The sequence below is a fragment of the Flavobacterium sp. genome (assembly GCF_027482425.1).
Classification (GTDB): domain Bacteria; phylum Bacteroidota; class Bacteroidia; order Flavobacteriales; family Flavobacteriaceae; genus Flavobacterium.
The window spans coordinates 1-57,671 of the sequence record NZ_JAIXWA010000072.1 but is presented as its reverse complement, the minus strand read 5'-3'; the positions used below and the strand labels follow the sequence as shown (position 1 = coordinate 57,671).

The following is a 57,671-nucleotide window of genomic DNA, read 5'->3' as shown; positions in this document are numbered from 1 at the left end:
ATTCTAGAGACATTTTTTTTTTTATTCTTAGGATAAGTGTATTTTTGGCTGAGTAATCTATTTGACAATAATTAGATTATTCTAAATAAAGTTTGTTTATGAAGAGAATTTTAATCACCGGTGCAGCAGGATTTTTAGGCTCACATTTATGCGATCGTTTCTTAGCTGAAGGGTACCATGTTATCGGAATGGATAATTTAATCACTGGCGATTTAAAAAATATTGAACACTTATTCAAAGAACAATATTTTGAGTTCTATCATCATGATGTCACCAAGTTTGTTCACGTTCCAGGACATTTAGACTATATTTTACATTTTGCCTCACCCGCTAGCCCCATTGATTATTTGAAAATTCCAATTCAAACTTTAAAAGTAGGTTCGTTAGGTACCCACAATTTATTGGGTTTGGCTCGGGTGAAAAAAGCAAGAATTCTTATTGCATCTACCTCTGAGGTGTATGGCGACCCATTGGTGCATCCGCAAACAGAAGACTACTATGGCAATGTGAATACGATTGGTCCACGTGGCGTTTATGACGAAGCCAAACGTTTTCAGGAATCTATTACAATGGCGTATCATACATTCCATGGTGTAGAAACACGTATTGTGCGCATCTTTAATACCTATGGTCCACGTATGCGACTGAACGACGGTCGCGTTATTCCTGCTTTTATCGGACAAGCGTTAAGGGGAGAAGATCTTACCATTTTTGGAAATGGACTTCAAACCCGTTCATTTTGTTATGTTACTGATCAGGTAGAAGGTATCTATCGTTTATTATTATCGGATTATAATTTACCAGTCAATATTGGCAATCCAGACGAAATTACAATAAAAGATTTCGCTGAAGAGATTATTAAATTAACGGGCACTACCCAAAAAATAGTATACAAGCCATTACCAGAAAATGATCCTTTACAGCGTCAACCCAATATTTCAAAAGCTAAAGAAATTTTAGGTTGGGAGCCCAAAGTTGATCGTGCCGAAGGGATGAAACGCACGTATGACTATTTTAAATCTTTATCTAGCGAAGAACTTTTACGTGAAGACCACAAAGATTTTTCGAAATATATTTTGTAATGAAACCCAAAGTAGGTAGATATTCGGGTTATTTACGACCCTTTACATATGCCTTTGATTGGGCGGTCATCAATGTTTTGGCATATTTTTTATTGCCAGACGAATTTCTATCGCTTTACTTTTCATTATTTATATCGATATGTTGGTTTATTATTGCAATCAATACCGACTTTTATGAAGTATATCGCTTTACAAAAGTAGTTTCCATCTTCAATAAAATAGTTAAACAGTTTTCCTTATTTACAGTTATCTGTTTTGCTTTTTCTGGGTATTATGCCAAATCAACTGCTTCAATAGAACTGTTAAGATATATCTCACTATCAATTTTACTAATCACTTTTTTTAAGCTTTCCATTTTCTATTTATTGAGAAAGTATAGGACATTATTTGGTGGTAACTTTAGACGAGTTGTAATTATTGGGAATGGTAAATCGGTTCCATTATTGGAGGAGTTTTTTAATAATAATCCGGATTATGGTTATAAATTAGAAAAATCCTATGATCTTAACGGCGATAAAAAGACTGAGATTGAAAGATGTTTAAAGTTTGTATCAGAAAATAATATTGATGAAATTTATTGCTCGTTACATGATTTAGCCAATACGTATGTCAATCAAGTAATTGATTTTGCAGATAACAACCTAAAAGTTGTGAAATTCCTACCAGATAATAATGAGATTTTTACAAAAAATCTAAAATTTGAATATTACGGATATATACCTGTGGCCTCTATGCGGAATATTCCTTTAGATGAATCATTAAATAAATTTGTTAAACGATCATTCGACATTGTTTTTTCTTTAATTGTAATTCTAGGTATACTTTCTTGGCTCGCACCTCTTATAGGTTTATTAATCAAACTAGAATCCAAAGGCCCCATTTTTTTTAAACAGAAAAGAAACGGATTGAATTATGAGGAATTCGATTGTTTTAAATTTCGATCCATGCGTCCTAATCATTTAGCTAATTTGAAACAAGTTTCCAAAAATGATCCTCGAATCACAAAATTTGGATCTTTTTTAAGAAAAACAAGTATAGACGAACTCCCTCAATTTTTTAATGTTTTGCTTGGGGATATGTCAGTTGTTGGACCTCGCCCCCATATGATTAGTGAAACTGAACGGTTTGCTCAAAACGTAGATAAATTTATGGTGCGGCATTTTGTCAAACCAGGGATTACCGGCTTAGCGCAAACTCATGGATTTCGGGGAGAAGTTGAGACCGAAAAGGACATCATTTATCGTGTGAAATATGATATTTTTTACCTAGAAAATTGGTCGTTGCTTTTAGACTTAAAAATTATTTTCTTAACGGTAATTAACGCTATCAAAGGCGAAGAAAAAGCGTACTAGAATACCTCCTGGGCGATTAAATCTTTTACTTGTTTTTCAATATCAAAAACCGTTTGTGCTTGTTCAAAAACCTTAGTTTTCAAGGCCGATAAATCGGATTTATCCCAGCTATTTATTTCCTGAAGTTGCTGTTGCATGGCGGTAAAATCACCCACGGGTACCACCCAACCCAATCTGTGATTAGCAACAATGTTTTCACCCTCACCTCCGCCAAAGTATAGAATCGGAAATCCTAAACTTCCGTATTCAAAAATTTTGGAAGGAACCGATCCATAGATACGTGTAGTCAGGGGGACAATGGCGATATCAAAGGTCTTCAGCATTTCATGAAGTGCCTTGCGTTCCATCATTCCATGGAAAAATATTGGTTGCTGTGGATGGTTTTGCAAATAGCTTTCTATTTCTTTTTTTTCAGCCCCATCACCAAAAATGTGCAATTCAATTCGCGTTCCCACCAAATCAAGTTGCCGACACAATTCGTACACTCCTTGCGCAACTCCCAATAATCCAGCGTAAAATAGTTTTATAGTAGGTTCTGCTGAGGTTTGGAGTTCCAATCGATTCACCGCATGATCGGGATAGTTACGATACAAAAATCCTTTTTTGAGAGGAAAAAGCGAATGTACATGATCCAGAATTTCCTGGGATTGCCCCAAAACTATAGAAGCTTTTTGGTAGATAAAACGTTCCATAAAAAGGGAAACTTTGTGCGAAAAAGTCCCCGCTTTCAAAGCATTAAGTTCCAATGCCGCCAAGGGCCATAAATCGGAGACATTTAAAATGATCTTTTTTTGTTTTAGTGATAAAATGGCCACCGAAAGAAAAGATAATAACAAGGGAGGCGACTGCACAATCACTTTTTGGGGTGTTTTTTTAAAAAGTAAATACAACACCAAAACTGAAGAGAATGAAAGGATTGAAAGTATTCGTTTGGCAATATTCTTACTGTTGCTCGGATAAATCCAAAGGCGTTTCACCCGAATTCCTTTTTGGTTTTCCGTAACCGAAAATTTTCCACGGTATTCAGGAAACAATTCGCCTTTGGGATAATTTCCCAAGGGACAAAGTACGGTAACTGCATAGTTGTTTTTATTTAATTGCAAGGCCATTTGCTCAATCCGATTGGCAGCGGCCCCTTTTTCTGGCGGATAATAGGTAGAGATAATGAGTATTTCTTGCATTAGTTTCTTTTTTGCCATAAAATATTGACAATACGCTCGGATGCTTTGCCATCCCACAACTCAGGAATCCCCGCTTTTTTCATCCCATTTTGAAGAAAAGCAGTATAGGTTTCCACCAACTTTTCTACTTGTGTTCCTACCAAGTGATTGGTACCCATGGTAATCGTTTCGGGACGTTCGGTGTTGTTACGCAAGGTAAAACAAGGAATTCCCAACACGGTTGTTTCTTCCGAAATCCCACCACTATCGGTAATAACGGCAAAGCTATGCGCCACCAAATACATGAAATTTAAGTATCCCTGAGGTTCGATAAAGACGATATTTTGCGTATGTAATTGACGTTCGCCTAAAATCGCCTTGGTTCGGGGGTGAATCGGAAAAATAATCTTTTTACCATGGGCCAACGCATCAATCCCTTGTAGCAAGTGAAGTAACGAATCCGCTGCATCAACATTGGCCGGCCTGTGCAAGGTAAGAACGATATAATTTCCTTTTTCGAGCGCGAATGCTTCCCAAAAAGAAGGTTGCTGAAATCGATGTTGATTTTGATATAAGGTGTCAATCATTACATTACCCACAAAATGAACATCATCAGGGTGCGCCCCATTTCGAATTAAATTTTCTGTTGCTAAGGGTGAGGTGGTAAAGAAATAATCGGTGATGCTATCGGTCACAATACGGTTGATTTCCTCAGGCATAGTCATGTCACCCGAACGAATTCCCGCCTCGACATGCGTTACTTTGAGGTTCATTTTTTTGGCTACAAGCGCACAGGCCATTGTTGAATTGACATCGCCTACGACCAAAACCATATCGGTAGGATTTTCCAACAATTCTTGTTCAAAAGCCACCATAATATTGGCCGTTTGTACCGATTGGGAACCGCTTTTTACCTCAAGATTGGCATCGGGTTTGGGTATATTTAGCTCTTCAAAAAACGTATCGCTGAGGTTTTTATCATAATGTTGACCCGTATGCACCAAACGATAGGTGAGCGGAATACCCTCCCGTTGTTTTTGTTCAATCGCTCGAATAATAGGAGCAATTTTGATGAAATTGGGTCGTGCACCAGCAACGATAGTAATTTTCATAGTCTAATTTTTATATCCAATGGGTTTTCGATTCTCAACCGGTTTAGCTTCGCTTAATTCATCCAAATACGAAAACACCAACGCAATATTTTTATCGTGGTTCTCCACTTTTTGTTCCAATAAATGGATTTTTTCCTGTACTTCGGAATGCTCCATAATCCATTGCCGCATTTGGGTGAACAGTCGCATGATTTGAATGTTCACCGAAATAGCCAGTTCCGAATGAATCACACTCGAAAGCATGAGTATGCCATGTTCGGTAAAGGCGAAAGGGCGCTTTCGATTTCCACCCCAACTTGAGGTCGCAAATTGCGACTTCAAAGTTTCAAATTCAACATCATTTAATTGAAACATAAAATCATCAGGAAAACGAGATATATTTCGTTTTACCGCTTCATTTAACCGTTTTGTTTCAATTCCGTACAATTGGGCCAAATCGCGATCCAAGAGTACTTTTTGGTTTCGGATAACATAAATTTTATCCAAGATGGTTTCATTTGGGCGCATAGAATTTTGCATAGGCGTTGTATTTAAAAATTATTTTGGTTTATATCAAGGAAACAAATTGCTTCAATTTTCCACTTTTACTGCGTTCTAACTTTTCTTTTCGAGAAAAATGAAAAGTCAATCCCGACTCCAAATAGGTTTCAATGGCCTCTTCAATGGCTTTAATTTGAGGCACAGTCAAGGCAATCCGACTCACATATTCGATTTCAAAAGTATCTATTTTGGTTTGTTTTATCACAAATTCTTGCACATTTCCATCGTCTTCAATGATACTTTTGGTCACATAGTAAAAAGTAAGTCCCGGCGATTTTTTGCCACTCGGCAATACCGCTATATCATTGGTGCGCCCAATGAGTTTTTTGAGAATGGGTTTTTGCAACGTACTTTTTTCATCCAAAACACCTAGGTCACCAATATCATACCGAATAAACGGATGGGCTTTGTTGTACAACGAGGTAATCACGACTCGACCTTCTCGACCCTTTGGAACTGGATTATCCTGTTCATCCAAAATCTCAACAAACAAAGTTTCAGCATTTACTTGCCATTCCCCATCAGGATTTTGAAACGCAATCAAATCCAATTCCGAGGCACCATATTCATTGATAATCGGAATCCCAAATTGTTTTTCCAAAAGGCTTTTATCTTCGGGAAACAACATTTCTGAGGTAACCACACAACATTTTAAGGTAGGACACACGTCTTTTAACACAATGTTTTTTTGTTGTAAAAACTTAGCAAACAACACAATAGAACTCGTGTACCCATTGATATTATCAAATTTTTTTCGACGAAAGGTAGCCAGCACTTCTTCCAGCACTTTGTCGGACAAATCAAAAATGGGAAAACGATACCGACCGCTTATGAAATCCTTCAGCCGTTCTTTTGCATACCCTAGGGTATCCAGCGGAATACCATAAAATCGCGCTTGATACGAGGTGTTAAAATCTATGCCAAACTGCCCAAACTGCGTAATGATATTGGCCCAAGTGAGGGCATGGGAAAATTTATCTTTGGCAAAAATAAACGGATCGCCACTTGACCCCGAGGTTTTATTAACATACACATTTTTAACGGTGTAACCTTCGGAAAGCCGCTGGGCTAATGGCTGCTGAAAATGTTTTTTAGTCATGATAGGCAGTGACGACCAATCAGTACTATTTTTTTGGGACACCAATTGTTGGTATAACGGATTGTGTTGCACATGATGCGCTACGATAGCTTGTCGCTGCGTTGCCAGGTAGTCGGCAAATTTTTCAGAGGAAAGATTTCGAATTTCAGCATACTTCTTTTTAGCTTCCTTCATAGGAAAACCTTGAATTTGCAATGAAAAATCAAACAGTCGAAACACCCGATTCATTTTTTTCAAATGTAATAAATTCAACGCATGCCTGTGCGAAACTTTTTAAAAGATTGCCTTTTGCAAACGTCAAAAACACCTTATTTTTGCACCACAACGATTTTCGATTTTTGATTTCGAAATAACACAACACAACATGACAATTTTACTTCTTGGATCCGGTGGGAGAGAACATGCTCTTGCTTGGAAAATGCTTCAAAGTTCCCACTGTTCACAATTATTCGTAGCGCCTGGTAATGCAGGGACGGCTGCGATTGCCACGAATGTTGATTTAAATCCGAATGATTTTCATGCGGTGAAACAATTTTGTTTGGAGCACCAAGTGGGCATGGTGGTCGTTGGACCCGAAGATCCTTTGGTGAATGGCGTCTATGATTTTTTTAAAAATGATTCTCAGTTGCATGCCATTCCCGTGATTGGACCCTCCAAAGAAGGGGCACAACTAGAAGGTAGTAAAGAATATGCAAAACAGTTTTTAGTTCGACACCATATTCCCACGGCGCGGTATGAAAGTTTTACCCCAGCAACCGTTGAACAAGGATGTTCATTTTTGGAAACCCTCGCACCGCCCTATGTGTTGAAAGCTGATGGATTGGCCGCTGGGAAAGGCGTTTTAATTCTCTCGAATTTGGAAGAAGCCAAAACGGAATTGCGGAATATGTTGGTACACGCCAAGTTTGGTTCGGCCAGTGCAAAAGTGGTTATTGAAGAGTTTTTAAGCGGGATTGAGTTGAGTTGTTTTGTATTGACGGATGGAAAAAGTTATAAAATGCTACCCACTGCCAAAGACTACAAACGCATAGGAGAGGGCGATACGGGGTTGAATACCGGGGGAATGGGAGCGGTTTCTCCAGTGCCTTTTGCCGATGCAGCCTTTATGGAAAAAGTGGAGACCCGCATTGTAAAACCCACGATTGCAGGTTTACAACAAGAAAACATTGAATACAAAGGATTTGTTTTTATTGGATTGATCAAAGTGGGTGACGATCCTTTTGTGATTGAATACAATGTTCGCATGGGCGATCCTGAAACCGAAGTGGTGATGCCTCGCTTACAGTCGGATTTAGTTGCGATATTTAAAGCGGTTGCCGAACAGAAATTGGATGAATTTACCCTTGAAATCGATCCGCGAAGTGCTACGACAATTATGGTGGTTTCGGGCGGCTATCCAGAAGATTATGAAAAAGGAAAAACGATTAGCGGTTTAGAACAGGTCAACGATTCAATCGTGTTTCACGCAGGAACAAAATTGTTACAAGAGGGACAAGTTGTATCCCATGGAGGCCGTGTTTTGGCGGTAACCTCGTATGGCGATACGTACCAAGAGGCCATAAAAAAATCTTACCAAAACATAGCGAAACTACATTTTGATAAGATGTATTTTAGAAAAGATATCGGATTCGACTTATTTTAAGAACGAATGCGCCGTTGTATCTTGGTTTTCTTCGTTATTATCTTGATGAATCTGTAATTGTTTACACCAGTAAACTACATAGTATCCACAAATGATGATACCAATCCAATTTAAGAAATTGGCACCCCACCAACCCCAATAGCCTTCTAATTCCAATTGACGTAATGCATCAAGAGGTAAAAAAAGGAAATCGACAAATAGCGACTGTATAGCTTCAAAAAATGCTTTCATTTTTAAATCAAGTGTTATATTTACAAGCACAAAAGTATAAAATATCCGCATGATAACAACAATTTTTAAGAAATCTACACCCATAAATTATAGCTTGATTGTTTTGGCTACGTTAGGGTTTTATTTTTTATACCAAATTCATGTGGGATTTTCAGGCTTGGGTTGGATTGAATACTTTCAAAAAGGACTTATCCTGTTCTTACTTTTTGCTTCGTTGTTTTTGGTCAATTTTATTGTAAAAAAGAATGTACTGACCAAAGACAGTTCGTATACCTTGTACTTTTTTCTCCTTTTTCTCCTTTTTTTTCCTGAATTGTGGAATAATGTGCGGTTGATGTTGGCTAATTTTTTTGTGCTGTTGGCATTACGGCGGTTGATTTCATTGCAAACGTTAAAAGCGCCTAAGGAGAAAATATTTGATGCTTGTTTGTGGATTTTTATTGCGAGTTTATTCCAATTTTGGGCGCTTCTTTTCGTCGTATTGGTTTATGTTTCGATTATTTTTCACGTTTCTCGTGATTACCGCAATTGGTTGATTCCTTTTGTTGCCTTTTTTATTTTTGGCATTATCGGAATTGCTTGCTCCTTGTTTTTTGATTTAGGGGCTTTGAGCGACTATCTAGCTCTTGAGAAAACAGGGTATTCTTTGGATTATTTTTCGGGACAAAACGCGCACATTGCCTTTTCCATGTTTGTCGTTGCCATCATTTTCTTTTTTATTCCCGCGGCTTTAACGGTGACCAATCGCCCTTTAAACCTTCAAGCTTCTTACAAGAAATTACTTTTTGCACTGGTTTTGGGCGGCTTTCTTTTTGCGATTTCTATTCCAAAAAGCAATGATTTGTTGGTTTTTATGTTTTTCCCATTGGCGGTTTCAGCTACGTTAATGATTGAAAATAGCACCAACAAATTGCAGCAAGAGTTAATCTTGTGGATCACCTTAGCCTGTGGATTGTTTGCGTTTTTTAGTCAGTTATAATTTACTTCCGTAGGCCAAATCACCTGCGTCGCCCAATCCGGGAATGATATAGTTTTTTTCATTCAATCGCTCGTCCAAGGCCGCTACCCAAAGGTGACATTCTTTCGGTAAATGTTCTTCTAAATAAGCAATTCCCTCGGGAGCCGCAATCACTACGGCAATGTGAATTTCTTTTGGTTTTTGTTCCAAATGAAGTTGGTTTAATACGGCCACAATGGATTGTCCCGTAGCCAACATGGGGTCAATTAAGATTAAATTTTTGTCTTGAAATGACGGGGCCGCTTGGTATTCGACCAAAATTTCAAACGCATCATCTTGGTTGTAATGATGACGATACGCCGACACAAATCCGTTTTCAGCCTCATCAAAAAAATTCATAAACCCTTGATGTAGTGCCAGTCCCGCACGCAAAATCGAACATAAAACCACGTGATCGGCTAGTGTTGTAGTCTGTTTGATGCCCAACGGTGTTTGTACCGCCACCGGTATGTAATCCAACGTTTTACTCAATTCATACGCCATAATTTCACCGATACGTTCGATATTTTTTCGAAAACGCATGCTGTCTTTTTGAATAGAAATATCCCGTATTTGCGCCAAAAAATGATTCAAAATACTGTTTTGTTCGGAGATGTAGTGGATGTGCATGCGCGCGGATTTTGTCTGTCAAAGTAACGGGATAAAAACTATCTTTGCAAAAAAACGACACCTATGTTTGCTGAATTTGCTTTTCCTATTTTTGAACAATGTATTCGTGATTATCATGTTATCAATGATGTATATCAACCGACGTTGAATCCTTATGAAAAGGGAAGTATCGCGTATTTATTGTACGCCAAAAACTGGGTTGATACCGTGCAGTGGCATTATGAAGACATTATTCGGGATCCGCAAATTGACCCTGTTGCGGCTTTGGATTTAAAGCGTAAAATAGACGCTTCCAATCAGGTACGCACGGATATGGTAGAATATATTGACAGTTATTTTCTACAAAAATACAGTGGCGTTACAGTGAAGCCCAATGCCAAAATCAATACCGAGAGTCCTGCGTGGGCTATCGACCGCTTGTCTATTTTGGCTTTGAAAATTTACCACATGCACGAGGAAGCAACACGACCTGATGCATCCGACGAGCACCGTGCCAAATGCCAGGAAAAACTGAATGTACTTTTGGATCAAAAGAACGATATGTTTACTTCTATAAGTGAGTTGTTGACCGATATTGAAAATGGCGACAAGTACATGAAAGTCTACAAACAGATGAAAATGTATAACGACGAGGATTTGAATCCGGTTTTGTATCAGCAAAAAAAATAATTGGCGCAAAAAACACGACATATTGCGTTTATTCGCCTCTCAGCCATGGGGGATGTTGCGATGACGGTGCCGGTTATTTTGGCCTTCATGCATCATAATCCTGATGTAAAAATAACGGTCGTTTCCCGTGCTTTTTTTAAACCTATTTTTTTACAGATTCCTCAAATTCATTTTGTTTCGGTTCATACCCGTCATCAACATAAAGGATTGTGGGGCATTTTTCGTTTGTACCGCGAATTGAAAGCGCTGGGTGTAACTGAAATCGCCGATTTTCACAATGTATTGCGTTCAAAAATACTGCGCTTTCTTTTTGCATTAAGCGGTAAAAAAACAGCATATACCGACAAAGGGCGTTTGGAAAAAAAGCAGTTGACCCGACTTGAGGAAAAAACCATTGCGCCGCTCAAGCCGATGACGGTTAGACATGTCGAAACCCTTCAAAAATTGGGGTATACTTTTCCTTTCGATAAGCCATACTACCTTCCCAAAGAAGTGTTGTCTCCTAGTGTTGTGGAGCAAACCGGCCCCAAGCAACAATTGTGGATTGGGATTGCTCCTTTTGCACAGCATTCGGCCAAAGTGTATCCGATGGATTTGCTGCAAGAGGTCGTTGCTGATTTGGCGAAAGGGCCCTATCGCATTTTCTTATTGGGTGGCGGTCGTCGCGAGTCGGAACTTTTGGATACGCTTACTTCTTTGGGAGAGAATATTAAGAATATGGCCAATAAAATTTCCTTTGAACACGAGTTGGAACTTATTGCCAACTTAGATCTTATGGTTTCGATGGACAGTGGGAATGCGCATTTGGCGTCATTATATGGCGTAAAAACAATAACAATATGGGGCGCAACCCATCCGTATGCGGGATTTGCGCCGTATGGACAACCGTTGGCCTATTGTCTCACCGCCGATCGTTCCCAATATCCGTTTTTGCCTACCTCCATTTATGGCAATAAAAAAGTTGCGGGCTATGAGCAAGCCATGCGCACCATAACACCGCAACAAATTCTTCAAAAGATTTACAGTATTGTATCGTAGGAGCTTTATAACGCTTTATCTCCTTTTTTACACATCATCAAAGTCGACGTAAATTTCGGGCGTGGTCGGATGCGCTTGGCAGGTTAGGATTAATCCCTCGGCGATTTCACTGTCGGTGAGAATGGCATTTTTCTTCATGGTTGCTGCACCGCTGGTCACTCGCGCGAGACAACTGCTGCAAATTCCCCCTTGACAGGAATAAGGTGCGTCGATTCCTTGTTTTAAAGCGGCTTCCAAAATGGTTTGTTTTTGGCTCATTTCAAAGGCGGTTTCTTCGCCATCGACTTGGAGTGTAATCGCTGTATGTCCTTCTCCTGTGGGCGCGGCACCACTTTGATTGGAGGATGTAAACAATTCAAATTTAATTGCTTTTTCAGGGATGTTGTGCTCTTTCAAGGTATTGGAAACGGTAGTAATCATTTCCTCGGGGCCACACAAATAGAATTTATCAAATTCTTTTTCCTTGTGCTTGTTGTTCAATACAAAATTGACAACGGATTTATCAATACGGCCAAACAATTCGCTTTCATGGGTTTGACTAAAGACATAGTGCACAAAAAAGCGACCCACATACTGTTGTTGCAGTTCGTGCAATTCGTGGTGAAAAATAGTTTCGGCCACCGATTTATTCCCATAGACCAAGACGAACGTACTTTGGGGTTCGCTTTCCAAAACCGATTTAAGGATGGAGAGCACGGGAGTGATGCCGCTACCGGCAGCAAATCCAGCATAGTTACGTTGCCGATCGGCTTGGGGTTCGAAGGTAAATTTTCCCTCGGGAACGCCCACTTCAAGGACATCACCGGGTCTTAAATTTCGGTTAGCAAAGGAAGAAAAAAGTCCAAATTTAACTGCTTTTACAGCGATGCGCAGTTCTCCGCTTTTGGGCGAGGCACAAATGGAATAGGCGCGACGAATTTCTTGTCCGTCTAAGGTGAGTTTTAAGGTTACATATTGCCCGGCTACAAACGTATAAGCCGCTTGTAATTCGACAGGAATTTGAAAGGCCAACGAAACGGATTGTTCGGTCTCGCGACGCACATCTTTTATCAAGAGTTTATAAAAAGTAGACATAGCTTTAAAATTTTGGCAAAGGTACGAAGACTCCTTTAAATGTTTGGGGTTGAAATGGCCGATGTTTGTTGGATGTTATTTGGGGCACAAATTTGCGGTAGGGGGTGCAGTGGAAAGCCCGCAAGCGAAGAATGAGTGCGGACTTGCAGCGGAACACCCGACGGCAATAACAAGACCGATTGTAGTAAACAGTTCATTTGCCGGACCGCCCCGATTGTAACAAAATCATTATCTTGTTCACTAATTGAAAAATTTAAAACCTATGATACGTCGTTTTCTTTCGTTGGAATGGAAATCGTTTGCCCGTTCGGCTTCGTTTCAAACCAACCTCGCCTTAAAGATTTTGATGGCTTTGGGGGCGTTGTACTTTATTGTTTGCTTTTCGATTCTTGGATTGGCCGTCTATCCGATATTGAAAGAGCAAGGGTACAATCCGGTGCAAACCATTAATCGCATTATGATTTATTATTTGACGGCCGATTTGTTTATACGGTATTTTATGCAAAAAATGCCCGTGATGAATATTCGGCCGTTGTTGGTGATGCCGCTCAAAAAAAGTACGGTAATTCACTTTTTGTTGGGAAAAACATGGTTTTCGTTTTTCAATATCATTCACGCTTTTTTTCTGCTTCCTTTTACGGTGATGATGCTTTACAAAGGCGAGCCCATTGGGTCGACGTTGGCCTGGTGGTTGGGCATTAGCGCATTGATTTATAGCTGTAATTTTACCAATATTTTACTCAACAACAAGGATGCTGTTTTTTATCCGATGGCGGGATTGGTGTTGTTTTTAGGAGCGTCTCAATACTATGGTTGGTTTGACATTACACTGTACACCTATCCGTGGTTTCAAGCGCTTTTTGACACCCCTGTTGCAGCGCTTGTACCCGTTGTGCTTTTAGCTTTTTTGTATTATGCCACGTACCGTTATTTTGCGGGACACATGCATTTGGACGAGAAGTTGGCTTCGAAAGCTGAAATTGCGCAAACCGAAAATTTATCGTGGTTGAACCAGTTTGGCACCTTGGGGACGTTTTTGAAAAATGATATTCGTTTGCTCAAGCGAAACAAGCGTTCCAAAACAACCTTGGTGATGAGCGTGTTGTTTATTGCCTATGGGTTGTTGTTTTATACCAATTCGATTGAGGTCTACCAATCGGCGCCGATGCAAATGTTTGCGGCAATCTTTTGTACAGGGGGATTTTTGTTTGTGTTTGGCCAATTTATTCCGAGTTGGGACAGTGCTTATTATCCGTTGATGATGAGTCAAAACATTCAGTACCGCGATTATTTGATGTCAAAATGGTGGTTGATGGTGTTGGCAACGTTTGTCTCTACGTTGATTGCTTCTTTTTATTTGTATTTCGGCTGGGACGTCTACAAAATGATTATTGTAGGTGCGATTTTCAATATGGGATTCAATTCGCATTTGGTCATGTTGGGCGGTGCGTATGTTAAAACCCCGATAGATTTGACAACGAGCAAACAAGCGTTTGGCAATAAACAAGCCTTCAATGCGAAGACAATGTTGATTTCGTTACCCAAAATGTTGCTTCCTATGGGATTGTATTCGTTGGGTTATTATACCCATTCTTCCGATTTAGGAGCGCTTTTGGTGGCGGGTGCTGGCGTATTGGGATTTGCTTTCCGCGATCGCGTTTTCACGCAAATAGAAAAAATTTACAAAGTAGAAAAGTATGCTACCTTGGCCGCATACAAACAAAAAGCATAACGATAAACTTCCTTCCTCATGATACAAGTACAACAATTAAGCAAGATGTACGCTAATGGCGTCAAAGTTTTAGATATTAACGAATTGGAAATTCCTAAGGGACAGAGTTTTGGATTGGTAGGCAACAATGGTGCAGGGAAAACCACGTTGTTTAGTTTGCTGCTCGATTTGATTCAGCCCACAACGGGAAAAGTGATTAACAATGGCGTCGCAGTCAGTTCGAGCGAGGCATGGAAACCGTTTACAGCCGCGTTTTTGGACGAAAGTTTTTTAATCGGTTACTTGACCGCTGAAGAATACTTTTATTTTATTGGTGAACTTCGAGGTCAGAACAAAGCCGATGTCGATGCCTTATTGGCCAAGCATGAAGATTTTTTTAATGGAGAGATTTTGACCAAGAAAAAATATTTGCGCGATTTGTCGAAAGGAAATCAGAAAAAAGTGGGAATTATTGCGACTTTAATTGGTAATCCTGAGGTGATTATTTTGGACGAACCTTTTGCGAATTTAGATCCAACTACGGTGAATCGTTTGAAAAAGATTTTAAAAGAGTTGGCTGAAGACCCCAACGTGACCTTGTTGGTATCAAGTCACGATTTGGTGCATACGGTTGAGGTGTGTAATCGCATTGTGGCGTTGCATTTGGGTGAGGTGGTCAAAGACATTCAAACCAGCCCAGAGACGTTGCAAGAATTGGAAGCCTTTTTTGCGGTATAACGTTTTTATATCTTCTCAAGTACACCCCAATGGTTTCGGCTGTTGGGGTGTACTATTTTCAATTTCCGCCCTATTTTTTTTCACTTTACGAAAAGAAATGTATTTTTACCCGTTAGATATACTAAAAGCGCCAAATTGCAGTTAGTTACATAAACGTTTTTGACTTGAAAAACTCAACCCCAAAATATTTCTTTTTTTTCGGATTCGCAGCCGTACTCGTGGCGTGTTCTACGAAGAAAGATGCCTTTGTCAATCGAAAATTTCACGCGTTAAATACCAAGTATAATATTTTATACAATGGTGAAGTCGCGATGGACCAAGGCGTTGTGGATTTGCGCAACCAGTACAAAGATAACTTTTGGGAACTATTGCCTGTGGAGCGCATGCAAGTCACCGAAGAAAAAGCATTACCAGGCGATACAAAGAATCCCAATTTTGATCGGGCTGAAACCAAAGCAATCAAAGCGATTCAAAAGCATTCGATGAATATTGATGGGGTAGAACGCAACCCCCAAATGGATGAAGCGCATTTAATGTTGGGACAGGCGCGGTATTACGAGCAACGTTTTGTCCCTGCGTTGGAAGCGTTCAACTATGTTTTGTATAAGTATCCGCAAAGCGATAAAATTAATTTGATTAAAATTTGGCGGGAAAAGACCAATATGCGCTTGGAAAATGACGAATTGGCGGTCAATAATCTTCGCAAATTGTTGAAAGAGATTAAGTTTAAAGATCAAGTTTACGCCGATGCCAACGCCACCCTTGCCCAAGCGTTTATCAACTTAAAAGAAATCGACAGTGCGATTGCCAAGTTGCGTTTGGCTACCGAATTCACTAAAATCGATGAAGAAAAGTCACGATACCGCTTTATCACGGCGCAGCTGTATGAAGATCGCGGCCAAAAAGACAGTGCCTTTATCGAGTACCAGCGGGTTATTGATATGAATCGCAAAGCGGCCCGTCAGTATGTTATCCAAGCCCATGCCCGACAAGCCCGTCAGTTTAATCCCAAAACAGGCGATACGGTAGCTTTTTTAAAAAAATACAAGGACTTGATGGAAGATCGCGAAAACCGTTCTTTTATGGATGTATTGCACCATCAAATGGCCTTATATTATGAAAAAGTAAACAAACCTAAACAGGCCAAATTATCCTATAATGCCTCGCTTAAAGCCAAGCCACAAGATCAGTATCTGGTGGCTTCCAATTACCGAAATTTAGCCGAACTACATTTCAATGAAGCGAAATATGTGGTGGCGGGTAAATATTTTGACAGTACGTTGACCGTGTTGAATCCGCGGACACGGGAATTCCGGTTGATTACCAAAAAACGTGAAAATCTTCAAGACGTTATCAAATTTGAAGGTATTGCGCAACGAAACGACAGTATTCTCAATCTCACTGGCATGTCGTTGGCCGACCGGGAAGCTTTTTTTCAAAAACATATTGAGCGTTTGAAAAAAGAAGAAGCAGCGTTGAAACTCATTGCTGAAAAAATAGCCCAGGAAAAAGCAGCCGCTGAAGCCAATGCCAACCAAGGTAAAGATGCATCAGGGGCAGATAAATTGGGCGGCGGAAAGAAAAGTGTTATCACTCCTGTAGCCTCTAGCAACGAAGTAAGCAATTTTTACTTTTACAATCCTAATACGGTAGAAATAGGAAAACTTGAATTTGGCAAAAAATGGGGGAAACGAACCTATGGTGAAAATTGGCGTTGGTCTGCAACGGTCAGTAAAGGGGCTAATCCAGAGAAAGAGGACGAAAATGCGAATGCGGAAAAAGAAGATGAGGTTAAAACGGTCAATCCGATGCATACGACTGAATTCTACCTCAAACAACTCCCAAGCGATATAAAAGTGTTGGATTCGTTGGCCAAAGAACGAAACTTCGCGTATTACCAGTTGGGCGTTATATATAAAGAAAAATTTAAAGAGTACACGCGTTCAGCGAGCAAGTTTGAACAGTTACTCAAAAATAAACCCGAGGAGCGACTGGTCTTGCCTAGTTTGTATAACCTTTATAAGGTGTATCAAATTATTGATCCGACCAAAGCGGCGGCGATAAAGAATCGTATTCTCAATGAATATCCCGATACCCGTTATGCGCAAATCGTTGGTGGAAACACTTCGGCAGCTGCTATAGCCACAACACCCGAGGCAACGTATGATGCGCTTTATCGCGCCTATGATTCGGGCAAGTATAGAGAAGTTTTACCCCAAACCGAACAAGCCATCGAGCAGTTTACAGGGGAAGAGTTGGTGCCCAAATACGAGTTGTTGAAAGCCCAATTGTTAGGGAAACTAAAAGGATTGTCAGAATATAAAAAGGCATTGAATTATGTGGCCTTGACTTATCCTAATTCGGAGGAAGGGAAGAAAACGGAGCTGTTTATTCAGAAAAAAATTCCCTATTTAGAATCATTGTCCTTTAATTCAGAACCTGTTACGTCCTGGAACATTGTATATCCCGTGGCATTTCCAACTACAGCGGCGACGCAAAAGTTGGTGGATAAATTGAAAAAATTTATTCAGGAGCGCACCATCGAAACCATTACTTTGTCTGAAGACATTTATATGCTGGACAAAAACTTTGTGGTGCTTCATGGAATCAAAAATTTAGATAACGCCAGAGGGATTGCTCAAGTGTTGAAAGAATTCAAAGATTATAAAATCGCCGAACCGTATGCGATTATTTCCAATGAGAATTATAAGGTAGTGCAAGTGATGAAGAATTTTGAGGATTATGTGACGGGCGATTGGTTGAACAAACCTATTGTTCCTATTCAGCGTACTCTTGAAATTGAAAAAGAAATCCCCAAAGTAGTTCCTAAAGGGAAAAACTCAGGAACCGTAACCAAAGAGGAATTGTTTGGCGAAGACCCTTCAGCTCCAGCGGGAGATACACCCAAAGGCACACAAGGTTCAAATTCTACACCAACGGGTAATCCCTCAAACCCTATTCCAACGACTAAATCAAATGCGGCAGAAGACGCACCGATGAATGCGTTACCTCCAGCACCAGGCTTTAATCCTAACAAGAAGTAATATGTTTGAGAAAAAAACCAAATCGTATACCGATTTATTAGGAAAGACCAACCGAATTGTGGAAGGAACCACCATTCAAGGGAATATTGTTTCTCCAGCCGATTTTCGATTGGATGGACACTTAGTAGGAAATTTTGAAACCAAAGGAAAGTTAGTCATTGGTCCCGCGGGAAGTGTTCAAGGTGATATTATTTGTAAAAACTGTGATATCGAAGGCCGCGTGGAGGGGAAACTTCAAATTTCAGACCTATTAAGTGTAAAATCGAAGGCCGTTATCAAAGGGGAAGTCGTCTGTGGAAAATTGGCGGTCGAACCCGGTGCAGAGTTTTCGGCTACCTGTGTGATGAAGCCTCAGGTGAAACCTATTTCACAACAACATGAGCCCGTCACCGAAAAAACAGCCTAACCGCTGGATTGCGTTGTTAAATATTCCCCTTCAAATGGGGATTATTATCTTTTTATTTTCGCTATTAGGACAATGGTTAGATAGTAAGTATCCCAATTCTAATCAATGGTATACCAAGGGAGTCACCGTGTTTGGTGTTTTTGTAGCGCTCTATAATGTATACCGTCAAGTTCAAGACATTGATAAACATGATTCGTGAATGTCGTAACGTTTGGGTAAAATCGCTGCTTTTTGCGTGTGTTGGCTACGGGATCAATCGCTTGGTTTTTGCCATTCACGAGCCATCTTTTGCTTTAGCCCAACGCTATTATTGGTCCGTGGAATCCTTATTTTTCATTTTTGGAATTTTATCTATCGTGATTCTAACCTTTTTGGTAGGCGTAAAACATAAAAACTTTGATCAAGTGGGCATGCTATTTTTGGTTGTGACAACCATAAAAATGGCACTTGCTTTTGGTTTTGGAAAAGAAATTATCTACGGTTTTTCGAGTGTTCAGGAAAAAATTAATTTTTACAGCATTTTTGCATTTTTTCTTGTTGTGGAGACGGTTTTAACCATTCAACTATTGAATAATACGCCTCAGAAGACCACTTTTAACGAAAAATTCAAAAAAGAACGGTAATCCCATTGTTTTTTTTCTAAAAGATGTACCTTTGCACCAAATTTTGGAAACCTTAAAATTACGTGAATAAAAATGGTGATTTCTAGAAAACCAAGCCACTTCATTGTTGCTGCACTACTGGCTTTTATGCCCTTATTTTCTTTCGCGAATGACAATCACGAAGCACATACGCAAACGACGGCTTCCCAAGAAGCAACGACTGCTGTGGAGAAAGGACATGAAGAAGGTCATCATGAGGGACATGAAGAAGGCGATATTCGTAGTGAAATTAAACAACACATTAATCACCACGTTTTAGATTCACACGATTTTACTTTGTTTGCAGATGATAAAACAGGAAAACATTTTGGGTTTCCGTTGCCTGTAATTCTTTGGGACGAAGGCCTTCATATTTTTTCTTCATCGGAATTTCATCATGCCGAAAATGGCGTAGTCCCCTCCAAAGGCAAGTTTTATGTGTTGAGTCATCACGATGGAAAAATCTACCGAACAGATGCTACAGGAACCTTGACAGAAGATGCTAAATCGGGTCACCCTACCAATGTTCGTCCGATTGATTTTTCGATTACCAAAAGTGTTTTGTTCATCATTATTACGGCACTTTTGATGTTTTTCATGTTTACACGCTTGGCAAAATCGTATGCCAAAAACGGAGGAATTCCCAAAGGTATGGTGCGTATTTTTGAGCCATTGGTTGTGTTCATTCGGGATGAAATTGCTATTCCTAATATTGGGGAGAAGAATTATAAGAAGTATATGAGTTATTTGTTGACCATTTTCTTCTTCATCTTGTTTTTAAACATTTTTGGATTGACGCCGCTTGGAGTAAATGTAACAGGTAATTTCACCATTACTTTTTCCTTGGCTATTTTAACATTTTTGATCACCAATTTAACGGCAAATAAAAATTACTGGGGTCACATTTTTTGGATGCCAGGAGTTCCTTATTTGATGCGTATTGTATTAGCTCCAATTGAATTATTAGGAGTATTTATCAAACCATTCTCATTGATGATTCGTTTGTATGCCAATATTTTTGCGGGCCACATCGTAATCATGAGTATTATTGGTTTGATGTTCATTTTCAAAAGCTGGGTTGGAAGCCCACTATCTTTCGGATTGGCTTTTGTACTCTCTATTTTAGAAATTTTAGTTGCCTTTTTACAGGCCTATATATTTACGATGTTGTCGGCACTTTATTTTGGTTCTGCCAATGAGGAGCACCATCATGAGGAGGCGCATCATTAATTACGTATTTGTTTAATTTAATATACAAACATTATGACTATTCCAAACATTGTAGGTGCAGGTTTGATCGTTATCGGTGCCGGATTAGGTATCGGTAAAATCGGTGGATCAGCTATGGAAGCTATTGCGCGTCAGCCCGAAGCTTCAGGTAAAATCCAAACAGCGATGTTGATCGCTGCAGCACTTATTGAAGGTATTGGTTTCGCTGCATTATTTGCTGCTTAATCTAAAAAAACAGCAACAGGTATAACGGTTGGTTGTTCCTGTTGCTTTCCTTACGTCTAACAGAAATTATATACATATATCTCATGGAAAAATTAATAAATCAGTTTGAATTCGGTCTGTTTTTCTGGCAGATTCTCATTTTTGTGGGTTTAATTCTGTTGTTGAAAAAATTTGCATGGAAGCCTATCTTAGACGCGGTAAATGAGCGCGAAGAAGGGATTAAAAATGCGTTGCAATCAGCGGAACAAGCGCGTCAAGAAATGGCCAATTTAAAATCTGATAATGAGAAATTATTGGCAGATGCCCGTGCAGAACGCGATACACTATTGAAGGAGGCGCGTGAGATCAAAGAAAAAATGATCAACGATGCTAAGGCAGACGCTCAAGCACAAGGCGAGAAAATGATTGCCCAAGCAAAAGCAGCGATTGAAGGCGAGAAAAATGCAGCTATGGCTGAATTGAAAAGTCAAGTTTCGGCACTTTCTCTAGAAATCGCTGAAAAATTATTGCGTGATGAATTATCCAACAAAGAAGCGCAATCCAAATTGGTAGAAAAAATGTTGGGGGATTCCAAATTAAACTAATAACGTATGTCAAGAGCAGCGATTCGATACGCGAAAGCGATTTTAGATATTGCCACAGCTTCTGGTAAATCCGAAGCGGTTAATGCCGATATGAAGTCGATTATAGCCGCTTTAGCGGAAAGCCACGAGTTACAAGTGTTTTTATCCAGTCCTGTGGTTCGTTTAGAAGCTAAGAAAAATGCTTTGTTTGAAATTTTCGCTGGCGTTCAACAAGAAACGCAAAGTTTATTTCAATTGTTATTTACCAACAAACGTTTTGAAATATTAGGGGCAATTGCCAAACAATACGGTCATTTGTATGATGAAAGTATTGGGGTTGAAATTGCCAAAGTGACCACTGCAATTCCAATGACGGCCGAAATGGAAAAAACCATCAGCACCAAAATTGCGGAAATGTCAACCAAGAAAATTACCTTAGAAAATACCGTAGACCCATCGATTATTGGTGGTTTTATCTTACGCATCGGCGATATGCAATATAACGCTTCTGTTTCCGGTCGTTTAAATGAGTTAAAAAGAGAGTTTAGTAACTAATACATCATTAAAGATATATTACAATGGCAGAAATTAAAGCTGCTGAAATTTCAGCAATCCTTAAAAAACAACTAACCGGTTTTGAATCGGGAGCTTCTTTGGAAGAAGTAGGAACCGTACTCGAAGTAGGAGATGGTATCGCACGCGTTTACGGGTTATCTAATGCACAATACGGAGAGTTAGTGCAGTTTGATAACGGACTTGAAGCGATTGTATTGAACCTTGAGGAAGATAATGTTGGGGTGGTGCTTTTAGGGCCCTCTACAGGAATCAAAGAAGGTTCAACCGTAAAACGTACCCAACGTATTGCTTCTTTGAAAGTCGGAGAGGGAATCGTAGGTCGTGTTGTGGATACGCTAGGAAATCCTATCGATGGAAAAGGACCGATCAGCGGTGAGTTGTATGAAATGCCATTGGAACGCAAAGCGCCCGGGGTAATTTTCCGTCAGCCTGTTAACGAACCCCTTCAAACGGGTATCAAAGCGGTTGATGCTATGATTCCAGTAGGTCGTGGACAGCGTGAGTTGGTTATCGGTGACCGTCAAACTGGGAAAACAACGGTTTGTATCGATACCATTTTGAACCAGAAAGAATTTTTTGACGCAGGTCAACCCGTATATTGTATCTACGTTGCTGTAGGACAAAAAGCGTCTACTGTGGCAGCTATCGCTAAAACATTAGAAGAAAAAGGAGCCTTGGCTTACACTACCATTGTAGCAGCGAATGCGTCTGACCCTGCACCAATGCAAGTATATGCGCCTATGGCTGGTGCAGCTATCGGAGAGTACTTCCGTGACACGGGACGTCCTGCTTTGATTGTGTATGATGATTTATCAAAACAAGCGGTGGCTTACCGTGAGGTGTCGTTGTTGTTACGTCGTCCACCAGGACGTGAAGCCTATCCCGGAGACGTTTTCTACTTGCACTCTCGTTTGTTAGAAAGAGCGGCAAAAGTAATTGCCGATGATGATATCGCTAAAAACATGAATGACTTACCTGAATCCTTGAAGCCTATTGTTAAAGGAGGCGGTTCATTAACAGCACTTCCGATCATCGAAACCCAAGCGGGTGACGTTTCGGCGTATATCCCTACCAACGTAATTTCGATTACTGACGGTCAGATTTTCTTGGAATCTGATTTGTTCAACTCAGGGGTGCGTCCTGCAATCAACGTGGGTATTTCTGTATCGCGTGTTGGGGGTAATGCACAAATCAAATCCATGAAAAAAGTAGCGGGTACCTTAAAATTAGACCAAGCGCAATACCGTGAATTGGAAGCGTTTGCAAAATTCGGTTCCGATTTGGATGCGGCTACGTTGAATGTAATTGAAAAAGGAAAACGTAACGTTGAAATTTTGAAGCAATCGGTGAACGATCCGTTTACAGTGGAAGACCAAGTAGCGATTATCTATGCAGGGTCTAAAAACTTGTTGCGTAATGTTCCTGTGAATAAGGTAAAAGAATTCGAAAGAGATTTCTTAGACTATTTGAACAACAAACACCGCGATACATTAAACGCTTTAAAAGCAGGTAAATTTGACGATACCATCACCGATGTATTGGAAAAAGCCGCTAAAGAAATCGCAGCAAAATACTAATTTAAAGTGAACAGTAACTAGTGATTAGTAAATAGCTAATCACTAGTCACTAATTACTAATTACTATACAATAATGGCAAACTTAAAGGAAATTCGCAGTAGAATCACCTCGGTACAATCCACGATGCAAATTACATCGGCGATGAAAATGGTTTCTGCTGCCAAGTTAAAAAAAGCGCAAGATGCTATTACAGCCATGCGTCCTTATGCCGAGAAGTTAACGGAATTACTTCAAAACCTTAGCGCTACCATTGAAGGAGATTTAGGCGGAAGCTTTACCGAACAACGGGAAGTAAAAAAGGTATTGATTGTAGCCATTACTTCCAATCGTGGATTATGTGGTGCGTTCAACGCCAACGTAATCAAACAAGTTCGTGCGTTGGAAGAAAGCTACAAAGGTAAAGAAGTAACGATCTATACCATCGGAAAAAAATCAGGTGATGCTTTCCGTAAGACCAATACGCTTGCGGGTGAAAACACGGCTATTTTTGATCAACTCACCTTTGAAAATGCCGCTTCCATTGCACAAGATTTAATGGATAAATTTGCAGCAGGCGAATTTGATAAAATTGAATTGGTTTACAATCAGTTTAAAAATGCAGCCACTCAAATCATCAAAACAGAGCAATTCCTTCCTTTGGCCTCAGGAACTTCAGCACAAACAAGTAGCGCAGACTATATTTTTGAGCCGACCAAAGAAGAAATCGTGTTGACGTTGATTCCAAAATCATTGAAAACACAGTTGTACAAAGCGATTCGCGATTCGTTTGCTGCTGAACACGGTGCGCGTATGACAGCGATGCATAAAGCTACCGACAACGCCACGGAATTGCGTAATCAATTGAAATTAACGTATAACAAAGCCCGTCAGGCAGCGATTACCAACGAAATCCTTGAGATTGTAGGTGGAGCAGAAGCACTTAAAGGTTAATAATTCGTAACGATATAAAAAAGAGTCGGCTTTGTCGGCTCTTTTTTTTTGCATTTATTTTATCGTTATTTTTGTTAAAAATTCCCAATCCTTGAGTCTGTACAAGAACCTCTTTAAACAAACCTTAATCTATGGTCTAGCTACCGTCTTGCCACGGATTATCAGTTTTTTACTTAATCCACTTTATATCTATTATCTAGAGGATAAAAGTCAGATGGGCATTGTTTCGGTACTTTTTTCCTACCTCGTTTTTTGTAACGTGTTTCTTTCCTATGGCATGGAGACGGCTTTTTTCCGTTTTTTCAACAAAGAAACCGATAAAAACAAGGTCATATCCACCAGTACCATTTCGCTGTTTTGGTCTACGCTAGGGTTTCTAGTTCTTGCGTTGTTGTTTCGAAATACACTCGCCCATGCCACTGGTTTTGCCGTCGAATACATTACCTATGCGCTTTGGATTGTAGCTTTTGATGCCTTGGCGATTATTCCCTTTTCAAAACTTCGTGCCGAACGCAAACCCATGCAATATGCAGTCATAAAAATTGGAAATGTTAGTCTTCAAATACTTTTAAGCGTTTTCTTTTTAGCCTTTCTTCCCCAATGGGCTAAGAGTGATCCAAGCGGTTTTTTAGCCACACTTTACTACCCCAACTTTCAAATTGGATATATTTTTATCGCCAATTTAATGGCAAGTTTGGCGACTTTTTTGGTGTTAATTCCCAATTATACGCAAATCCGTTGGCAATTTGATTTTGCGCTTTGGAAACAAATGATGCGCTATGGCTATCCTATTCTTTTTGCGGGTGTAGCCTTTGCCATCAACGAACATTTTGATAAAATTTTATTGGATTGGTTTCACGTTCCCTTAGCCGATATCGGGGCCTATTCTGCTTGTTACAAAATCGGGATGTTTATGGTGTTGTTTCGAACGGCCTATTCGTTGGGTATCGAACCCTTCTTTTTCTCCCATGCTGGGAATGAAAATGCACCACAAACCTATGCCACCATCACTAAGTATTTTGTGATTTTCGGTTCTTTTATTTCGTTAGCGGTCATAGCATTTATTGATTTGCTCAAACAACCGTTGGTGCCCAATGCCGCCTATTGGGATGCGATTAAGGTGGTTCCGTTAATAGTGTTTGCTAATTTCTTTTTGGGCATTTACACCAATTTATCGGTATGGTATAAATTAATTGATAAAACCTTATTCGGAGCTTATATCTCTTTTGTTGGGGCTTTAGTAACGTTGGCGCTGAATTATTTGTTGATTCCAAAATACAGCTATTACGGATCGGCTTTAGCGACTATCGCAGCCTATGGAAGCATGATGATTATCTCCTATCAGTTGGGAAAAAAGAAGTACCCCATTCCGTATGATTTTAATCGAATATTCAGTTACCTCGGACTTTCAATCGGGTTTTCTATTTTGGCATTTTATGTGGATTATATTCGTGATAACTATCCCCTTAAAGTACTTTTATTACTCGTATTTTTGTCCTTTATTTATAAAAGTGAAAAAGAGACGCTTTCGCGTATTCTTCGCCGTAAATAACAAGCTATGCAAATTAAAATTATCAACACCTCTGAGCACGAATTACCCGCGTATGAAACCTTGGCCTCTGCTGGGATGGATTTACGGGCGCAATTGTCCGAACCCATTATGCTTCAGCCGTTAGGTCGTGCCATCATCAAAACAGGATTATTTATTGAGTTGCCCATTGGGTACGAAGCGCAAGTGCGTCCCCGAAGTGGTTTGGCCGCCAAAAAAGGGATTACCGTACTGAATTCGCCAGGCACCGTCGATGCCGATTACCGGGGGGAAATTGGGGTCATTTTAGTAAATTTATCCCAAGAACCTTTTGTGGTAGAAAACGGTGAACGTATTGCCCAATTGATCATTGCCAAACACGAACGTGCCGAATGGATTGAGGTCGACGCATTGTCGGAAACTTCCCGGGGTGCGGGCGGATTTGGAAGCACTGGAGTCAAATAAAAAAATAGTATAACACTCTTCTAATCGAATTTTTTTCAGATTGGAACCCTAAAAACAAAAAACAACCATGAAGATTATCGTCCCTATGGCCGGACGCGGATCACGCCTTCGACCTCATACGCTTACCGTACCAAAACCCTTAATTCCTATTGCTGGAAAACCCATCGTGCACCGATTGGTAGAGGATATTGCACAAGTCATCAACCAAAAAATTGACGAAATTGCCTTTATCATCCATAAAGATTTTGGAAAAAAAGTAGAGGAAGATTTGGTCGCCATTGCCCAAAAATTAGGCGCACGCGGGACTATTTGTTATCAAAATGAAGCGTTAGGAACTGCGCATGCGATTTTATGCGCCAAAGAAAGCATGACGGGTCCGATCGTTGTGGCCTATGCCGATACCCTATTTCGCGCTGATTTCTCCTTAGATACTTCGGCCGATGCGGTGATTTGGGTTAAACAAGTGGACGATCCAAGTGCCTTCGGAGTCGTGCAATTAAACGATCAAAACCAAATTGTCGATTTTGTTGAAAAACCCAAAGAATTTGTATCCGATTTGGCCATTATTGGGATTTATTATTTTCAGTCGGGGGAAACTTTACGTTCGGAATTGCAATACCTGCTCGATAACAACGTTGTAAAAGGCGGTGAATACCAATTGACCGATGCGTTGGAAAACATGAAGCAGAAAGGCATGAAATTTGTTCCAGGCAAAGTAGACGAGTGGATGGATTGCGGGAATAAAAATGTGACTGTGGAAACTAATTCTCGAATGCTAAACTTTTTGCATCAAGATGGGGTAGAAGCTTTGGTGGCGGCCAATGTAAAATTGGAAAACAGTACCATTATTCCTCCCTGTCATATTGCTGAGGATGTGATTTTGGTAAACGCCACTGTAGGACCCAATGTCTCTCTAGGCAAAGGAACTCACGTGGTTAACAGTACGATTAAAAACAGTTTGGTGCAAACCCATGCGCACATCAAAAACGCGCAATTAGACAATGCGATGATTGGTAATCATGCCTCATTTGATGGAAATTTCACTAGTATTAGCATCGGCGACTATTCCGTTTTAGAATAAAATATGATACAACGAATTCTTTATAGTGGTTTTTGGACACTCTTGATTTCCAGCACGCTTTGGGCACAAGAGCCTGAGGATACGGCGTTGGCTCCCGATGCGTTTCAAAACCATTATTATGAAGCGTTGACACAAAAAGGAATAGAAAATTACGACAAGGCCATCGAAGCGTTGAATCAATGTGAAAAAATTCAACCCAACAATGCCGTAGTGTATTTTGAAAAAGGGAAAAACCTGTATTTCATGAAACGCTATCCGGAGGCTTTTGATATGTTCAAAAAAGTCACCGAAATGGATTCCAATAATCGTTGGGCTTGGGCGGGAATGTATGATATTTGCTACGATACCAAAGACTATAATCGGGCTATTGGCATCGTAGAAAAACTGATCGAATTTAAAGCCGATTACCGTGAAGACTTGTGTTCACTGTATATGTTAACGCAACAATACGACAAAGCCTTGGACTTGATCAACACCTTAAATGCAACGGTTGGGAAATCGGAGAAACGCGAGTTGTATAAAGCACAAATTCTTCAAGACGCTAAATTTCAAGGTCCAGAGAAGAATGACTTGGTTGAAAAAATAAAAAAATTCCCGAAAGATGAAGCCAACTACATCGCTTTGATTTACCTCTATTCTCAAAGCAACCAGGAGGAAAAAGCACTTGAGGTAGCCCGTCAATTGGAGAAGGAAATTCCCACTTCTGAGTGGGCTCAAGTGAGCTTGTTTAAATACCATTTGAATGCCAATGAAGGCGACAAAGCGGTGAAATCGATGAATATCGTTTTGGCTTCGGAAAAAATTGATAAAAAAATCAAACATCGTATCCTTAATGAGTTTTTGATTTTCACCAAAAATAATCCCAACTACGAAAATGCCCTTGATCGTGCCATCGCTTTTTTTGATGACGACAAAACCATCTTTGTGGCCAAAGAAATTGGAAAGTTTTATCAAACGAAGAAAAACGCGCCCAAAGCCATTAAGTACTACGAAATGCATCATCGCTCTCATCAAGACGATATGGAAGGTATTTTACTTTTACTACAAGCGTATACCGACCATTTGCAGTTTGATCAAGTGGGGCGTTTTTCACAAGAACAATTAGAGCTTTTTCCAACCCAACCACAGTTGTACTATTTTCGTGGATTGGCACTCAATCAGCAACAACAATTTAAAAAAGCAAAAGAAATACTTGAAGCGGGACTCGATTTTATTGTAGATGATGTGGTTTTGGAAATCAATTTTACGCTACAATTGGGGGAGGCTTGTGCCGGTTTGGGCGACACGAAAAAGAAAAATGAATACTTTGAAAAAGCCAATCAGCTTTTAGAAAAAACCAAAAAACGCTAATGCAACGTACGATTATATATCCTTTTTATCTTCTCACAGTGAGTTTGTTACTCGGATTGACTTCCTGTAAATCCAAAGCAGTAGCTATTGCCGAAAGTGCTGCGGTGACCAATGAGATTCCTGCGATTCAAATCATTGATAAGTACAATGTCAACGCTCTTGATTTTACTACGTTAAACATCAAAGCCTCCGCCAAGTTTGAAGATCCCAATCTTTCCCAAAATGTGATGGCAGAAATTCGGATGAAAAAGAATGAAAAAATCATGGTTATCATTCGTGTGCTCGGGATTACTATGGCCAAAGCCTTGATTACTCCCGAATCGGTGCGTTATTACGACAAAATTGGCAATAAATATTTTGAAGGTGATTATTCTTCGCTAAGCCGTTGGCTGGGTACTGATTTGGACTTTTTCAAGATTCAAAGTCTGTTTTTAGGCAAATCCATCGATGATTTTTCTAAAGGCAAATACAAGGTTTCCATCGCCGATAAATGGTACCGTTTACAAGCGCTTGAAACCGAAGGTATCGACAAATCTTTCTATTTAGAAGGTGATAATTATTTGATCAAAAAGCAAGAAATCAACCAGCCTCAATTGGATCGTGCCTTACAAGTAACCTATCCCGATTACAGCAAAACAAACGAAAAGTATTTACCCTTACAAATGCTGTTAGAAGCCCGTTTGCAAGAGCAAAAAACCATTATTGATGTAGAATATAAAAACGTCAACTTCAACGAGGAGCTCACGTTTCCGTATCAAGTACCCGAAGGATTTGAACGTATAGAAATTGAAAAGAAGTAAGCCCATGTCGCAAAAGTTTAGTACTCTTATCGCATTGTTATGCACGGTTTTGGCCTCAGCCCAGCTCACCCAAGAAGAGTTGGAACAGCGCAAAGCCAAGTTGCAACAGGAAATCATCGAAAAAGAACGCCTGTTGCAAGAAGTGCGTTCCAAAGAAAAGTCGGTGACCAAGTTGTTGGATATCCAAAAGGAAAAGATTGGGTTGAAAGAAAAGTTGATTAACACCACCACCAAGCAGACCAAAATTCTCAACGACAATATTTACCTGAATCAACTCGAAATCAATCGCTTGAAAAAGGATTTGGACATTCTTAAAAAGGACTATGCCGAGATGATTCTCAAATCGTATAAAAGCCGCTCCCAGCATAGCCGCGCCATGTTTTTATTGTCGTCAGAAAACTTTACTCAGGCCTACAAACGCTTGCAGTATATGAAACAATATGCAGGTTATCGCAAAATGCAAGGGCAAGAAATCAAGGATAAAACCGATAAATTGGCCAACCATTATACCGAACTCAACAAACAAAAAGAGGAAAAAGAAGTCTTGTTGGCCGAGCAACAAAAACAGCGCGAAGATTTAGAAAAAGAACGCCAAGAGCAAGAGAAATTAGCCAATAGTCTCAAAAAGAATAAAAAACAATTAGCCGCCGAGATTCGTAAAAAAGAACAAGAGTCGCGCAAAATTGACGCTCAAATTCAAAAATTGATTCGGGAAGCCATCGCTGAATCCAACCGGAAAGCCGCGGCCGCCAAAGCCAAAGCCAATCCGAAAACAACTACCGCTGCTGAAACCAAAAAAATCGAGTCTTCAACCAAAATCGTGTTGACGCCCGAAGGAAAAATCATTTCCGATAATTTCAAAGCCAACCGCGGAAGTTTACCATGGCCTGTCGAGCGTGGGGTGATTAGCCTCGGGTTTGGAGACCAACCGCATCCCGTGTACAAATCGCTTGTGGTGCATAACAGTGGTATTGATATTACTACCGATGCCAACGCCAATGTACGTGCTGTTTTCAAAGGTGAAGTAGCGCAAATACAGAAGATTGGAAACAAATTTGCAGTGTTGATTAAGCACGGGGATTATTTTACCATCTACCACAACTTGAGTTCGGTATCGGTTACTGAAGGCGAGAATGTGAGTGCCAAGCAATCGTTGGGACGTGTAAAAACCGACTCCGATGGGAAAGCAGTATTGCGGTTTATGATTTCTCAAAACGCGAGTTATGTCAATCCCTCGCCGTGGTTAAAACGATAGATAGCAGCTCTGAAAAAGCGCTTATTGCAACTAACGATTTTACCCCTATTGGAAAACAACGGTTTCGATACAGCCCCGGTAGGAGTGGAAATCCTGTGGAGCGCAGCGGAGCAGATTGTAATGGATGACGGGACCGCGCGTGTATCGGGGCACAATGTTCTTGCTGCCGTATAAAAAAAGCGCCCCGAAGAGCGCTTTCTATTAGTTCTTTTTCAGCAATACCTTTTCTTGGGTAAACTGGTAAGCGGCGTCCAAAAACTGAATCATTTTGTTCCAGTTGGTGTTGGGTTCGTAGTAATTTTTGTAGTATTTCAAGGTTTTAATCACCAATTGATTGCCTTGAACTTCGGCAGTAGAAGTAAATCCGCCGGTTTCGTTTTCTACTTTTTTATTCAACTTGTCCAAGCCCGAAACGCTGAATCCCTCAGGAATTGTGAATACAATTTCGTTTTCAAACGCGCGTGGGAATCCCATGTAAATATTGTTTTTACGCTCGATTTCTTTTTTGTCAATTTCTATCTGAGACGTGAGAAAACGCCCCAATTCTAATAAGTATTTGTCCCCCGCTTTTTTGACATAATTGGCATTGATGGTAAAGGTTTCGTTTAATTCCAAGGCATTGTCTTTGCCAAAACGCCCAGTATTTTTTATCGTAAATGCATAATCGTCGACTTTTACATCGTATTCGCCTTCTACGTTGGCTTCAAAGGTTTCCTTTTGCTTTTCCTTCATTTTCAAAATGAGCGATTCCAATTCTTTGGTGTACTGGGTTCGTTGGCGATTGTTGCGCACCAATTCCATGAGTTTCGGTGTCCCGTATTTTTCGTAATCTTCATATACAAAGTCGTAAAAACGCAGTTTGTCTTCTTGTTCCGATTCTTTCAAATGTCCATAATATGAGGCATCACGTGTAACTTTATACCCGTTGAAATCCACCAACGATACTTGCGTTTTGATTTTGGAAAGGTTGTCTTTGTACGTACTAGAGGGCAAAGTAACAGTGGAAGCATCCGTTACTCGTTTGCCTTTTACAATTTCCAAAACATAGGCTTTCGAATTTTCAATCGTGTAACTAATCTGATCGGCACCGGTATAGGGATTAAAATACTCCAAATACAAGGGGGTTTTGGTGTTTACGCGAATCAGTTTGCGCACGTTTTCTTGAATCAGTAAGTCGTCGATGGATCCGTTGTAGCGCGGAGTGGCAATGATAATGTCGAAACTGATTTCTTGTCGTTTCAAAAACTGCATGAAGTAATTTACGAAAGGAACCTCATTGCGAAAGAAAATTACATTACTATACAAGCCCCAAGGGTACATGATATTGGCATCGTTGACGGCGAATCCTTCAAAATATCGGGTAAAAAATTCATGCCTGCAGAAGTAATACACCGCTCGTATTTTTTCTTCATCAGAGGAAAAATTCTTTTCTTTTAAGAATTTATTGATGGGCCCCATATCGCCCTCAGGATAGAACTTTTCATTATAATAATTAAAGATATCTTCTTTAGCGACGGTCTTTTTAATTATACTTTCTTTTTCCGATAGAAAGCCATCTGACAACCGTTCAAATTTTCCTGAGCGTGCAAAAATCACCTGAAATTTGTAACAAGGGAGTTCGTTTAACGGGTAAAACCAGCGTGGAAATTCGTTTTTGGCCAAGTCACTAGCGGTTAATTCATACAACCGATCATTGCTTTTCCCGGTGGGTATTTCTTTTAAATCGGGGGCCCCATTATAGGTGTTGAAGTTGACAAAAAAGTCGTTTTCGGTGCGTAATGTGATTTTCAAATCTACAGTAGGATAAACGTCGCCCAAAGGGGTTTCCACCGCTTCAAAGGTATAGTCATACACCGATTTAAACGGTTCTACGGAGTAAAAATAAAAATCAATAATATCGCCGATTTCCAAGTTAGGGATGGCCAATTTTTTCTCATTATTGACCTCTTTGGCTTCTTTATCGGCATCGATTTCCAACGCTTTTCCATCGGGTTTGATTACGCGAACGCCAATAAAATTTGATCCTCTGCGCCAAAAGGACCCCATTGCTTTGTTGGAATAAAATTTGGTGCTATACGAGAATTCCGAAAACTCCTTCACCGCAGCAGCATCCAACAGTTTGATCCGTTTACGAATGGAACGGGTATACGTAACATTGGTTCCAAATTTATGGTAATCGTATACTTCATTTTTGTACAAAATGACCGCCGATTCATTGTTCCATTTCTCAGGAAAAGTTGTCGCTTTTTGGTATTTGTCTTCAGGACCCCACATCATTTGACGAACTTCGTCAGCGGTTTGTCCCCAACTTAAGGCGGTGCAGCATAACAGCAACCAGCCAATGCATTTTAATTTCATTTACGTGTTATTGGGTTAATATTACTTGGGTATTGTAGGCTTCGACGATACGTTTTTGAAGGGCACGCCATTGCTCAAAATCAGCTGTTTTTAAAACGGCGTTTTTAAACGAAAATTTCTTTTTGTAAACCAATACATTGCCTTCCAAGGTGTAGGTAAGACTAACGTCATAATCGGGCGTATTTTCAATAATGTTTTCAGGCATCTTTGTCACTTTGTATCCTGTCGGAAGGGTGAGGTGAATATACGATTCGTAATGGGTTTTATAGTCAAATTCATAATCGGTTTTTCGATCGGTCAATTGAAATCCTTTGTATTCATTTAAAAAGTCCAAGTCAACATAAATCTCATTATCAAATGAAGAAACTTTATTGGCAATTTCCATGGAATAATCAATGGTTAACTTTTCTTCGCGGGCTTCTAAATGGGATGTTTTTACCTCATCCACTTTGATATTTTTATTTTGACGCGCCAGATAATTATCGAGTAATTCCTTCTTTTTATTGCTTTCAAAATGATTGTACACGTTTTGAAAGTATACCCGACTTTCCCCAAAATACGAACGATGCGCCGCCCCTTTCATGCGGTCGCCATCCAAGGTGAGGTGTGCGGTAAAAAGTTCTTTGTTGGCCGCTGCCGAACCCAAAGGAACCTTATCAATAATACATTTAGCACCGTCTTCAATCATTACCTCTTTGTTTTGAATGCGCTCTGCATATTCTCCCAAGGCATTGTATTTTTCGGTTCCATCCAAAAAGAGGCGTTTTCCTTTATGAAACACGGTACATATCATGTGATTATCCACGGCCAAAGAAGGTGTTTTATAATCATAGGCGATATGTTTGGTGCCAATCCAAGTCAGTCGGGCATCAAATCCGGCCAGTACCAACATTTCTTTGATCAAATTGGCCATTCCTTTACAATCGCCATATCTTTTTTCAAACACATTTTGGGCTTCATCGGGTTTAAAACCCGCAATACCGTCTTCAAATGCAATGTACCGAATGTTGTCCTGTACCCAATAATAAATGGCCTTGATTTTGGCTTCATCGGTGGTGGCTTTCTGGGTCAATTCGGTTACTTTAGCTTTTAAAGCAGCAGGGTCATTTTTCATCAATCCCACCAACGAGGCATACCAGCGGTAAAGGTCCTCATGCGATTGAAACAAAGTCGTTTTTGTATTGTTTTTTTGGTACCCTTTGGCAATTACCATGATATGTGGATACAAATAGGTTCGCCCCGGACTGTCCTCTTCTTTGAACAAAGCAGGAGCATTTTCTAACCTGTACGTGTATACCGTTTCGTCGTCTTGTTTAACCACATTTTTTTGGATGGCAAATCCGTTGAAATTAAATTCTTTTAACTCAACCTCGAGCCAGTTGGGAACCGTAAACACGATTTTTTTGGAAACTACAGGAAATTCATCCTGAAAATAAAACGTGGTGCAGTATTTGACATCGCGGTAATTTTTGGTTAACTCATAAAAGTAGGTATACCCTTGAACCGGGAAATCCAACGTGCTGTACTTTACCCGCGCATCATTGTAAAATAAATCGGAATCTTTATAGAGTTCGTCATTGACATAGAAAACCGCTTTTTTATCATTTCTGAATTTAAATGAAAAATCATTGATGGACGATTCGCTGTCGTAAAACTCGTATTTCTGAATAACAGCTCTATGGTTGATGTTCATCAGCTGTTCTTTGGTGTCGATACGTACCGTCACTTTTTCATCCCGATTATTGAAATCAAAACGAACATCGTCTTCACTGCTCAAAACGGCAATGTCGTCTTTGTTGTATTTTTCACGTAAAACTTTGGCTTTGCTAACCTCTTCTGGAGTAGGGTCAAGATTTTTTTGGGCAATGGAAGTAAAGGCGAATAGGGAAAATAGGAGTGCAGTACAATTTTTCACAAAGTAACTTTTTTTCGAAAAATAGTAAATTCTAAGCAAACACAAAAAATTAATTTTCAGTGAATAATGCTTTTAACTCCGAAGCATCATTGGCTTTCATTTTTCCTGCCAATACCAAGCTCAGTTGTTTCCGACGCAAAGCGGCAGCAAAACGGGCTTGTTCTTCTTCAGTTTGGGGCTCCAACGGCGGTACCGGTACTGGATTTCCCATTTCATCTACGGCAACAAACGTGTAAATGGCTTCGTTGGCTTTGGTGCGTATCCCAGACTCCCGATCTTCAATCCACACATCAAGGTAGATTTCCATGGAAGAAGTAAAGGCACGAGACACTTTAGCTTCAATGGTCACTACACTTCCAAGAGGAATCGAACGATTAAAGGCCACATGGTTAACGGAAGCCGTCACCACGATACGACGGGAATGCCGACGAGCTGCAATACTTGCTGCACGATCCATACGTGCTAAAAGTTCCCCGCCAAATAAGTTATTCAACGGATTGGTTTCACTAGGAAGCACTAAATCGGTTAAAACGGTTAGCGAATCGGCAGGATGTTTCGGAGTCATACGATGAATTTTGCCGCAAAGGTACTAAAACCACAAAGGTTTACGGCAGGGTAAATAGCAAAAAAAATCCCAAAAAATGGGATTCATTAAAGTTCTTCAATCAGCACCCAAGCTTCAGGGTTATGCGATTTTTGTACGGTTTCCATTTGGTTTCGCGCGTCGCTGTATCGGGCATAACTGCCATACAAAACGGGATATAACCCATGTTTGTTCGGCCCTATTTTTCGCGCAGGGAACCCTAATTTTTTTAGTTCATATAAAATACGATCGGCATTGGCTTCCAAACGAAAAGCGCCTGCAACGACATGGTAGGGCAACTTTTCTTGATGTACCGTTAAGGAGACAGCAGGAAACGTTTCGATAGGGTTATCTAACAGAAATGTAGCTTCTGCTATTTTTTGTTGCACTTGGTTTTGTACTTTTTGTTGTATTGCCAAAGTGGCATCTTGTACTTGTTTTTCGTAATATTGATTGCCAAAATAGCCGCCTGATCCTAAAAGTCCCGCGCCTAAAACAAAAATCGCGGCATATTTTAACCAAGTTGTGCCCGTTTTTTCATCCACCAAAGGAATGGCCGGTGTTTCTTCCGCAGCAACCTCTTGTTCAGTCGCTTTCATATGGACCAAAACTTCCCGTTGAACAGCAGGTGAAATTACCGCACTGAGTCCAAAAGCTTCCGCCAAATAATTGACCTGCTCTTGGGGTGTAAAGACCACATTTTTATCGGCGGTATAGCGTAGTTCACCAATATTCCGCAACGTGATCGTTCCCGCTTCTTGAAGACGCATTTTCCATTCATTTACGGCATGTTCAATCCCGTTTACAGCCACTTCATAAGGAATCTTCTCGGTTTGCGCAATGTGATTTGCCAATAGGCCATCGTTGTTTTTTAAATACGCGTTGAAGGAAATTACTTTTTTGGGTGGAAAAAAGGTTTGAGCGGCCCCATGCCACTGAGCGGACTGGGTTTCCGTAAGAAAGGCACCCAATCCAGGCACCGTAACACATTGGTAACGGTACAGCAACTGCGCGATATATGGTTCAATCTTCATAAAGGCAAATTTAAAGATTTCGAGACGCTAACAAAATTTTATCAACAAACTTTGTTAACATTTTTCAAATCCTTTTTATACTTTTGCCATTCAAATTTAATTTATGCGCCATACAGATTTAATTGCCACCTTGGCCTTGCTACAGGTCGACGGAATCGGTTCCGTTTTAGCCAAAAAACTCATTCATCGTTTCGGTTCGGCTGCCGAAGTATTTCATGCAAAACCTCGTCATATTGCAGCTATAGAAGGACTTGGTCCTCAAGTAGCTCGTCACTTTAAGAGTCCAGATTTGTTTGTAAAAGCCGAAAAAGAGTGCCGTTTTTTGGAACAAAAGGGGTATACTGCACATTATTTTATGGAGTCGGATTATCCCGAACGACTTAAGCATTGTTACGATGGTCCTGTGTTGTTGTTTGGTTCAGGTCAAATGGATTTGAATCCCAAACGCATGATAAGCATTGTGGGAACCCGAGAAATTACGCCCTACGGTATTGATTTTACCCGAAAATTATTGGAGGATTTGGCCCCACTTAACCCTGTTATTGTCAGTGGTTTTGCGTATGGTGTCGATATTGTTGCCCATCGAACGGCTATGGAGTTGGGGCTTCAAACCATAGGCGTGCTGGCCCATGGATTAAATCAAATATATCCCAAACCCCACAAGAAGTATCGTTCACGAATGGAAGCTTGCGGCGGATTCTTAACGGAGTTTCGCAGTGATGCCAATCCCGATCGGGAAAATTTTGTACGGCGTAACCGCATCGTCGCAGGGATGTCGGAGGCCACTATTGTTATTGAAAGCGCCGAAAAAGGAGGTTCGCTAATAACTGCGCACTGGGCCAACGAATATAATCGTGAGGTTTTTGCGGTTCCAGGGCGTTGTACCGATAAATTCAGTCAAGGCTGTAATACATTGATTAAAACTCAGCGCGCTCATTTGCTCAATAATGCAGCCGATTTGATGTACCATTTGAACTGGGAGTTGGAAACGAAATCCAATTCGCGCGGGGTTCAAAAGCAATTGTTTGTCGAATTAACAACCGAAGAACAGCAGCTGTACACGATTTTACAACAACACGGCAAAATGCTTTTGGATGAATTGGCATTACACGGTCAATTTCCTGTTTCCAAAGTGTCGATGCTCCTTTTGAACATGGAACTCAAAGGGGTGGTCCGTCCTTTGCCAGGAAAATGGTTTGAAGCAGTCTAGTTATTTTAATCCCAAATCGCCATCGAAGTTTTCCCACTCATCACGCGATTTTGGTTTTACCCGTAACAAATCCCACAATTGATAACAAATGGCTTTCAGTTCAGGAATATTCTCGCGTTCAATCGCGGTTTCTCCCAATTCCACCAGTTTCATAAATTTTTGGGTATCCAAATATTCGTTTTCATCCAAAAAGCGGTAGTAATAGAACGCATTGTAGTAACGTTGGTCTTGCTTCATATAAATACTGTCGTACAAATCATCTAAGGCTTTTGTTTTTTGTCGAATCATGTATTTATTGTTGGATTGTAAAACTTCCTTCTCGTTACGGATAATTTTTTCAAATTCTTCTTTCTGTTTGGGCGTGGCGACATCCAAATAATTTTCTAAAGCCTCTCGTGTGTTTTGATATTCTTCGATTTCTTGCAAAACATGTTTGTGGCGCACCAAATCATCATAGGCTTGAATGGTCAAACGTTTCATTTCATCGAGTTGGTATTTCCGATCGGTCGATTGGTCGAAGGATCCCTCCAGCGCCTCTTGGTGTAGCACTATGAGATGGTCTTTAATACGTTTGAGTTGCGCCAAATAGGTAAAGTTTTCCTCGTCTTCGGAGTCGTTCATTTCCGCTTCAATTTCTTGTATCACTGCATTGATTTCAAGGGCGACCTTATCAAGAGCGACATGGCGTTGATGTGGGTTGAAGACTTCGTTGATTTCTAAATCCAAAGCGCCGATATAGACACTAACACTCAAATCACGGGATTCAGAAATTTTGAAATGAAGTTCAATATCCATTCCTTTAATCAAATCCATGGGAAGGTTTTTACCTGTAATTTCAATGTATCCAATACTGAGGTTGCTTCCAATCATACCCCCGGCATTGCCTTCGACGATATTGATGATTAACTTTTCGTCGGAGTTTTTTAGAATATTTTTGGACGTGGTTTTGTACACGGTTTTTTTTAAGGGCAGGATGTCATTTTTCTTAAAAATCCGTTCCATAAATGTTTTTCCAGCCTCTTCATCCACTTCCAAGCAAATATCATTCGGTAAGGGTTGCCCCATGACATTATAGAGTCCGTTGGTAATGGCAATGGAGGTGTTTTGATACACTATATTTTGGTGTTCATCCAACAGATAGAGTGTAAATTGGTTGGTGGCTTTTTCTAACAGCGGCACAAATTCAGTAATTTTTGAACTGGCCCGAAGGACGCCCGTGTCAAATCCACCGTCGGCCCGTGTAAGACGATAGAAGCCCTGAAATGGCGTTTGAATTAAAACGGCAATTAGCTCTTCAGCGTCTTTCGAGTGCGGTTCAAAAACAATTTCAACCGCGGGTTCATTTTGCGGCGCTGCGCTAGGCATTGTTGTGACTTCTTTACGTTCCAAAGGTTTGGCGCCTGCGTAATAGGCCGCTCCGATAACCACTGCTGTCGTTGGATCGACACTGGTGTCAACAGGGATGCCGCTGCGCAAACCCAATTGCTCTCGGATATAGGGAATATAGGTAGTACCTCCCACCAAAATAATTCGGTTGATGGCCGAGAAAGCGAGCATATTAGCGGCCAACAAGCCTTCCGTGAGTTGGTAGGATTCTTCAAATTTATCCCGAAGCACAGATTCCAATTCCACGCGACTAAGGTCAATATCGATGAAGGCATCCCAAACGGGTATATCCAATTCAATCGCGGTTTGCGTTTTTATCGAAAGCTCTTTTTTGGCCTCTTCAGCTTTGAATAACACTTCAAAATAGAGTTTTTTACAATCGGCCTCTTCGCCCGAAAGCATCCTTCTCCACAATTGGGTTTGTCCTGTTGCTTGTTCAATTTTTGGGCAAATAATTTTTTCAACCAATAGATTATCCAAATCGACTCCACCTAAAAAGTTATTGCCTTTGTGGTCCATTACTTTCAATTCCCGATGATCGATACGTACTAAAGCGACATCAAAAGTTCCTCCCCCAAAATCATAGACCAGCCAATGTTGCACTGCGGTCAAATCGATCGATTGACTATTGGAATAGGCCAAACAGGCTGCGATAGGTTCTTGTAATAAAACGACGTCATCAAAGCCTGCCAAATAGCCTGCTTTTTTGGTTGCGTTGGTTTGAATCGTATCAAAGGAAGCTGGAATCGTAATCACAGCCGCTTTGGGTTGTTCGGGTTGGGTAAAATTGACCAACTCTTTCAACACCATAGAAGATAGATCCACGGGTGTCAGCGGTTTTTCCCAATCGGATACCGTAAATGTGCTGTCTGACCCCATTTTTCTTTTGAATGAGGCAAAGACATTTTCGGATTGAGTGAGCATTAATTCACGGGCTTTGTCGCCAATTTGAATGCGGCCTTTTCGAAATGAAATCACAGAAGGCAGCGTATCTTTAAACCCTACCGGATTTTTATACAGGGTTATTTTCCCGTTTTCATACCGGGCTATGGCCGAGTTGGTCGTGCCCAAGTCGATTCCAAAATTGATATTACTCATGTTGATTTATTCTACAATTACCACTCCTTTTTGAATCAATACATACCCATTGGCTTCTTCGCGATAGATGATGGGTTTGAGGACTTTGGTGATTTTTTTAGCCCCGGGATGCATTAAGTTGGCTTCCAGTGCCGTGTCGCGTTCATCATAGGGTTGTCCTAAAGGATTTACGATTTTGTATCCCATTTCGGTGAATTCATGATGGATACGATTAAAGTTGCGCTCAAAATGGGGGAGTTGATGCTCCAAAGATTTTTTTTCGATTTCAAAAAATTGATTGATTAAGGCTTCCATAGCGTACTATTTTCAGTCAGCAAGATACAATTTATTGTTTTTTGTCTACAATCAATTCTGATAAATCCTCGATTATTCTATTTTTGCCTTACGCATTAAATTCCAGCCGCAATGAATATTATTCGTTTGTATGAAAGCCTTTCTCTCGATGCATCACAATTACATGCTATTTCGGAAAGTGAAATCATTCGTATTGAAAAGCAAATTAATATCGCCAAGCGACTGGATGCGTCTATTGATTCCAATGTAGCGGCCTATTTGATTGAAGCGCTTCGCCGTTATCCAGAGGCCTTTTATATCCTTACACAACAGCCCGAATTGTATAATTTATGGGCGGGAACATCCTATCCTGATTCCCATTTTACGACCGTTGAACTCCCCACAGCTTTTGAGGCGATTCATACCTTAATTCAAGCCTATTTGTTGGATGATTTGGCCTTGGCGATAGAGCAAAAAATGGCCGAAAACAAGTTTGAAGACCTCCTAAAATTAATGGCCTATCACGCCTTTTTCCCCGAGGAGCTTCAGCAACGGATTTTGCGAAAATGCACTCAAAAAATCGATTTTACAGTAAGTCAATTTCATAATTCACGCACCGATACCGTACGTATTGCTTATATTAAGACGAGTAGTTTTTACCGGTTTCTAAATTATTTCACCACGCCCGAATTAGATGACAAAATTCGAACGCTTTTAAATATTGTCGTCGATGCATATAATGACAAAACGCATTCGTCAGCCGATACGGTAATGGTGGCTATGGCGGCGTATAAGCCTTTTGACGAAGAATTGGAGGAGACGTTAAGGAACAACCGAGATGTTGTTTTTGGGAATCCGAACGCTACCTCTCGATCTACGTCAAGTTTCAATTGGCGCGTTTTTTTGGTCATTGTTTTTGTCTTATTCAAAATAGCCGTTTTATCCAACCGATGTGATAATGATTCCAATTCGTCCCCCGTCGAATTTGAAGGGTTGACGATAGATTCATCTCAAGTAAAGATTGACCGGTATTACACTCAAATGCGCTTTAAAATAGACAGTTTTCAGGTGTTTTTAACCCAATTTGATCCGTCAAAAATTACGCAAGTCAAACCTAAAGATCGTTTGGTTACGGGGAGTAATCCCTTCACCACTTTTTATAATGATCCTCCGGCAAATGCCGAAATGAAGACCTTCCAGATCATCCGGAATAAGTCGGATTATGAAGTGATTGTGTTGGAACATATCGTGGTCTATGACAGTATAAAAATGCCGACCAAAGCGCATTATATCAAACCTTTTTCCACTTTGCAACTCAATACGAATGATCAAGCTAAACGAATTTTGAACTTTTACGCTGGACGACAGTTGGCCTCATTTCAAGATCCATCCAAGCATTATTTTATTGGTAATCATTCGGAAGTGGAATACCGATTTAGCGTCTTGGCATCCAATGCTAAAGCGCTCATACAAGAAGATTGCCTTTATACAGGAACAATCGAACTCATGGCAGAAAAAGGAGTTCTTCGATTTGCAGAAAAAGGAGGTAACTCGGTGGCCCAATCCATACAAGATAAGGCGGTCATCGAATAAAAAAACCCGACTTGAGGTCGGGGTGATTGTTTTATGAAAAGCCAAGTTTTTGACGTACCCGTTGCAAAACACCCTCAGCAATGGCACCCGCTTTGTGTGCCCCTTTTGCTAAAAAGGCATCGACTTCATCCAAGTGATTCATATAGTATTCGTAGCGCTCGCGTTCGGTTTTGAATTTTTCACAAATCAATTCAAACAAGGCCTGTTTGGCATGTCCATAACCGTAATTTCCTCCTTCATAATTTTGACGCATTTGCGCCACTTGAGCCGCATCGCCCAATATATTATACAAAGCAAAAACCTTACAAGTGTCCGGATTCTTGGGTTCTTCAAGCGGTGTACTGTCGGTTTCGATACGCATGATTTGCTTGCGCAGCGCTTTGTCGTCTACAAAAATGGTAATGGTATTGTCCCGAGATTTACTCATTTTTTGACCGTCGGTACCCGGAATATATTGCGTTTCTTCGTTTAGGCTCGCTTCGGGCAGTACAAAGGTTTCTCCCATTTGATGGTTAAAACGCGCTGCCACATCACGCGTGATTTCTAAATGTTGCAACTGATCTTTTCCTACCGGCACAAATTCGGCATCATACAATAAAATATCGGCGGCCATCAACATTGGATAGGTAAACAATCCCGCATTGACATCTTCCAAACGATCGGCTTTATCCTTGAACGAATGCGCTAAAGTAAGGCGCTGAAAAGGGAAAAAGCAACTCAAATACCACGACAATTCTGCCGTTTGCGGCACATCGCTTTGGCGGTAAAAAATCACTTTGTCGGTATCCAATCCACAAGCCAACCACACGGCTGCGGTGCTATAGGTGTTCGCCCGAAGGGTTTCCCCGTCTTTAATCTGGGTGACCGAATGCAAGTCGGCGATAAACAAAAACGTCTCGTTGCCTGGTGTTTGCGACATTTCAATGGCTGGAAGTATGGCGCCCAAAAGATTGCCTAAATGAGGCGTGCCCGTACTTTGTATGCCCGTTAGAATTTTTGCCATAGTTTTTCAATTGTGTCGCAAATGTAAACTAAAATTGCTTTATTTTTGGCGCTATGCGTGCGTTTAAAATAATTTTTTGGACCCTTTATCGGATTTGGTTTTACATCGTAGTAGCGGTACCCATTTTGGTATTATTCCCGTTTTTAGTGGTCTCCATTTTAAAAGAACGTTGGTATCCTTATTTTTTTAGGTTGGCACGAATTTGGGCCAAATGCATACTTTTCGGCATGGGATTTCAATACAAAGTTACAGCCTTGCAAGAGCCTGAACCCGGAAAGAGCTATATGTTTATTGCCAACCATACCTCGATGACTGATATTATGTTGATGTTGGCTACGGTTCGCAACCCTTTTGTTTTTGTCGGCAAAAAAGAGTTGGCAAAGATTCCTTTGTTTGGGTTTTTTTACAAACGCACTAGTATTCTGGTCGATCGTGGCAATCCCAAAAGCCGGCATCAAGTATACCTTCGCGCCCAAAGACGCTTACAAATGGGATTGAGTATCTGTATTTTCCCCGAAGGAGGCGTCCCTGACGAAAGGGTGTTGTTGGACGAATTTAAAGACGGCGCTTTCCGATTGGCTATTGAACACCAAATTCCAATTGTTCCTATGACCTTCTTTGATAATAAGGAACGTTTTTCCTATACGTTTCTAAGTGGTAGCCCAGGAAGAATGCGGGTAAAAATACATCCATTTATAGAAACACAAGGGTTGCTTTTGGAGGCTAAAAAGGAGCTCAAAGATCAGGCAAGACAAATTATTTTAACGGATTTGCAAGAAATTAATTAGGGCGTTCCCCCTCCATACTTCCGGGGTCAGGCTTTCCGTTGCAATCCGGCACCTCCGTAAACTCCGGCACCGGGATTTTCACTGCAATCCTTAACGCAGACAAAAAGAGTGTCCGGCCGAGACACTCTTTTTTGTTACACTCCGGAGAGTAGTAACACCACTTAACTAAATTAATTACTATTTTTTAAAACGTATACACCACTCCCGTATACAATCCCATGAGGTAGGGTCTGAAATTTCCTGCATCACTTCGATAGGGATTAAATTGGTATTTGAAAGTGGGTTCTACCCTTGCTTGCCAATTTTTGAAAAAGCGATAATGCATGCCCAAGCCCAGGTTTCCACTAAAATGAACCGGGTTGAGGTTGGTCGCCTCTCCAATAAGGAGATTCAATGTATTGGATTGCAAATAGACTTCATTTTGATTGAGCACAAACGTACTCATACCGCCCAACACTTGTAATCCCCATTTTTTGGATCCAAATTGGTACGCCAATTCTAGAGGAATTTCCAAATAACCGGTACGTTGCACAATCGATCCTTCAAACATTTCTGTCATTCGGTTGTAGGGGCGAACGTTGTTGAGACTTTCAATAACAATGTTGGAGCCTACTGCATTTAATGATATGTTTTGAATGCGACTGCTAACTTCAGGACGCATATAATACATAATACCATCGGTTTCATAGCCCAAACGAACCATGTTGACTCCCGATCGTAGGGTGAGTTTATCGTTTAACGCATAACCAACACCCAATCCATAACTGAAATTCTCTGCGGTGTAACGCTTTTCATTTTCCGTTAAGGAGGGATCTAAAGGAGAGCCTTGCGACAACGAACTGAAGTAAATAGGGGCGAGCTGTGTGCCAACTAGCCACCTATTTAATTTCGGTTCGGAAAAGGTTTTCTTTTCTTTTTCATGTAGCAATTCTTCCAACGCATTTTTAGATTTTTCGGCCACAGCAGTGCTGTCTATGGCCGTATGTAAAGGGGTATTGGAAACGATGGGTGAGGGTGTGACAGCATTGGTCACGGGATTAGTTGTATCGGAATGCAATGTATTCTCAGCATTCACAGCCAAACGTTCAGATCCAGAAGTGGGAACCGCTTGAGGAAGTTGTTGCTCTTCAGGGATAACAGTACTGTTGTTGTTGACCGGTTGATTAGAATTGCCATTACCCACAGCGGCTTGATGAGCTACCAACGAGTTTTTCGCTTGTACTACATAACCCTTGTTTTTTCGTTCTTTTTTTGAAGAAAAAGCGACCTCAGTGTTCCCATTACTCAACTTGTTTTTCACTTGAGCGGAAGTAGTCACTACGGGAGAAGAAGGTACACTAGTTGCTTTATTGGGTAAGGTTGTAACAGCTTCCTGATCTTCTGAACCTTCCATCGAATTTTTTCCATTGGTAACAGAAGGTGAAGAGGAGTTCGCTTTTCCGGGGTCGTTTACAACGACTGGGTTCGTTTCGCGAGAACTGGGTGTTACGGTTTCCCAAAACGGGACACGGATAAAGAGCCCGACTAAAAAGGCAGCTGCGATACCGCAATAAAACCACCAGATGGGAATAACGCGTCGTTTCTTTTTCTCCTGCAGTTTATCTTTGATGTTCAACCACAACGCTTCGTCGGGCTGCACCTCGAAGTCCTCGAGGGACTCTTGAAATCGCTTTTTGAATTCGTGTGGATGTTTCATTGTAGTTTGGGCATTTTTGAACTTCCGGTATGGAGTTCGATTTTTTGTTTTAAAATTAATTTTGCTCGGGATAAATTGGATTTGGAAGTGCCAACCGTAATTCCGAGCGCGTCAGCAATTTCTTGGTGACTGTACTCTTCAAACACATACAGGTTAAAAACCAGTCGATAGCGTTCGGGGAGTTCTTGCACGATACGAAATAAAAACTCGGGCGGGATACCTTCATCAATTTCGACTTCGACTTCGTCGGGGATATTTTCATCCACCACATTTAAGTAGTTTTTTTTTCGAAATTGTTGCAACAAATAGTTTACAAAAACCCGATGCAACCATCCGTCAAAGGAACCTTTAAATTCGTACTGCACAATTTTGTCAAAGACCAATAAAAACCCTTCTTGAAAATAGTCTTGGGCCTCATCACGATTGGGAACATACTTCAAACAAACCGCAAACATTTTACCCGCATACTGCCGGTATAATTGTTCTTGCGCTTGAATGTCTTTTTTTTGACATCCTTGTATGATTTGTTCTAAATCCAACCAGCTTCATTTTAATGATCTACTACAGCATCAAATTCTACATATTGATCTACCCCTTGTGCATCTTCGCCCAACCAAAATTTAAAATGATAGGTACCCAAAGTGGTCGGTCTAAATCGTAATGTAGCCGTGTACAATTCTTCATCTATGGGACACGTATTGTTGCCGCTTTTTAGACTTTCAATAGCAACGACTCGGTCAAAATCATGGGATTCATAGTAAAATTTACGGAAAACATGACATTGACTAGGCAACTTAAATTTCACTGGAATTTCCGTGATGCTGTCTTTGGCATATTGGTTCGGATTGGTTACTTCTGTAATGGCTGAAACCTGAATGTAGATGGGTTCATCTTCGGAAAGGTCGCAACCGGTAAACACAAGTCCAACAAGGAATACTACGGTTAACAGAATTTTTTTAATCATGGATATTATTTTTTATTAGGATGCACTGATGTTAAAAAGGTTGCGTGAAGTTCAAAAAAAATCCCGATTTTTTCAAACCGGGACTTAAGTGCCAAATTAATCGGCTTGCTCTTTTATGAGGTCTTTGATTTTTTGTTCCAATTCCTCAGCTAATTCGGGATTGTCTTTAATCAACAATTTCACCGCATCGCGACCTTGTCCCAACTTAGTGTCACCGTAACTAAACCATGAGCCTGATTTTTTGATGATTTCAAACTCGACGGCTAAATCAAGGATTTCTCCCGTTTTGGAGACGCCCTCGCCATACATAATGTCAAACTCAGCGGTTTTGAACGGGGGAGCTACTTTGTTTTTTACCACTTTTACTTTGGTGCGGTTCCCCAACACATTTTCTCCATCTTTAATTTGCGACGAACGACGGATGTCTAGACGTACCGAAGCATAAAACTTCAACGCATTACCACCCGTAGTCGTTTCGGGATTTCCAAACATCACTCCGATTTTTTCGCGCAACTGGTTGATGAAGAATACGGTACAATGGGTTTTGCTGATGGTTGCCGTCAATTTTCGTAAGGCTTGCGACATCAATCGGGCATGTAATCCCATCTTGGAATCGCCCATTTCTCCTTCGATTTCACTCTTGGGTGTTAAGGCAGCTACCGAGTCGATCACCACAATGTCAATGGCTCCAGAACGAATTAGGTTCTCAGCGATTTCCAACGCTTGTTCCCCGTTATCGGGTTGTGAAATAATCAAGTTTTCAATGTCCACACCCAATTTGGCCGCGTAATGACGGTCAAACGCATGTTCCGCATCAATGAACGCTGCAATGCCCCCTGCTTTTTGGGCTTCGGCAATGGCATGGAGGGTCAAAGTAGTTTTACCCGAAGATTCCGGTCCATAGATTTCAATAATACGACCCTTTGGATACCCATTCACCCCTAAGGCAAGGTCCAAACCCAACGAACCGGATGGAATCACTTCGACTTCTTCCACCGCTTTGTCTCCCATCTTCATTACGGTACCTTTACCGTAGGTTTTGTCCAGCTTGTCTAACGTCAGCTGTAACGCTTTCAATTTTGCTTCTTTTTCTGAACTCATTTTACATAAAAATTAAAGGCTGTTAAAGCCGTAAAAGTAACTATTTTTTCAGGACTAAATTAGTTTTCTCAAAAGTAGTTTTAAACAACGAGAAGCCGTACTTTTACAGTCAATTTTTTTTTTCACATGGAAAAACTGATTTCGTATCCCATCTCTGTGGTCTATTACCTTTGTTTTGGACTAACACTGGTGATTTTCCATCCAATACAGTGGATTTGTTTTAACGTTCTTGGGTATCAAGCGCATAAAAAAAGTGTCGATTATTTGAATTGGGTATTGATTGGTTGCACCCGAGTTTTAGGCACGCGTTGGACATTTTATAACCGACCACAAATTCCCCAAAATGTTCCCATTATTTTCGTGGCCAACCATCAAAGTTTATTTGATATTATTGGAATTATTTGGTACTTGCGCGCGCATCATGCTAAGTTTGTTAGTAAAAAGGAACTCGGAAAAGGCATTCCCTCGGTTTCCTACAATTTACGCCATGGCGGCTCGATTTTAATTGACCGCAAAGACCCTAAACAAGCCTTACCAACCATCAAAGGGTTGAGCGAATATATTGAAAAGCACCACCGATCTGCCGTTATTTTTCCTGAAGGAACCCGAAGTAAAACAGGAGCTACGAAAAAGTTCTCTGAAAATGGTTTGAAAATCTTATGCAAGTTTGCTCCTAACGCCGTAGTTGTGCCGATTACGATCAACAATTCATGGAAAATGACCAAATTTGGTTTGTTTCCCATGGGTTTAGGAAATCACATTAAATATACGATTCACGAACCCTTGGCAGTAAAAGAGTATGACTTTGCTACACTGTTTGAAAAAACAGAACAAGCCGTTAACAGTGCCATCCTAAACTCATAATTCATAACTCATAATTTATAATTATTTATAATGTCTATAAAAAACATCCGATTGGAAGTGATGCAATTCCTTGAAAAAAGCATCGATAGCTTTGTTGACGAATACCTCGTTCCCGTTGAAAAAATTTGGCAACCTACTGATATGTTGCCTGATTCTCAGAAAGAGAATTTTATCGAAGAAGTGCGCGAATTGCGTGAAATTGCTAATGATTTACCCTATGATTTCTGGGTCGTGATGGTAGGCGATACCATAACTGAAGAAGCGTTACCCACCTATGAATCCTGGTTAATGGAAGTAGAAGGCGTCGACAATGAAGGTCGCAACGGTTGGTCGAAATGGGTGCGGCATTGGACCGGTGAAGAAAACCGTCATGGGGATGCTTTGAATAAATATTTATACCTGTCGGGCCGTGTCAATATGCGAGAAGTAGAAATTACAACGCAACATTTGATCAATGACGGTTTTGATATCGGCACTGGAAAAGACCCGTACAAAAACTTTGTATATACCAGCTTTCAAGAATTGGCCACCTATATTTCGCACAACCGTGTGTCACAATTGGCCAAAGAATTTGGAGATAAAAAGTTGGCGCGTTTGTGTAAAATGGTCGCTGGGGATGAAATGCGTCACCATTTGGCGTATAGCGAATTTGTAAATCGTATTTTTAAAGTAGATCCTAGCGAAATGATGTTGGCGTTTCAATATATGATGAAACAAAAAATTACCATGCCTGCCCATTTTTTGCGTGAATCGGGAGAAAAAATTAGTTCCGCTTTTGAAGAGTTTTCGAATTCAGCACAGAAAATCGGAGTTTATACAGCCAACGATTACGTGGATATTCTTCGCAAATTAACTGACACTTGGGAAATTGACAAGATTTCAAGTTTGACCGATGAAGCGGAACGCGCTCGTGATTATTTGATGAAATTACCCGATCGTATGGCACGGATTTCCGATCGTTTGGTCTTGCCAGAAGAAACCAAAAAATTCAAGTGGGTACAACCAGCTTTAACACTTTAAAATGGGGATTGTTGATGCGACTGTTGTTTTTGTAAAACAACAGCTGGAAGGTGCCGAAGCGGGGCACGATTGGTTTCACATTGAACGGGTTTATCGCAATGCCTTGCATATTGCTGATCAAGAAAATTGCAATCGTGAAGTAGTGCAATTGGCTGCTTTGTTGCACGATATTGCCGATAGTAAATTCCACGGAGGTGATGAAAGCATCGGACCCCAAACAGCGCGTACTTTCTTAGAAAGTCAAAACGTTGAAGCGGCAACGATTAATCATGTGGTAAAAATCATTGAAAATATTTCGTTTAAAGGCGGAAATACAACACGCACATTTTCTTCGTTAGAACTCGATATCGTACAAGATGCCGATCGTTTGGATGCCATTGGTGCAATAGGTATTGCTCGAACTTTCAATTATGGAGGTTTTAAAAACCGCCCGTTGTATGATCCATCCATTGCACCCAACATGCACATGACCAAGGAGGAATATAAGGCGAGTCAAGCTCCGACGCTCAATCATTTTTATGAAAAACTTCTTTTGTTAAAAGACCGAATGAATACTTCTACAGGAAAAAAATTGGCCGAAGACCGCCATCGTTTTATGGAAGTTTTTTTAGCCCAATTCTATGCCGAATGGGAGGGGGAAAAATAAAAAAAGAGAACCGATGAAGTTCTCTTTTTTATTTGTTTAAGGGATACGGGTCAGTACCGAGAGGTAAGGTACCCCGCCAATATCAAATCGTACTTTTAGTGTTGTTGAATTCAAAATTAGAATTTCACCAGTAACCGAAGTATTGTCGGCATACGTAACAGTGAAGGTGTTGTTGTTTTTGGTCCAAACGCCAATATCTATGGTTTCGTCACAATCCAAATCATAATAATGATCTCGAAGCGCTCCATTGGCAGCAATTTCTGTAAAATCTTTCACACAACCCGGAGAGTGCTCGTAGGGGTCTAAAATTTCTTGATTGTTAACGATACTGCCTTCTTGGGTAAATTGCCATTTACCCACAATAGATGGTGCTTGGGCTTCATCATTGTCATTTTTACTACAACTTAAAACGGTAAATGCCAAAAAGGCAAGGCATAGGATTTTTTTCATGTTTCTATTATTATTTCCAATTTGTTAATATAGTTTCTATAAGAAACTAATATGCTATTATCGATTTTTTCCTAAATTAAAAGATTCATAATTAAGCATATTTGATGATCCTAAAAATTTATTTTCTTTATCAAAATATCCGAAATCAATTTTCTTTTCCAAATCACCATTTCTGTTTTTGATTTTGTATTCATGTTTAATAATAAATCCAACAATATTTTTGTTATCGGTTATTTTGGATAGCCTAATGCTATCAGAAGAATTAGCTTTTAAAATAGCCTTCAAAGAGTTAATTGTATTTTGTCTACCTTCATTAACATCTTTAAATAACTCGGGATGAGATTTTAAATTGTTCTCCTGAATACTTAATTCATTATCAAGGATTTTTAATCTTAAATCAGAATTTTCAGCTTCAAGCTTTAATAGTTTATTTGAAGAAAGCTCACTTTCAGTTAATGTATCAGAAACTGTTGCTGAAATAAACTCATAAGAATTAGGATAATCTGCACTTTTAATAATGTGATCTTTTAATGAAGATTCAAAAGGATTTTCGCTTTTTCCTTTACCGCAGCCTAAAGCCACTATAAATGTAAAAAATAATACTTTTTTCATGTTTGTAAAATTATATGTTAATTATTTTCCTGGAAAAGTGGCTTTCCGTTTTTCTAGGAAAGCGGTTGTGCCCTCTTTAAAATCTTCGGTTCCAAAACATTTTCCAAACGATTTAATTTCTGTTTTGAACCCTTCTTTGGTATCCATCAACCCCGCATTGACCGCTTTGATGGCGTAACTGATGGCTACGGGCGAATTTTTGGCAATTTTAGCAGCGATTTCTTGGGTAAACTCGAGTAAGGAAGCCTGTGGCACTACATGGTTAACGAGACCATAATTTTTGGCGGTTTCCGCATCTATCATGCCCGCCGTCATAATCATTTCCATGGCGCGCCCTTTTCCAACCAACTGTGGTAAACGTTGCGTACCTCCATAACCTGGAATAACGCCTAAGGTCACTTCGGGTAAGCCCATTTTAGCATTGTCGGAAGCAATTCTAAAATGACAAGACATGGCCAATTCCAATCCACCACCCAAAGCAAAACCATTGACTGCTGCAATGACTGGCGTTTTCATGTTTTCGACAAAATCAAATAGAATTTCTTGTCCTAAAGCGGCCAATTGCGCGCCTTCTTCAATAGAAAAATGTGCAAATTCAGAAATGTCGGCGCCCGCTACAAAGGCTTTTTCACCGGATCCAGTTAATATAATTACTTTAATAGTCTCCTCGGCATCCAATTGCGCTAGAGCATCGTGCAATTCTTGAATCGTTGCTTTGTTCAATGCATTGAGTTTGCTCGGGCGATTGATGGTGATGGTGGCCAAATGACCTTCGGTGCTTACGAGAATATTTTCAAATGTCATAGGTATATTTTTTAAGGATTTATGCGTGGTAATGTTACTTTAAACGTAGTGCCTTTGTGCGATTCGGACTCAAAAGTAATGGTTCCTTTGTAATTTTCAATAATATTTTTAATGATCCCCAACCCGAGTCCCATACCGCTTGTTTTGGTGGTAAATTTCGGTTCAAAAATCCGCTCTTGATAATCGGGGTCAATTCCAACCCCGTTGTCTTTAACCAAAATAACCACCCCTTCCCAATTTTGGTATACACTAACTTGAATGCGTTTTTCCTCTTGCATTTCAGGAATGGCTTGGATGGCATTTTTGACCAAATTTGTAATAATACGAATGAGTTGCGTGCGATCCATAACCGTAATGATTTCTGGTTCGGCCGACTGAAACTCAATGAAATCTTCATTAAAAATATCCAAGGAAAATTCTACAACTTCGACCACATTTAGCGTTTCATTTTGCTGTGCAGGCATCGAGGCAAAGTTAGAAAAGGCTGAAGCTACCGCCGTCATCGTGTCGATTTGCTGAATCAAGGTTTTGGTGTAATCATTGAGTTTCTGGCGTAAATTCGGGTCGTTTTCATCAAATTTTCGCTGGAAACTTTGCACGGTTAAGCGCATCGGGGTCAACGGATTTTTGATTTCATGAGCGACTTGTTTTGCCATTTCGCGCCAGGCTTGTTCCCGTTCGGATTGTGCCAACATCGAGGCACTTTCTTCCAGTTTATCCACCATCGCATTGTATGCTTTAATCAAAGAGTTAATCTCACGACTGTTGTCTTCAATCATGATTTTTTCATTTTTTTGATTCAAACTCGTTTCATTGATTTTGTCGGAAATCGTTTTGAGCGATTGGGTAATATAAGAAGAGAGGAAATACGCCAAGGCAAAGGCAATAATAAGCATGAAAAAATACACCTGACTAAGCCGCACCAAGAAATTCTGAATTTCATTCTCGTATATACTGTCGTCCTCAACGTAGGGAAGATTCAGGATTCCCAGCGGTTTAAACCGATCGTCTTTAATTTGGGTAAACGAAGAACGAATTTTCAACCCATCCATATTTTTGATGTCGACATACCGCTTCTCAATCGAGGATTGAACGAGTTTGAGTATGTATTTTGGAATGGGAGGCGAAATGCTATCGACGGCAAAGGAAGCTTTGGACGATTTCAACAAATTTCCTTTTAAACTGTAAATATTAATTTCGACACTGTGAATATCGGAGAGTTCGTGAATTTTATCTTTAAAAATCAACGGTAAATTTTTCTCCGTTAACGGGTAAGTGGTATTGGATAAAATGTAATTGATGTGCTCCCGAACCGCATCTTCCTTGCGCTCCAAACGCTCTTGATGGTAATTTCGCGCTTCACTTTTGAACTGAAACAATGAAATCGACGCCATTAATATCGATGCAATCAAAATCAATACAATCATCGCCAGGAAAATCCGGATACGAAGGGAGAGCATGGATATTTTAAAATTTGACAGCACGTAGAATTATAAATTATAAATTATAAATTATGAATTATGAATTATGAATTATGAATTATGAATTGTTTTTCTTTCTAATATTCTTATAAAATTTGAAGCCGAGCATAATGAGTATTGAGAATCCGATAATCCCCACCACCCCGTAAATCCAGTCGATGGCATTTTTTAAGATGACCAAAAACACAACGGCAAAAAGGATAATGGTAGCGCCTTCGTTCCATAAACGCATAAAGTTGGAAGAATAGCGGGTGTCATCGTTTTGCAACTGCTTGTAAATTTGATGGCATTTTAAATGATACGCCAAAAGAAGCACTACAAATCCAAGTTTCACTTGCATCCAAGGCATGTACAACCACTCTGGATTCAAATGAAGTAAGGTCAGGGCAAATAATGTCGCCAACACTGCACTCGGCCAAGTGATGATATACCACAAGCGATAGGTCATGATTTTGTATTGCGCCCCCAAGATTTCTTTTTCGGGAGAAGGTTTACTTTGCGCTTCAATTTGGTACACAAACAACCGGACAATGTAAAAGAGTCCGGCAAACCAAGTAATCACAAAAATCAAATGCAAGGCTTTGATGTTGTTGTAGAGATCCATTTATTTTGGTTTCAAGTTTATTTCGCTTCGCTACATCAGTCGGCTAAAGCCTCATGTCAGGTTTCAAGTTGTTAAACAAAAAACCCCTATTTTTTACTCCATTCATTAACCCAATTGGCCACCACTTGACACCATTCGTCTTCATCGTTTAAACAAGGAACGGCAAAAAATTCCTCCCCATCGTTTTCGATAAATTCTTCGTTGGCACGCATGGCGATTTCCTCCAAAGTTTCCAAACAATCCGAGACAAATGCAGGGGTAACTACGGCCAATTTTTTGACCCCTTTCTTCGGCATTTTATTGATTTCTACATCGGTATAGGGTGTTAACCATTTGTCACCTGCTAAACGCGATTGGAAGGTTTGGCTGTATTTTCCCTCAGGAATACCCAATAATTCAACCACTTGGCGCGTCGTTTCAAAACACTGATGACGGTAGCAAAATTCATGCGCCGGAGACGCCGTGACACAGCATTTGTTATCAATGGTACAATGCGACTTAGTCACATCGGTTTTGCGAATATGGCGTTTTGGAATACCATGATATGAAAACAATAAATGATCATATTCAAAACCTTCCAAATGTTTTTTGATTGAATGGGCTAATGCTTGGATAAAATCAGGTTTATTGTAAAATGCTGGAACTTTGGTAATCTTCATTTCTGGGAAATGCTTTTGTTGCAATTCGTCAGCCAACGCCCAAATCGTTGTCGTAGAAGCCATAGCATATTGTGGATATAAGGCCAACAACATCACGTCGGTCACCCCTTTGTCTTTTAATTCTTGTAACCCTTTTTGAATGGTCATGGTGCCATAACGCATGGCCAAAGCTACCGGTACATCCACGAGTTTTTCCAACTTTTGGTGCATTTTTTTGGAAATTACAATAAGTGGCGAACCTTCTTTGGTCCAAATTTGACTGTACGCTTCCGCTGATTTTTTTGGGCGCGTTTGCAAAATTATACCGCGAACCAACAAAGCTCTTAATAAATAAGGAACGTCAATAACGTATTTATCCATTAAAAATTCATCCAAATACGGCTTTACATCTTTTGGGGTCGGACTTTCAGGCGAACCGAGATTGACTAATAATACTCCTTTCATTTGTAGCAATTTATTTTTTTATTAATATAACTTCTTTTTTGATTTTGTACATTAGGTATTGACTTGTAAACTCATCAAGTATTTTTTGGGCGTGGTACCAAATTTTTTCTTAAACGCCGCAATAAAGTGACTCCCCGTGCTGTACCCCACTTTGAGTCCCACTTCATTCACATTATACGAACCGCTATCCAAGAGTTTTCGGGCATAATCCATTTTGTAATCAAACAAAAAACCATACACCGTGTCGCCGTAGATTTGTTTGAACCCCATTTTTAATTTTTTCAAATTCAACCCCACTTGATCGGCCAATTCCTGCAAACCAGGCGGTTCGGCCATGTTAGCAATTACGAGTTCTTTGGCCTTGCGGATTTTTAATACATTCTCCTCATCAATCAAAAACGGACATTGTTCGGCATTCGGATCTTCCGAGCGGTTAAAGTACAAACTCAGCAACTCATATCCCTTTCCTTTGTAATAGAGATTTTTGATGGAAGGATTGAGATTGTAATGAAACAGTTGACTCAACACGATGGCCATCGACGGACTAATATTGTGTTCTTTATAATATTTCTTATCGATGTTTTCCTCACTCAGAAACGGAATGTTTTCAGTGTCGGAAGAAAACAATTTGTGTAGCTTTTTGATCGAAATCAAAATCGAAATCAACCACGTATTGGGCGAAACTTCTAGTTGAATCGGCAATTCTTTCTGAGGATTATAAAACAATAATGATTTTTCTTCCTTTAATTCCAACGCATAATTGCCATCGTTGAATACGAATTTGGCTTTCCCTTTTAACCCAAAATGAAACTGAATAAGTCCTTGTGAAACAGCACGTTTTACAGGATAATTTTCCGTTCCATCATTTTGAAAACGAATCAACAAAAAATCTTCTTCAATTTTTATTTCTTCAAAAGAACCCATAGCGATATTTTTTCGTATTTGATACCCAACGGAAGGCAATCTTATTATTTAGAATGAATCTACATAATGTCGTTGTCAAGCCCCGTGATTGGTACAAATTTAAAATAAATAACGGAAAAAATTCGAATCGCGTTAGAAATTACATCAAGCGACACAAAAAGTCCTTAGAGCGTTATTTTTTAAATTTGGTAACCCCGTAACTTTGTTGAACTTTTAGGAAAGAGCCCCTACATGGAAAACGGAATTAAGATTAAACATTCCTCCTTTTATGCAATTGGATTGAGCTACAAGAAAGCCGATGCTGAGACGCGTGGTCGTTTTAGTTTGGATGCGGTGGCTCAAGCGAAGCTATTACAACAAGCACAAGAAGAAAATATAGAGTCGTTAATTGTAACGTCTACTTGTAACCGAACCGAGATTTATGGTTTTGCACAACATCCCTTTCAATTGATCAAATTGTTGTGTGAGAACAGCCGCGGAACCGTCGAAGAATTTCAAAAAGTAGCTTACGTTTACAAAGGGGCTGATGCTATAAACCACATGTTCCGTGTGGGAACGGGTTTGGATAGCCAAATTTTAGGTGATTTTGAGATCATTAGTCAGTTGAAAACCGCTTTTGCACAAAGTAAAGAAGAACAATTGGTGAATGCCTTTTTGGAGCGTTTGATCAATTCCGTAATTCAAGCCAGTAAAAAAATAAAAACGGAAACTGAAATTTCTACGGGAGCCACTTCGGTTTCTTTTGCAGCGGTGCACTATATTTTTAAGAATGTAGAAGATATCGCCAACAAAAACATCTTGCTTTTTGGAACGGGTAAAATTGGGCGAAATACCTGTGAAAACCTGGTGAAACACACCAAACACAGTCATATTACCTTAATTAACCGCACCAAAGATAAAGCCGAACGCTTAGCGCGAAAACTCAATGTCATCGTGAAAGATTATGCCGATTTACAATTGGAAATCCAAAACGCCGATGTATTAGTCGTGGCAACAGGAGCGCAAAATCCAACGGTAGACAACGCAATTTTGAATTTAAAAAAGCCGTTGACGATTTTGGATTTATCCATTCCCAAAAATGTGCATGAAAATGTGATGGAAATTCCCGGGGTAACCTTAGTACACATGGATCAATTAGCACAAATCACCGACGAGACTTTGGAAAATCGCAAACAATACATACCAGCGGCCGAGGCGATTATTGAAGAAATTAAAGAAGAGTTTATCGCGTGGACCAAACAACGTAAATTCGCGCCAACCATTCATGCTTTGAAAGCTAAGTTGAATGCGATTAAGGAAGGCGAATTGAATGTGCAACGCAAAAAAATGTCCAATTTCGACGAAGAACAAGCGGAAATTATAACCGCTCGCATCATACAAAAAATTACCAACCATTTTGCCAATCATCTTAAAG

56 protein-coding genes are annotated in these 57,671 nt (G+C 40.2%); 31 read left to right on the top strand and 25 right to left on the bottom strand.

The window, feature by feature from the left end; genetic code table 11:
- The first annotated feature begins 98 nt into the window (after window positions 1-98).
- Both Q0037_RS10270 and Q0037_RS10265 read left to right on the top strand, forming a co-directional pair.
- Window positions 99-1,082, top strand: a complete 984-nt coding sequence (locus tag Q0037_RS10270) for a UDP-glucuronic acid decarboxylase family protein (RefSeq protein ID WP_297517909.1) — start codon at window positions 99-101, stop codon at window positions 1,080-1,082.
- Window positions 1,082-2,434, top strand: coding sequence for an undecaprenyl-phosphate glucose phosphotransferase (locus Q0037_RS10265; protein ID WP_297517906.1), 1,353 nt, complete (start codon window positions 1,082-1,084; stop codon window positions 2,432-2,434). Before Q0037_RS10270 ends, Q0037_RS10265 begins: the two co-directional genes overlap by 1 nt.
- On the opposite strand, the gene Q0037_RS10260 is transcribed toward Q0037_RS10265, so the two are convergent.
- Genes Q0037_RS10260 through Q0037_RS10245 form a run of 4 tightly spaced genes read right to left on the bottom strand, consistent with a single transcriptional unit; the run spans window position 2,431 to window position 6,564 of the window.
- Window positions 2,431-3,615 (bottom strand): glycosyltransferase family 4 protein, encoded by a 1,185-nt coding sequence (locus tag Q0037_RS10260; RefSeq protein ID WP_297517904.1) that lies wholly within the window; start codon window positions 3,613-3,615, stop codon window positions 2,431-2,433. The two genes, Q0037_RS10265 and Q0037_RS10260, sit on opposite strands and share 4 nt — an antisense overlap.
- Window positions 3,615-4,706 carry a non-hydrolyzing UDP-N-acetylglucosamine 2-epimerase gene (gene wecB, locus Q0037_RS10255; protein ID WP_297517902.1) on the bottom strand — a complete coding sequence of 364 codons (1,092 nt, stop codon included), beginning with the start codon at window positions 4,704-4,706 and terminating at the stop codon, window positions 3,615-3,617. Before wecB ends, Q0037_RS10260 begins: the two co-directional genes overlap by 1 nt.
- A 3-nt stretch (window positions 4,707-4,709) precedes the next feature.
- Window positions 4,710-5,225: an ORF6N domain-containing protein gene (locus Q0037_RS10250; protein WP_297517900.1), complete on the bottom strand. Its 516-nt coding sequence runs from the start codon at window positions 5,223-5,225 to the stop codon at window positions 4,710-4,712.
- 28 nt (window positions 5,226-5,253) lie between these two features.
- Window positions 5,254-6,564, bottom strand: a complete 1,311-nt coding sequence (locus tag Q0037_RS10245) for a phenylacetate--CoA ligase family protein (protein ID WP_297518088.1) — start codon at window positions 6,562-6,564, stop codon at window positions 5,254-5,256.
- A gap of 145 nt (window positions 6,565-6,709) precedes the next feature.
- Here Q0037_RS10245 and purD point away from each other — a divergent pair, with 145 nt between their 5' ends.
- Window positions 6,710-7,987 carry a phosphoribosylamine--glycine ligase gene (gene purD, locus Q0037_RS10240; RefSeq protein ID WP_297517898.1) on the top strand — a complete coding sequence of 426 codons (1,278 nt, stop codon included), beginning with the start codon at window positions 6,710-6,712 and terminating at the stop codon, window positions 7,985-7,987.
- Here purD and Q0037_RS10235 read toward each other — a convergent pair.
- Window positions 7,979-8,218 carry a uracil phosphoribosyltransferase gene (locus Q0037_RS10235; RefSeq protein WP_297517895.1) on the bottom strand — a complete coding sequence of 80 codons (240 nt, stop codon included), beginning with the start codon at window positions 8,216-8,218 and terminating at the stop codon, window positions 7,979-7,981. The two genes, purD and Q0037_RS10235, sit on opposite strands and share 9 nt — an antisense overlap.
- A 49-nt stretch (window positions 8,219-8,267) precedes the next feature.
- On the opposite strand from Q0037_RS10235, the gene Q0037_RS10230 reads away from it, so the two are divergent.
- Window positions 8,268-9,197 (top strand): DUF6427 family protein, encoded by a 930-nt coding sequence (locus Q0037_RS10230; RefSeq protein WP_297517892.1) that lies wholly within the window; start codon window positions 8,268-8,270, stop codon window positions 9,195-9,197.
- Here Q0037_RS10230 and upp read toward each other — a convergent pair.
- On the bottom strand, window positions 9,192-9,845 hold the full coding sequence (gene upp, locus Q0037_RS10225; RefSeq protein WP_297517889.1) for a uracil phosphoribosyltransferase: 654 nt from the start codon (window positions 9,843-9,845) through the stop codon (window positions 9,192-9,194). The genes Q0037_RS10230 and upp overlap by 6 nt on opposite strands.
- A 63-nt stretch (window positions 9,846-9,908) precedes the next feature.
- Here upp and Q0037_RS10220 point away from each other — a divergent pair, with 63 nt between their 5' ends.
- Together Q0037_RS10220 and Q0037_RS10215 are read left to right on the top strand one after the other, a co-directional pair.
- Window positions 9,909-10,514 (top strand): DUF4254 domain-containing protein, encoded by a 606-nt coding sequence (locus tag Q0037_RS10220; RefSeq protein ID WP_297517886.1) that lies wholly within the window; start codon window positions 9,909-9,911, stop codon window positions 10,512-10,514.
- Window positions 10,515-11,552 carry a glycosyltransferase family 9 protein gene (locus Q0037_RS10215; protein ID WP_297517883.1) on the top strand — a complete coding sequence of 346 codons (1,038 nt, stop codon included), beginning with the start codon at window positions 10,515-10,517 and terminating at the stop codon, window positions 11,550-11,552.
- A gap of 27 nt (window positions 11,553-11,579) precedes the next feature.
- Here the strand turns inward: Q0037_RS10215 and Q0037_RS10210 are convergent, their stop codons facing one another.
- Window positions 11,580-12,626, bottom strand: a complete 1,047-nt coding sequence (locus Q0037_RS10210) for a ferredoxin--NADP reductase (protein WP_297517880.1) — start codon at window positions 12,624-12,626, stop codon at window positions 11,580-11,582.
- A gap of 262 nt (window positions 12,627-12,888) precedes the next feature.
- Here Q0037_RS10210 and Q0037_RS10205 point away from each other — a divergent pair, with 262 nt between their 5' ends.
- The 18 genes from Q0037_RS10205 (at window position 12,889) to Q0037_RS10120 (ending at window position 30,747) form a co-directional block, all read left to right on the top strand.
- The gene (locus Q0037_RS10205) at window positions 12,889-14,358 is read left to right on the top strand and encodes a DUF5687 family protein (RefSeq protein ID WP_297517877.1); all 1,470 of its coding nucleotides are present in this window, start codon (window positions 12,889-12,891) and stop codon (window positions 14,356-14,358) included.
- 18 nt (window positions 14,359-14,376) lie between these two features.
- Entirely contained in the window at window positions 14,377-15,075 is a 699-nt protein-coding gene (locus Q0037_RS10200) for an ABC transporter ATP-binding protein (RefSeq protein ID WP_297517875.1), read from the top strand.
- A 164-nt stretch (window positions 15,076-15,239) separates the two neighbouring features.
- Window positions 15,240-18,119 carry a gliding motility protein gene (locus tag Q0037_RS10195; RefSeq protein WP_297517872.1) on the top strand — a complete coding sequence of 960 codons (2,880 nt, stop codon included), beginning with the start codon at window positions 15,240-15,242 and terminating at the stop codon, window positions 18,117-18,119.
- Window position 18,120: 1 nt separating this feature from the next.
- Window positions 18,121-18,525 (top strand): polymer-forming cytoskeletal protein, encoded by a 405-nt coding sequence (locus Q0037_RS10190; protein ID WP_297517869.1) that lies wholly within the window; start codon window positions 18,121-18,123, stop codon window positions 18,523-18,525.
- Window positions 18,497-18,724 (top strand): AtpZ/AtpI family protein, encoded by a 228-nt coding sequence (locus tag Q0037_RS10185; protein ID WP_297517864.1) that lies wholly within the window; start codon window positions 18,497-18,499, stop codon window positions 18,722-18,724. Before Q0037_RS10190 ends, Q0037_RS10185 begins: the two co-directional genes overlap by 29 nt.
- On the top strand, window positions 18,714-19,148 hold the full coding sequence (locus tag Q0037_RS10180) for a hypothetical protein (protein ID WP_297517860.1): 435 nt from the start codon (window positions 18,714-18,716) through the stop codon (window positions 19,146-19,148). The genes Q0037_RS10185 and Q0037_RS10180 overlap by 11 nt, the downstream gene beginning before the upstream one ends.
- Before the next feature lie 72 nt (window positions 19,149-19,220).
- Complete coding sequence (gene atpB, locus Q0037_RS10175) at window positions 19,221-20,396, top strand: F0F1 ATP synthase subunit A (protein WP_297517858.1); 1,176 nt, start codon at window positions 19,221-19,223, stop codon at window positions 20,394-20,396.
- A gap of 33 nt (window positions 20,397-20,429) precedes the next feature.
- Window positions 20,430-20,621, top strand: a complete 192-nt coding sequence (gene atpE / locus Q0037_RS10170; protein WP_164974874.1) for an ATP synthase F0 subunit C — start codon at window positions 20,430-20,432, stop codon at window positions 20,619-20,621.
- Between the two features lie 83 nt (window positions 20,622-20,704).
- On the top strand, window positions 20,705-21,205 hold the full coding sequence (locus Q0037_RS10165; protein ID WP_297517852.1) for a F0F1 ATP synthase subunit B: 501 nt from the start codon (window positions 20,705-20,707) through the stop codon (window positions 21,203-21,205).
- A gap of 6 nt (window positions 21,206-21,211) precedes the next feature.
- Window positions 21,212-21,739: an ATP synthase F1 subunit delta gene (gene atpH / locus Q0037_RS10160; protein ID WP_297517849.1), complete on the top strand. Its 528-nt coding sequence runs from the start codon at window positions 21,212-21,214 to the stop codon at window positions 21,737-21,739.
- Window positions 21,740-21,762: 23 nt separating this feature from the next.
- Window positions 21,763-23,337 (top strand): F0F1 ATP synthase subunit alpha, encoded by a 1,575-nt coding sequence (gene atpA, locus Q0037_RS10155; protein WP_073360327.1) that lies wholly within the window; start codon window positions 21,763-21,765, stop codon window positions 23,335-23,337.
- 73 nt (window positions 23,338-23,410) lie between these two features.
- Window positions 23,411-24,268, top strand: coding sequence for an ATP synthase F1 subunit gamma (atpG, locus tag Q0037_RS10150; protein ID WP_297517844.1), 858 nt, complete (start codon window positions 23,411-23,413; stop codon window positions 24,266-24,268).
- 91 nt (window positions 24,269-24,359) lie between these two features.
- Window positions 24,360-25,820 (top strand): lipopolysaccharide biosynthesis protein, encoded by a 1,461-nt coding sequence (locus Q0037_RS10145; protein WP_297517842.1) that lies wholly within the window; start codon window positions 24,360-24,362, stop codon window positions 25,818-25,820.
- 6 nt (window positions 25,821-25,826) lie between these two features.
- On the top strand, window positions 25,827-26,261 hold the full coding sequence (dut, locus tag Q0037_RS10140) for a dUTP diphosphatase (RefSeq protein ID WP_297517840.1): 435 nt from the start codon (window positions 25,827-25,829) through the stop codon (window positions 26,259-26,261).
- A 67-nt stretch (window positions 26,262-26,328) separates the two neighbouring features.
- Window positions 26,329-27,342 (top strand): sugar phosphate nucleotidyltransferase, encoded by a 1,014-nt coding sequence (locus tag Q0037_RS10135; RefSeq protein WP_297517837.1) that lies wholly within the window; start codon window positions 26,329-26,331, stop codon window positions 27,340-27,342.
- A gap of 3 nt (window positions 27,343-27,345) precedes the next feature.
- Window positions 27,346-28,692, top strand: a complete 1,347-nt coding sequence (locus Q0037_RS10130) for a cytochrome C biosynthesis protein (RefSeq protein WP_297517834.1) — start codon at window positions 27,346-27,348, stop codon at window positions 28,690-28,692.
- On the top strand, window positions 28,692-29,492 hold the full coding sequence (locus Q0037_RS10125) for a DUF4292 domain-containing protein (RefSeq protein WP_297517832.1): 801 nt from the start codon (window positions 28,692-28,694) through the stop codon (window positions 29,490-29,492). Before Q0037_RS10130 ends, Q0037_RS10125 begins: the two co-directional genes overlap by 1 nt.
- A 4-nt stretch (window positions 29,493-29,496) precedes the next feature.
- A complete protein-coding gene (locus Q0037_RS10120; RefSeq protein WP_297517829.1) occupies window positions 29,497-30,747 on the top strand; it encodes a peptidoglycan DD-metalloendopeptidase family protein in 1,251 nt (416 codons plus the stop codon).
- A 201-nt stretch (window positions 30,748-30,948) separates the two neighbouring features.
- Here the strand turns inward: Q0037_RS10120 and Q0037_RS10115 are convergent, their stop codons facing one another.
- The 4 genes from Q0037_RS10115 to Q0037_RS10100 form a co-directional block, all read right to left on the bottom strand.
- Window positions 30,949-33,105 (bottom strand): DUF3857 domain-containing protein, encoded by a 2,157-nt coding sequence (locus tag Q0037_RS10115; protein WP_297517826.1) that lies wholly within the window; start codon window positions 33,103-33,105, stop codon window positions 30,949-30,951.
- Between the two features lie 7 nt (window positions 33,106-33,112).
- Window positions 33,113-35,020 carry a transglutaminase family protein gene (locus Q0037_RS10110; RefSeq protein ID WP_297517823.1) on the bottom strand — a complete coding sequence of 636 codons (1,908 nt, stop codon included), beginning with the start codon at window positions 35,018-35,020 and terminating at the stop codon, window positions 33,113-33,115.
- Between the two features lie 49 nt (window positions 35,021-35,069).
- Window positions 35,070-35,585: an acyl-CoA thioesterase gene (locus tag Q0037_RS10105; protein WP_297517820.1), complete on the bottom strand. Its 516-nt coding sequence runs from the start codon at window positions 35,583-35,585 to the stop codon at window positions 35,070-35,072.
- A gap of 86 nt (window positions 35,586-35,671) precedes the next feature.
- Window positions 35,672-36,637: an SPOR domain-containing protein gene (locus tag Q0037_RS10100; protein ID WP_297517817.1), complete on the bottom strand. Its 966-nt coding sequence runs from the start codon at window positions 36,635-36,637 to the stop codon at window positions 35,672-35,674.
- A gap of 103 nt (window positions 36,638-36,740) precedes the next feature.
- On the opposite strand from Q0037_RS10100, the gene dprA reads away from it, so the two are divergent.
- The gene (dprA, locus tag Q0037_RS10095) at window positions 36,741-37,847 is read left to right on the top strand and encodes a DNA-processing protein DprA (RefSeq protein ID WP_297517814.1); all 1,107 of its coding nucleotides are present in this window, start codon (window positions 36,741-36,743) and stop codon (window positions 37,845-37,847) included.
- On the opposite strand, the gene Q0037_RS10090 is transcribed toward dprA, so the two are convergent.
- Together Q0037_RS10090 and Q0037_RS10085 are read right to left on the bottom strand one after the other, a co-directional pair.
- Entirely contained in the window at window positions 37,848-40,331 is a 2,484-nt protein-coding gene (locus tag Q0037_RS10090; protein WP_297517812.1) for an Hsp70 family protein, read from the bottom strand.
- A gap of 6 nt (window positions 40,332-40,337) precedes the next feature.
- A complete protein-coding gene (locus Q0037_RS10085) occupies window positions 40,338-40,625 on the bottom strand; it encodes a hypothetical protein (RefSeq protein ID WP_073360354.1) in 288 nt (95 codons plus the stop codon).
- A gap of 111 nt (window positions 40,626-40,736) precedes the next feature.
- On the opposite strand from Q0037_RS10085, the gene Q0037_RS10080 reads away from it, so the two are divergent.
- Complete coding sequence (locus tag Q0037_RS10080; protein WP_297517806.1) at window positions 40,737-42,197, top strand: hypothetical protein; 1,461 nt, start codon at window positions 40,737-40,739, stop codon at window positions 42,195-42,197.
- 31 nt (window positions 42,198-42,228) lie between these two features.
- Here the strand turns inward: Q0037_RS10080 and trpS are convergent, their stop codons facing one another.
- The gene (gene trpS, locus Q0037_RS10075) at window positions 42,229-43,200 is read right to left on the bottom strand and encodes a tryptophan--tRNA ligase (protein WP_297517802.1); all 972 of its coding nucleotides are present in this window, start codon (window positions 43,198-43,200) and stop codon (window positions 42,229-42,231) included.
- Window positions 43,201-43,253: 53 nt separating this feature from the next.
- On the opposite strand from trpS, the gene Q0037_RS10070 reads away from it, so the two are divergent.
- Window positions 43,254-43,988: a 1-acyl-sn-glycerol-3-phosphate acyltransferase gene (locus Q0037_RS10070; RefSeq protein ID WP_297517799.1), complete on the top strand. Its 735-nt coding sequence runs from the start codon at window positions 43,254-43,256 to the stop codon at window positions 43,986-43,988.
- A gap of 184 nt (window positions 43,989-44,172) precedes the next feature.
- On the opposite strand, the gene Q0037_RS10065 is transcribed toward Q0037_RS10070, so the two are convergent.
- The 4 genes from Q0037_RS10065 to recA all read right to left on the bottom strand — a co-directional run bounded on the left by Q0037_RS10065 (window position 44,173) and on the right by recA (window position 47,749).
- Entirely contained in the window at window positions 44,173-45,684 is a 1,512-nt protein-coding gene (locus Q0037_RS10065; RefSeq protein WP_297517796.1) for an outer membrane beta-barrel protein, read from the bottom strand.
- Window positions 45,681-46,223, bottom strand: coding sequence for a sigma-70 family RNA polymerase sigma factor (locus Q0037_RS10060; RefSeq protein ID WP_297517792.1), 543 nt, complete (start codon window positions 46,221-46,223; stop codon window positions 45,681-45,683). The genes Q0037_RS10065 and Q0037_RS10060 overlap by 4 nt, the downstream gene beginning before the upstream one ends.
- 11 nt (window positions 46,224-46,234) lie before the next feature.
- Entirely contained in the window at window positions 46,235-46,648 is a 414-nt protein-coding gene (locus Q0037_RS10055; RefSeq protein ID WP_297517789.1) for a hypothetical protein, read from the bottom strand.
- Window positions 46,649-46,744: 96 nt separating this feature from the next.
- The gene (recA, locus tag Q0037_RS10050; RefSeq protein ID WP_287782931.1) at window positions 46,745-47,749 is read right to left on the bottom strand and encodes a recombinase RecA; all 1,005 of its coding nucleotides are present in this window, start codon (window positions 47,747-47,749) and stop codon (window positions 46,745-46,747) included.
- A gap of 126 nt (window positions 47,750-47,875) precedes the next feature.
- Here recA and Q0037_RS10045 point away from each other — a divergent pair, with 126 nt between their 5' ends.
- The 3 genes from Q0037_RS10045 to Q0037_RS10035 are packed head-to-tail and all read left to right on the top strand — an operon-like array spanning window position 47,876 to window position 50,279.
- Window positions 47,876-48,613 (top strand): 1-acyl-sn-glycerol-3-phosphate acyltransferase, encoded by a 738-nt coding sequence (locus Q0037_RS10045; RefSeq protein ID WP_297517784.1) that lies wholly within the window; start codon window positions 47,876-47,878, stop codon window positions 48,611-48,613.
- Between the two features lie 30 nt (window positions 48,614-48,643).
- The gene (locus Q0037_RS10040; RefSeq protein ID WP_297517781.1) at window positions 48,644-49,633 is read left to right on the top strand and encodes an acyl-ACP desaturase; all 990 of its coding nucleotides are present in this window, start codon (window positions 48,644-48,646) and stop codon (window positions 49,631-49,633) included.
- A gap of 1 nt (window position 49,634) precedes the next feature.
- The gene (locus Q0037_RS10035) at window positions 49,635-50,279 is read left to right on the top strand and encodes an HD domain-containing protein (RefSeq protein WP_297517779.1); all 645 of its coding nucleotides are present in this window, start codon (window positions 49,635-49,637) and stop codon (window positions 50,277-50,279) included.
- Between the two features lie 36 nt (window positions 50,280-50,315).
- Here the strand turns inward: Q0037_RS10035 and Q0037_RS10030 are convergent, their stop codons facing one another.
- From Q0037_RS10030 to Q0037_RS10000, 7 genes are all read right to left on the bottom strand, one after another.
- Window positions 50,316-50,729, bottom strand: coding sequence for a lipocalin family protein (locus Q0037_RS10030; RefSeq protein ID WP_297517776.1), 414 nt, complete (start codon window positions 50,727-50,729; stop codon window positions 50,316-50,318).
- Window positions 50,730-50,786: 57 nt separating this feature from the next.
- Window positions 50,787-51,341 (bottom strand): hypothetical protein, encoded by a 555-nt coding sequence (locus Q0037_RS10025; RefSeq protein WP_297517774.1) that lies wholly within the window; start codon window positions 51,339-51,341, stop codon window positions 50,787-50,789.
- A gap of 21 nt (window positions 51,342-51,362) precedes the next feature.
- On the bottom strand, window positions 51,363-52,145 hold the full coding sequence (locus Q0037_RS10020; protein WP_297517771.1) for an enoyl-CoA hydratase-related protein: 783 nt from the start codon (window positions 52,143-52,145) through the stop codon (window positions 51,363-51,365).
- Between the two features lie 11 nt (window positions 52,146-52,156).
- Window positions 52,157-53,572, bottom strand: a complete 1,416-nt coding sequence (locus Q0037_RS10015; RefSeq protein WP_297518085.1) for a PAS domain-containing sensor histidine kinase — start codon at window positions 53,570-53,572, stop codon at window positions 52,157-52,159.
- A 112-nt stretch (window positions 53,573-53,684) separates the two neighbouring features.
- On the bottom strand, window positions 53,685-54,230 hold the full coding sequence (locus Q0037_RS10010) for a CopD family protein (protein ID WP_297517768.1): 546 nt from the start codon (window positions 54,228-54,230) through the stop codon (window positions 53,685-53,687).
- Between the two features lie 86 nt (window positions 54,231-54,316).
- On the bottom strand, window positions 54,317-55,333 hold the full coding sequence (gene hemH / locus Q0037_RS10005; protein WP_297517765.1) for a ferrochelatase: 1,017 nt from the start codon (window positions 55,331-55,333) through the stop codon (window positions 54,317-54,319).
- A 51-nt stretch (window positions 55,334-55,384) separates the two neighbouring features.
- Window positions 55,385-56,257, bottom strand: coding sequence for an AraC family transcriptional regulator (locus Q0037_RS10000; RefSeq protein WP_297517762.1), 873 nt, complete (start codon window positions 56,255-56,257; stop codon window positions 55,385-55,387).
- A gap of 231 nt (window positions 56,258-56,488) precedes the next feature.
- On the opposite strand from Q0037_RS10000, the gene hemA reads away from it, so the two are divergent.
- Window positions 56,489-57,671 (top strand): glutamyl-tRNA reductase (gene hemA, locus Q0037_RS09995; protein ID WP_297517760.1); only part of this gene is annotated, 1,183 nt, incomplete at its 3' end.

Excerpts from the sequence above, each read along its gene's own strand:
- Q0037_RS10125 (WP_297517832.1), top strand. The coding sequence starts at position 28,692 with ATGCAACGTACGATTATATATCCTTTTTATCTTCTCACAGTGAGTTTG.
- Q0037_RS10260 (WP_297517904.1), bottom strand. The coding sequence starts at position 3,615 with ATGCAAGAAATACTCATTATCTCTACCTATTATCCGCCAGAAAAAGGG.
- Q0037_RS10025 (WP_297517774.1), bottom strand. The coding sequence starts at position 51,341 with ATGAAAAAAGTATTATTTTTTACATTTATAGTGGCTTTAGGCTGCGGT.
- Q0037_RS10135 (WP_297517837.1), top strand. The coding sequence starts at position 26,329 with ATGAAGATTATCGTCCCTATGGCCGGACGCGGATCACGCCTTCGACCT.
- Q0037_RS10265 (WP_297517906.1), top strand. The coding sequence starts at position 1,082 with ATGAAACCCAAAGTAGGTAGATATTCGGGTTATTTACGACCCTTTACA.
- Q0037_RS10080 (WP_297517806.1), top strand. The coding sequence starts at position 40,737 with ATGAATATTATTCGTTTGTATGAAAGCCTTTCTCTCGATGCATCACAA.
- upp (WP_297517889.1), bottom strand. The coding sequence starts at position 9,845 with ATGCACATCCACTACATCTCCGAACAAAACAGTATTTTGAATCATTTT.
- Q0037_RS10165 (WP_297517852.1), top strand. The coding sequence starts at position 20,705 with ATGGAAAAATTAATAAATCAGTTTGAATTCGGTCTGTTTTTCTGGCAG.
- hemH (WP_297517765.1), bottom strand. The coding sequence starts at position 55,333 with ATGAAAGGAGTATTATTAGTCAATCTCGGTTCGCCTGAAAGTCCGACC.
- Q0037_RS10085 (WP_073360354.1), bottom strand. The coding sequence starts at position 40,625 with ATGGAAGCCTTAATCAATCAATTTTTTGAAATCGAAAAAAAATCTTTG.
- Q0037_RS10090 (WP_297517812.1), bottom strand. The coding sequence starts at position 40,331 with ATGAGTAATATCAATTTTGGAATCGACTTGGGCACGACCAACTCGGCC.
- Q0037_RS10055 (WP_297517789.1), bottom strand. The coding sequence starts at position 46,648 with ATGATTAAAAAAATTCTGTTAACCGTAGTATTCCTTGTTGGACTTGTG.
- Q0037_RS10180 (WP_297517860.1), top strand. The coding sequence starts at position 18,714 with ATGATTCGTGAATGTCGTAACGTTTGGGTAAAATCGCTGCTTTTTGCG.
- Q0037_RS10100 (WP_297517817.1), bottom strand. The coding sequence starts at position 36,637 with ATGAAGATTGAACCATATATCGCGCAGTTGCTGTACCGTTACCAATGT.
- Q0037_RS10130 (WP_297517834.1), top strand. The coding sequence starts at position 27,346 with ATGATACAACGAATTCTTTATAGTGGTTTTTGGACACTCTTGATTTCC.
- atpH (WP_297517849.1), top strand. The coding sequence starts at position 21,212 with ATGTCAAGAGCAGCGATTCGATACGCGAAAGCGATTTTAGATATTGCC.
- wecB (WP_297517902.1), bottom strand. The coding sequence starts at position 4,706 with ATGAAAATTACTATCGTTGCTGGTGCACGACCCAATTTCATCAAAATT.
- Q0037_RS10065 (WP_297517796.1), bottom strand. The coding sequence starts at position 45,684 with ATGAAACATCCACACGAATTCAAAAAGCGATTTCAAGAGTCCCTCGAG.
- atpG (WP_297517844.1), top strand. The coding sequence starts at position 23,411 with ATGGCAAACTTAAAGGAAATTCGCAGTAGAATCACCTCGGTACAATCC.
- Q0037_RS10010 (WP_297517768.1), bottom strand. The coding sequence starts at position 54,230 with ATGGATCTCTACAACAACATCAAAGCCTTGCATTTGATTTTTGTGATT.
- Q0037_RS10045 (WP_297517784.1), top strand. The coding sequence starts at position 47,876 with ATGGAAAAACTGATTTCGTATCCCATCTCTGTGGTCTATTACCTTTGT.
- Q0037_RS10250 (WP_297517900.1), bottom strand. The coding sequence starts at position 5,225 with ATGCAAAATTCTATGCGCCCAAATGAAACCATCTTGGATAAAATTTAT.
- Q0037_RS10035 (WP_297517779.1), top strand. The coding sequence starts at position 49,635 with ATGGGGATTGTTGATGCGACTGTTGTTTTTGTAAAACAACAGCTGGAA.
- Q0037_RS10220 (WP_297517886.1), top strand. The coding sequence starts at position 9,909 with ATGTTTGCTGAATTTGCTTTTCCTATTTTTGAACAATGTATTCGTGAT.
- Q0037_RS10030 (WP_297517776.1), bottom strand. The coding sequence starts at position 50,729 with ATGAAAAAAATCCTATGCCTTGCCTTTTTGGCATTTACCGTTTTAAGT.
- recA (WP_287782931.1), bottom strand. The coding sequence starts at position 47,749 with ATGAGTTCAGAAAAAGAAGCAAAATTGAAAGCGTTACAGCTGACGTTA.
- Q0037_RS10200 (WP_297517875.1), top strand. The coding sequence starts at position 14,377 with ATGATACAAGTACAACAATTAAGCAAGATGTACGCTAATGGCGTCAAA.
- Q0037_RS10015 (WP_297518085.1), bottom strand. The coding sequence starts at position 53,572 with ATGATTGTATTGATTTTGATTGCATCGATATTAATGGCGTCGATTTCA.
- atpA (WP_073360327.1), top strand. The coding sequence starts at position 21,763 with ATGGCAGAAATTAAAGCTGCTGAAATTTCAGCAATCCTTAAAAAACAA.
- Q0037_RS10115 (WP_297517826.1), bottom strand. The coding sequence starts at position 33,105 with ATGAAATTAAAATGCATTGGCTGGTTGCTGTTATGCTGCACCGCCTTA.
- Q0037_RS10120 (WP_297517829.1), top strand. The coding sequence starts at position 29,497 with ATGTCGCAAAAGTTTAGTACTCTTATCGCATTGTTATGCACGGTTTTG.
- Q0037_RS10205 (WP_297517877.1), top strand. The coding sequence starts at position 12,889 with ATGATACGTCGTTTTCTTTCGTTGGAATGGAAATCGTTTGCCCGTTCG.
- dprA (WP_297517814.1), top strand. The coding sequence starts at position 36,741 with ATGCGCCATACAGATTTAATTGCCACCTTGGCCTTGCTACAGGTCGAC.
- Q0037_RS10070 (WP_297517799.1), top strand. The coding sequence starts at position 43,254 with ATGCGTGCGTTTAAAATAATTTTTTGGACCCTTTATCGGATTTGGTTT.
- trpS (WP_297517802.1), bottom strand. The coding sequence starts at position 43,200 with ATGGCAAAAATTCTAACGGGCATACAAAGTACGGGCACGCCTCATTTA.
- Q0037_RS10105 (WP_297517820.1), bottom strand. The coding sequence starts at position 35,585 with ATGACTCCGAAACATCCTGCCGATTCGCTAACCGTTTTAACCGATTTA.
- Q0037_RS10210 (WP_297517880.1), bottom strand. The coding sequence starts at position 12,626 with ATGTCTACTTTTTATAAACTCTTGATAAAAGATGTGCGTCGCGAGACC.
- Q0037_RS10020 (WP_297517771.1), bottom strand. The coding sequence starts at position 52,145 with ATGACATTTGAAAATATTCTCGTAAGCACCGAAGGTCATTTGGCCACC.
- Q0037_RS10185 (WP_297517864.1), top strand. The coding sequence starts at position 18,497 with ATGAGCCCGTCACCGAAAAAACAGCCTAACCGCTGGATTGCGTTGTTA.
- Q0037_RS10235 (WP_297517895.1), bottom strand. The coding sequence starts at position 8,218 with ATGAAAGCATTTTTTGAAGCTATACAGTCGCTATTTGTCGATTTCCTT.
- purD (WP_297517898.1), top strand. The coding sequence starts at position 6,710 with ATGACAATTTTACTTCTTGGATCCGGTGGGAGAGAACATGCTCTTGCT.
- Q0037_RS10270 (WP_297517909.1), top strand. The coding sequence starts at position 99 with ATGAAGAGAATTTTAATCACCGGTGCAGCAGGATTTTTAGGCTCACAT.
- Q0037_RS10000 (WP_297517762.1), bottom strand. The coding sequence starts at position 56,257 with ATGGGTTCTTTTGAAGAAATAAAAATTGAAGAAGATTTTTTGTTGATT.
- dut (WP_297517840.1), top strand. The coding sequence starts at position 25,827 with ATGCAAATTAAAATTATCAACACCTCTGAGCACGAATTACCCGCGTAT.
- Q0037_RS10040 (WP_297517781.1), top strand. The coding sequence starts at position 48,644 with ATGTCTATAAAAAACATCCGATTGGAAGTGATGCAATTCCTTGAAAAA.
- Q0037_RS10190 (WP_297517869.1), top strand. The coding sequence starts at position 18,121 with ATGTTTGAGAAAAAAACCAAATCGTATACCGATTTATTAGGAAAGACC.
- Q0037_RS10230 (WP_297517892.1), top strand. The coding sequence starts at position 8,268 with ATGATAACAACAATTTTTAAGAAATCTACACCCATAAATTATAGCTTG.
- atpE (WP_164974874.1), top strand. The coding sequence starts at position 20,430 with ATGACTATTCCAAACATTGTAGGTGCAGGTTTGATCGTTATCGGTGCC.
- atpB (WP_297517858.1), top strand. The coding sequence starts at position 19,221 with ATGGTGATTTCTAGAAAACCAAGCCACTTCATTGTTGCTGCACTACTG.